Genomic DNA, 55,057 nt, shown 5'->3' with positions numbered 1-55,057 from the left:
CTGGACGGGTGCCGCAGCCGGCTGGGGCGGGGTAGCGGCCTGCTGCACCGGGGTGGCGGCGGGCGGTGCCGCCGGACGCGCCGGCACTCCCGCAGGGTTGCCCGCGCCCAGGCTTGGGTTCGGAAGCGGGGGCCTGGACGGCACCGCGTCGGGCTGCACTGCCGGCAGGCTGGCGACGGCAGGCGCCGCCTGGCTGGCCGCCTGCTGCGCGGCGAGCTGGGCCGCCTGCTGCTGCGCGGCCTGCTGAGCGGCCTGCTGGGCAGCGAGCTGCTGAGCCCGGGTGGCGGCCTGGCGCAGAGCAGCCACATCCGGCCGCTCCGGCTCGGGCGTAAGCCGGGGCTGGGCGGCGGTGGACGCGCCAGTGCCGCGGCGCTGGCTCTCAAAGATGCGTTCGTCCTGATTGGCGACGCGCAGCCCGCCGGGATCATCCGGCTTGATGCGGACCGGGCGGGTGTCGGCCTCGATCGTCGGCACGCCGCGGTTCACTGCGCGCGAAACGCCCCAGACCACGCCGCCCCCGACCGCCGCCGCCGCCAGCACCGCCCCCGACACCGCAACCATGCGCCAGGGCACCTGAAAGCCCGCCCGCTGCGGGCGGACCCGATAGCTCGGAACCGTAAAATCGCTCACCGCATCTCCTCGACCGGCGTCACCCCCATGACCGCGAGTCCCGAGCGGATGACGGCAGCCGTTGCCGCGACAAGGGCAAGCCTCGCGCGCGTGGCCTCCGGTTCCCCGTCCCGGATGAAACGCAGGGTCGCGTCCTCGCGTCCCTTGTTCCACAGTAGATGAAAGTCGGCGGCCAAGTCATGGAGAAAGAACGCGATCCGGTGCGGCTCCCGCGCCAGGGCGGCGCCTTCCACCGTGCGCGGCCAAGCGGTAAGGCGGCGGATCAGCGTCATCTCGCCAGGATCGGTCAATGCGTCGAGCGGAGCCGCCGCCAGATCGGCCAGTGCCGGATCACCCGCCTGCCGCAGTACGCTGCGGCAGCGGGCATGGGCGTACTGGACGTAGAAGACCGGGTTGTCGCGGGACTGCTGGACGACGGCGTCCAGGTCGAACTCCATCTGCGCATCAGCCTTGCGAGTCAGCATGGTGAAGCGGACCGCGTCGCGCCCGACCTCGTCGATCAGGTCGCGCAGCGTGACATAAGTACCGGCGCGCTTGGACATGCGGACGGGCTGGCCGCCCTTCACCACTTTCACGATCTGCGCCAGCACCACGTCGAACAGCACGGGCTTCTCGGCCGAGAGCGCAGCGACGGCGGCCTTCATGCGCGGCACATAGCCACCATGGTCGGCGCCCCAGACATGCACCAGCTCGTCGAAGCCGCGCGCGATCTTATCGGCGTGGTTGCCGATGTCGTTCGCGAAATAGGTGTTGGTGCCGTCGCTCTTGCGTAAAGGACGGTCCACGTCGTCGCCGAACTCGGTTGAGCGGAACAGGGTCTGCTCGCGCGGCTCCCAATCGTCCGGCAGCTTGCCCTTGGGTGGCTCGAGCACGCCCTCATAGACCAGCCCGCGCCCCGAGAGATCGGCGATGGCTCGATCGGCGGCGCCGCTCTTCACGAGCGACGCTTCGCTGATGAACACGTCGTGCCGCACGCCGAGCCCCGCGAGATCCTCGCGGATTTCGGCCATCATCGCCTCCACGGTGAACTCACGCACGGTGTCGAGCCAGAGCGGCACGTCCGCCGGCCTGGCGCCGGGCGCGAGAGTGTCGCCGAACCTCTCCTTCAGCGCCTCTCCGACGGGCACAAGGTACTCGCCCCGGTACTGCAGCCCACCCGGGATCTCGGCCGAGAACTCCTCCTCGGTCAGTGCCGTGCCGATTGCCTGCAGGTATCGCCAGTACGCCGCCCAGGCGAGCGCCTGCACCTGCGCGCCGGCATCGTTGATGTAGTATTCCTTCGTAACCGCCCAACCCGCCTTCGTCAGCAGGTTAGCCAGCGCGTCGCCCACCACAGCGCCGCGGCAATGGCCGACATGCATCGGACCCGTCGGATTGGCAGAGACGTACTCGATGTCGACCTTACGCGCGCCCCCGGTGGTGCCGTCGCCGTAAGCCTCTGCGGCCTGCAGCATGATGGGAAGTTGCCCCCGCAGGAGCGCCTCCTCGAGCCTCAGGTTCACGAAGCCCGGGCCGGCCGGGGCGGCGCTCACGATCCCCTCGCGCGCGGCGAGGCGCGCGGAGAGATCCTGAGCTACCTTTTGTGGTGGCATCCGCGCAGGCTTGGCCACCACCAGCGCGGCATTGGTGGCCATGTCGCCGTGGCTGGCGTCGCGGGGCGGCTCCACCAGCACGCGCGTCAGCAGCTCCTCGGGCAAGTCGGGGAGGAGCGCACGGAGCTCGGCCAGCACCGCCTCGCGGACCGTGCGGAAGATGTCGTGGTTCATGTCAGGATCAGCCGGGAATGTTGGGGTCCGTCAGGCGACGGTGCTCTTCGAGCGCGAACTTGTCGGTCATGCCCGCCAGCCAGTCGCAGACTGCGCGGGCGGCGGTGGCGGAACCAGGCTCCCCCGCGCGCTGTGACCAGACGGGGGGAAGCATGTCGGGCTGGCCATGCAGCAGCGAGAACATCACCTGCAACACGCGCTTGGACTTCAGCGCGGTGCGGTTGACCCGCCAGTGGCGGTACATCCGCCCGAACAGAAACTCACGCGTCTCCTGGTTCAGCGCGCGCATGCGGTCCGAGAAGACGACAACGGGCTGCGAGGCGGCGCGGATGTCGGAGGCGCTCTTCGGTCGCAGCGTCTCGATACGCCGGCGCGTCTCCTCGATCACATCGTTGATCATCAGGTTGATGACGCGGCGGATAATCTCGGCGGCCACGCGATCGGGTGGGGCTCCGGCCGGGATGGCATCCATCGCCTGGTCACGCGCCATGGCAACCAGTGGCAGCCGGCACGCCTCCTCCAGCGTGAAAAGCCCGGCGCGCAGGCCATCGTCCAGATCGTGGTTGTTATAGGCAATGTCGTCTGCAATCGCCGCCGCCTGCGCCTCGGCGCTGGCATGGAGGTGCAGCTCCAGATCATGGCGGGCGGAGTATTCGGCGATATAGGGTGGCGGGCGGCGCAGCGGGCCGTTGTGCTTTGCCAGCCCCTCCAGCGTCTCCCAGGTCAGGTTCAGCCCGTCATAGCCTGCATAGCGCTGCTCCAGCAGCGTGACGGCCTTCAGCGACTGGGCATTGTGGTCGTACCCGCCCCAGGCCCGCATCACGCCGTTCAGCGCCTCCTCCCCGGCATGGCCGAAAGGGGGATGGCCGAGGTCATGGGCAAGGGCCAAGGCCTCGGCCAAATCCTCGTCCAGGTGAAGCTGGCGCGCCAGCGAGCGGGCGATTTGCGCCACTTCGATGGAATGAGTCAGCCGGGTTCGGAACGCGTCGCCCTCGTGAAAGACGAAGACCTGCGTCTTGTACTGCAGCCGCCGGAAGGCCGTGGAATGGATGATACGGTCCCGGTCCCGCTGGTAGGGGGAGCGTCCGCCGCCGGAATCCTCAGGGAAGAGGCGGCCGCGCGACTCCCCCGGCTGCACCGCCCAGGGAGCAATTCCGTGGGCGGGGCCGTGCGGGCTGCGGCCGGCCTCGGGCGCGGCATGGGGTTCGGGGGCATCCATGGTTCGGGCGGGGCCGTAGCACCCGGCCCGCGCGGGCGGCAAGGCTAGGCTCTGCTGGCGGAGGACTGGTGCGACGGCCCGCCGGCCCCTTGCCGGTTGGAGACGCCGGGCGGAGCGCCTATCTTACAATCAAGATTCGCCTGACAGCCCGAGGTTCTCTCCCATGCCGGATGGCAGCATCGCCTCTACCCCCTTCTCCGTGACCCCGGCCGCGCTAGCCCAGGTGGCCGAGATCGCGGCCGCCCAGGGGAAGCCCGAGGCTGGGTTGCGCCTGGCAGTCGAGGCCGGAGGCTGCTCCGGCTTTCAATACAAGTTCGACCTGGCCGATGCGCCGGAGCAGGAGGACCTGGTCATCGAGAACCGGGTCTTTATCGATCCCGTCTCGCTCGATCTGCTGCGCGGCGCACAGCTGGATTGGGCGGACGAGCTGATCGGCGCGCATTTCAAGGTCACCAACCCGGTCGCCGTCTCCGGCTGCGGCTGTGGCGTCTCCTTCTCGGTCGGCTGACCCCTTCCCTTGCGCCTCTGCACCTTCAACGTGAATTCGGTTCGCAAGCGCGAGCCGCATCTCCGCCGACTACTTGAACGGCACGCCCCCGATCTCGTGTTCCTGCAGGAATTGAAGTGCAAGACGGAGGAGTTCCCGGGGCTGGAGCTCTCGGGGATGGGCTACCGCTACCACGCGGTTGGCCAGCATGGCGGGCGGAACGGCGTGGCCGTCGTCGGGCGGATCCCCTTCGAGGTGGTGGACGAGGCACTGCCCGATGGCGCGGATGACACCCATGCCCGCTTCATCGAGGTGCGCGCGGCCGGGATGAACATCGCGGGCATCTACCTGCCCAACGGTAATTCCGGCGGTGCCGAGGGTTATGCCTACAAGCTCTCCTGGATGGAGCGACTGCGGCGCCGCGTGGCCGAGCGGCTGGACAGCTTCACCCCCTATGCCGTGCTGGGCGACTTCAATGTTTGCCCGACCGACGAGGACATGTCCCCCGGCGCTCTGCCGCCGACCGATGCGCTGGTACGGCCGGAGACCCGCGCCGCCTATCGCGCGATCGCCCATCTCGGCATGACCGACGCGTTGCGGGCCCTGCACCCGCAGGATGCGCCCTGGACCTACTGGGATTACGGCCCGGCGTTCGAGGCCAATCGCGGCCTTCGGATCGACCACGCCCTTCTCAGCGCTGAACTGGCGGAACGACTGACCGGGGCGACGGTGGATCTGGCGGCGCGGTCGGAAGAGAGCCCTTCCGACCACGCCCCGGTGCTGTTCGACCTGGCGGACTAGGCGTCCCTGCCCGCTAGACTTTCCGAAAGGTCAGCACCAGCACGTCCCGATGCCCTGGCTTCGCCGTGTCGATCGGGCGGATGGGGGTCACGCCGTGCATTACCCGCCGGTCATCCAGCAGCACGGCGTCACAGGGGTGGGATAGCGTAAAGCTTGCCGCCTCTCGCCCATCGATCTGGATGCCGGTCACCCCACCATCCACGTTCTCGCGGCCGATCATCATGACCATGACATAGTCGACCCCGTCGGAATGCATCCCTTCGGGCGTCGGCTTCCCGGCCTCGTCCGGACGGGCCTCGATGCGGAACTGGTGGACCTCGATGTTCCAGCTGGCACCGGGGGCCAAGCTGTCGAAGACGGCCCGAGCGCCGGCGATCAAGGCGGCCAAGGCGGGGCCGTCCCCCACCGCCGGGACAACCGGCTCGAACCAGCGATCGATGCCGCCATTCAGCGCGTTGAAGCGGGTCGCCTGGTAATGCGGGCCGTCAGGCGCACGGGCAATCGGCTTGCCTGACGGGGCGGTGAAGATGGCGTGCCGGCGCAAGCGGTATCGGCCGCCATCGGCCATGAAACCATCCGGGCGCAGGTCGTCCCAACTGGCGGCGAACCGGGCCCATTCGGGGCCGGAGAGCGCGGCACCGGACGCGTCGAAGCGGGTGCGGGCCTCCTCGCCCGTCAGCGCGACGTAGCCCGGCTCGGCAATGGTGGCTGCGAGATCGGTCATGGCTCCCGCGCGGCCTCCATGACCTGCCGCATGCGGGCGACGGCGGCGGGCAGCCCGTCGAACAGTGCCTGACCCATAAGGAAATGGCCGATATTCAGCTCCACCACCTCTGGGATCGCGGCGAGGAGCGGGGCGGTCTCGTAATCCAGCCCGTGGCCAGCATGGCATTCCATGCTCAACGAGGACACAAGCCGCGCGGCTTGGGTGAGGCGCGACAGCTCGCGGTCCTGCATCCGGCCCGGCGCAGCCTCGCAAAAGGTGCCGGTGTGCAGTTCCACCGCGCGTGCGCCGAGGCGGGCAGCGGCCTCGACCTGTTGCTGGTCCGGGTCGAGAAAGAGCGAGACGCGGATGCCGGCCTCCACCAGCGCGCGAACGACGGGTGCCAGCGCCGCCTCTTGCCCCGCCGCGTCCAGCCCGCCCTCAGTGGTCAGTTCCGCGCGTCGCTCGGGGACGAGGCAGCAGGCATGGGGGCGAAGTTCCAGGGCAATGGCCTGCATCTCCGCGGTGGCGGCCATCTCCAAATTGATCGGGGCGGTGAGCGTCGCCCGCATGGTCCGGCAATCGGCATCGCGGATGTGGCGGCGATCCTCGCGCAGATGGATGGTTATGCTGTCCGCGCCGCTCGCGAGGGCGAGCTGGGCTGCCGCCAGCGGATCGGGATGCGCCCCGCCGCGAGCATTCCGCAGGGTGGCAATGTGGTCGACATTCACGCCGAGGCGGATGGGGGTCATGCGGCGGCTTCCTGGAGGCGGCGGGCGGCCATCTCGGCCGCGAGGCGCAGAGCGGCGATGAGGCTGCCCGGATCGGCAATGCCCTGGCCGGCGATGCCGAAGGCGGTGCCATGGTCGGGTGAGGTGCGGACGATCGGCAGGCCAAGCGTGACATTCACCCCGCCATCCATGTCCAGGGTTTTGATCGGGATCAGCGCCTGGTCATGATATAAGCAGAGCGCCGCATCGTAAGTCGGACGGGCGCGGGCGGTGAACATGGTGTCGGGCGGCAGCGGGCCGAAGGCATCCACCCCGGCGGCACGCAGAGCGGCGATAGCCGGCACGACAAGGCGCGGCTCCTCATCGCCCATCGCACCCTCCTCCCCCGCATGGGGATTTAGCCCGGCCACCGCTATGCGGGGGCTGGCGATGCCGAAGCCCTGCCGCAGCCCATCCGCCAATGCCAGGCCTGTGCGGATGATTTCATCGGTCGTCAGCATGTCCAGCGCCTGCCGAAGCGAGACATGAATGGTCACCGGGACGACCCGCAGCATGGGCGAGGCCAGCAGCATGACCGGCGCTGCCGCCGTGCCAGTCAGCGCGCCCAGGAACTCGGTATGACCGGGAAAGGCAAAGCCGGTGCGGTAGAGGGTTGCCTTGCTGATCGGGTTGGTCACAACCCCGCCCACCTGCCCGGCCTGTGCCAGGGCAACAGCGCGCTCGATGGAGCCGAGCACGGCCGGCGCATTGGCCGGGTCGGGCCGCCCTGCAACCGGTGGCGCCGGGCAGCGGATCGTCATGACCGGCAGGCGATCCGCAAAGATGGCCGCAGCCTCTTCTGGCCCCGAGACCTGGGCGATCGGCACGTCCCAACCCAGCGTAGCGGCAATGCCGGCAAGCCGGGACGGGTCGTCCAGCGCGACGAAAGCAGGTCCCTCCCCCCGCAACCGCGCCCATGCGGCCAGGGTGAGTTCCCCGCCGATCCCGGCAGGATCTCCCATGGTGAGAGCGAGGGGCGGTGCGACGTTCATGCCGGGCAGACTGGCACGGCGCCGATCCGCGCGGCATCCCTCGCGCGGATCATGGCTGGCCCGTTCCGGTCAGATATCGGCGTAGACGTGGGTTTCCGCCGCTCCGCCGGGATGGGTGACGGCACCGAGATGGGCCGGGCCGACCAGCTGGGCATATTTCCACAGAGCACCGGCGTTGTAGTCGGTGCCGCGCGGCTTCCACTCCGCCCGGCGCCGTGCCAGCTCCTCCTCCGGGAGATCCACGTCAATCGTGCCCTTCTCGGCATCGATGACGATGCGGTCACCATCCTTGAGCAGCGCGATCGGGCCGCCGACGGCCGCCTCCGGCCCGACATGGCCGATGCAGAAGCCGCGGGTCGCGCCGGAGAAGCGGCCATCGGTGATCAGCGCCACGTCGCTGCCGGCACCTTGTCCATACAGGGCAGCGGTGGTCGAGAGCATCTCCCGCATGCCCGGGCCGCCCTTGGGCCCTTCGTAGCGGATGATGATCACATCACCCTTCTTGTAGGCGCGCTGGTCCACGGCGGCGAAGGCGTCCTCCTCGCAGTCGAAGCACAGCGCCGTGCCCTCAAAGCGCAGCTCCTTCATGCCGGCGATCTTCACGATGGCACCGTCCGGGGCGAGATTGCCCTTCAGACCGACCACGCCGCCGGTCTGGCTGATCGGGTCGGAGACCGGGCGGATCACGTCCTGGTCCTTCGGGAAGATCACCTCGCGGTGGTTCTCGGCGAGCGACTTGCCGGTGACGGTCAGGCAGTCGCCATGCAGCAGCCCGGCATCGAGCAGCGCCTTCACGATCACGGGGATACCGCCAATCTTGTACACGTCGAACGCGACGTAGCGGCCACCCGGCTTCAGGTCGCCGATATAGGGCGCCTTGCGCATGATCTCGGCAACGTCGTGCAGCGTGAAAGGGATGCCGGCCTCATGCGCCATGGCCGGCAGGTGCAGCGCGGCATTGGTGGAGCCCCCCGTGGCGCCGACGATCAGGGCCGCGTTGTACAGGCTCTCGCGCGTGACGATGTCACGCGGGCGGATCTTCTTGCGCAGCAGCTCCATGACCGCACGGCCGGATTCCACCGCCCACTTGTCGCGGTCCTCATAGGGCGCCGGGGCGCCGGCCGAACCGGGCAGCGCGAGGCCAATCGCCTCGCTCACGGTCGCCATGGTGTTCGCCGTGAACTGGCCGCCGCAGGCGCCGGCGCTCGGGCAGGCCACGCATTCCAGTTCGTGCAGATCCTCGTCGGACATGCGGCCGGCGGCGTGCATGCCCACCGCCTCGAACACGTCAACGACGGTGACATCCTTGCCCTTGTAGGTGCCGGGCAGGATTGAGCCGCCATACATGAACACGCTCGGCACGTTCAGCCGCAGCATGGCCATCATCATGCCCGGCAGCGACTTGTCGCAGCCGGCCAGCCCAACCAGCGCGTCGTAGCAATGGCCGCGCATGGTCAGCTCCACCGTGTCCGCGATGGCGTCGCGGCTGGCCAGCGAGGACTTCATGCCCTGATGGCCCATGGCGATGCCATCCGTGACCGTGATGGTCGTGAACTCGCGCGGCGTGCCATGGGCGTGCTTCACCCCGGTCTTTACGCTCTGCGCCTGACGGCTGAGGGCGATGTTGCAGGGCGCCGCCTCGTTCCAGCAGGTCGCCACCCCGACCAGCGGCTGGTCGATCTCCTCCTCCGTCATGCCCATCGCGTAATAGTAGCTGCGGTGCGGCGCGCGCTCGGGTCCGACCGTCACATGGCGGCTGGGAAGGCGGGACTTGTCCCAGGTCTGATCGGCCATTCGGCGTTTCCTTGTTCCGGGCGGGCTATATCCCGCAACATTATGGCGGTCGCAACCGACTACCGCGCAATTCAGCCCTGCCCGGCGGGGGGTTTGTCCGGCTCGCACAGGACGCACCCTGCGCAGGAGCCGACCGTGCATCACACGGACGCTCAGGTCGTCCCGGCGGGGAGCACTGTACAGGCCGGGAAAGCCGTAACTCAGCCCGACAACCTAGGCCAGGACCTTCGCCGATCTTGATAAGGCGAAAACCTCTTCCGGCAGTCGTTCCTGCCCGCGCCAAGCCTCCGTCGGTGGATCGGCTTGGCATGGGCCTGGCCGACGCGGGTCTGCGTAGCGCCGGGCGCTCAGTCCCGCCCAGTCACATTCCGCACCCGCTCTCTGACGCCTCGCCAGAGAGCCATCTCACGCTCCGCATCCGCCACGGCCCGGTGCGCCGGCGTGGCCGCCCGCGCCTCCTGCTCCAGCGCTTCCAGCACGGCCCGAAGAAGGCTGTCTCGCTCCGTGGGATCAGTGCCGGCTGCCTCAAGGGCGGCAAGGGCTGCGTCGCGCCGGGCCTCCTCCGTATCGCGCAGACGCAGGGCGTGGCGGGGCAGCCCCGCGGCCCGCAGCAGCCGACTGAGCCATTGTCCATCCCAGGAGGGCGCCGAGGCGTAGAGCACGTGTCCGGACAGCACCTCCACCATGCGCCGAGCGACCTGCCCGTGCGGTTCGCCCTCCTTGGCCAGCCTCTCGCGCGTGAGGCCGTGGATGCGCTCGGCGTCCGGGTCCCACTCCTCCCATTCCGCGGCCGGGCGGATCAGGTGCTCCTCCGTCCGCCCGTCCTCGAACACCCAGCCCACTTCGATGGGAAAGCTGCGCTTGCCCAGCCCGCTCGCCTCGAAGTCCAGGAAAACGATCAACGGACGGCGCCGGTCGCCTCCTCCCGCGCCAAGTGGCCGTGCACGCGCGTGTCGCGCATCGAGAGAGCCGCGAGGAGGGAGAGGATGCAGAAACCGGAGACGTACCAGAAGAAGGTGCTCTCCATGCCCTGGGACTTAAACCACAGCGCCACGTACTCCGCCGTGCCGCCAAAGAGGGAGTTGGCGATCGCATAGCCAAGCCCGACGCCGAGCGCGCGGATCTCCACCGGGAACAGCTCCGCCTTCACCACGCCGGAGATGGAGGTGTAGAAACTTACCACTGCGAGCGCGCCGAAGATGATGGCGAAGGCCCCTGCTGAACTGGTGACACCGGCGAGAAGGGTGAGCAGCGGCACCGTCATAATCGCGCCGCCCAGCCCGAAAACGATCAGGCAGGCGCGCCGCCCGATGCGGTCCGACAGGGCGCCGATCAGTGGCTGCAGCAGCATGTAGCAGAACAGCACGACGGTCATCGTCACGCTCGCCCGCTCAGCGCTGAAGCCGGCGGTGTTGACGAGGAATTTCTGCATGTAGGTCGTGTAGGTATAGAAGGCGAGGCTGCCGCCTGAGGTGAGCAGGATCACCTGCAGCAGCGGTTTGGGGTGGCGCAGCAGCAGCCCGATCGTGCCCGCGCCCTCCTTCGAGCGGCTGGCGGCCGTTGTCGTCTCGTGCAGCGCCCGGCGCAGGAACAGCGCGACGATCGCCGCGGCCGCACCGATGAAGAAGGGGACGCGCCAGGCCCAGGCACGGATCTCTTCGGCCGGGTAGATTCCCTGCAGTACGACCAGAACCAGAAGCGCCAGCAACTGTCCGCCGATCAGCGTGACGTACTGAAAGGAAGCGAAGAAGCCGCGATGCCTCTGCGTCGCCACCTCGCTCATATAGGTGGCGCTGGTCCCGTACTCGCCGCCGACGGAAAGCCCCTGAATCAACCGCGCGACCACCAGCAGCACGGGCGCTGCAACGCCGATGGTGGCGTAGGTCGGCAGCACCGCAATCATCAGCGAGCCGAAGCACATCATCAGCACGGAAATCATCATCGAGGTCCGGCGCCCGTAGCGGTCCCCGATCATGCCGAAGAGCCAGCCGCCGATCGGCCGCATCAGGAAGCCGACGGCGAAGACGGCCGCCGCGTTCAGCAACTGCGTCGTGCGATCGCCGGAGGGGAAGAAGTTAGGCGCGAAATACAGCGCCGTCGCAGCATACACGTAGAAGTCGTACCACTCGACGAGATTGCCGGAGGAGCCGCCGACGATGGCCCAGACGCGGCGCTTTGTGTCCGCCCGCTCGGCCTCAGGGGTGGGGAGAACCTGGTCGGACATGGGACCTCGCGCATTCCGGGTGCCGGCGGGCCCCGGCCCCCGGCCTATTGGAAGGGAATGCCCCGGATCGGCCCCGGGTTGCGTGTCCTCCGGACCGATCCGTGCAGCTGCCGGACCGGTGCGGTTCAGCGGTAGACGACGTAACGGAAGATGTAGATCGCGCAGAGGATGGCGCTGATCAGCGCGCCGATCCGCACCGCCTGCGCATCGGTGAGCGCCGGCTCCCGGTTCATCAGCGGCAGCCGCGACCGGCACCACAGGATGGGCACGGTCGCGAGCACAGCCAGCGCGAAGAAGTCGAAGAACCTCATCTCACGCGGCGATGCGGGCAATGGCCGCGGCCAACCGCGCTGCCTCGGCTTCGGCAAGGGCAAGACGCTCGCGCGTCTCCTCCACCACCTCCTCCTTCGCACGGGTGGTGAAATCGGGGTTGGCGAGCTTGGTGGAGATCTTGCGGGCCTCGGCCTCGGCCTTGGCATGTTCCTTCGCCAGCCGCGCGCGTTCCGCGCCAAGGTCCACGACGCCGGCGAGCGGCAGCATCACCGTCGCTTCGCCCACCACGGCCTGGGCGACCCCCTCGGGCGCTTGGCCCTCCAGCGGGTTCACCTCGGTCGCGCGCGCCATCCGGCGGATCGGGTCGATCCAACGGGTGGCACGCGCCAGAGTCTCGGGGGAGGCGCCCTGGACCAGCAGCGGCACGGTCACCGAGGGCGGCACGTTCACCTCGGCGCGGACCGTCCGAACCTCCGTGATGAAGGAGACGAGCCAGTTCAGCTCGGCCCGTGCCTCGTCGGCTCCCATCACAGCCACCGGCTCCGGCCAGGCGGTGCGGATGAGGCTGCCCTCCTCGCCATAGCCGAAGCGGTCCCACAGCTCCTCGGTCACATAGGGCATCACGGGATGGGCAAGGCGCAGGATCAGCCCGAGCACGTGCTGGGCCGCGCCCTTGGCCTCATCCTTCTCCGGGCCATCCGGCCCCATCAGCGCCGGCTTGGCAAGTTCCAGGAACCAGTCACAGAAGCTGCCCCAGGTGAAGCGGTAGAGCGCAGCGGCGTAGTCGTCGAGACGGTAGGATTCGAGAGCACTCGTCGCCTCAACCACCGCGGCGTTTCCAGCATCGATAATCCAACGAGCGAGCGGCGTTGTGGCCTGCATGGGACTGAACGCGGCGTCGGGGGCGATGCCGTTCATCTCGCAGAAGCGGGCCGCGTTCCACAACTTGGTGACGAAGGCGCGGTTGCTCTCCACCTTCTGCCGGCCCAGCCGCACGTCCCGGCCCGGGCCGGCGAAGGAAGCCAGGGTGAAGCGCAGGGCGTCGGTACCATAGGCGTCCGCCAGCTCCAGCGGATCCATGACGTTGCCCTTGGACTTGGACATCTTCTGCCCGCGCTCGTCGCGCACCAGCCCGTGGATGTTCACCACCTTGAAGGGAACATCGCCCATGAAGTGGATGCCCAGCATCATCATCCGGGCAACCCAGAAGAAAATGATGTCGAAGCCCGTCACCAGCACGTCGCCGGGGTAGTAGCGCGCAAGCTCCGGCGTCTGCTTCGGCCAGCCCAGCGTGGAGAAGGGCCAGAGGCCGGAGGAGAACCAGGTATCCAGCACGTCCGGGTCGCGGGTCAGCGTCTCGTCACGGCCGTAGCGGGCGCGGGCGGCGGCGACAGCCTCGGCCTCGGTCCGCTCGACGAAGATGTGGCCGTCCGGCCCGTACCAGGCCGGGATCTGGTGGCCCCACCAGAGCTGGCGGGAAACGCACCAGGGCTGGATGTCGCGCATCCAGGCGAAGAAGGTGTTCTCCCACTGCTTCGGCACGAACTGGGTGCGCCCGCTCTCCACCGCCTCGATGGCCGGCTTGGCGAGAGTTGCGGCATCAACATACCACTGCCAGGTCAGGCGCGGCTCGATCGGCACGCCGGAGCGATCGCCATGCGGCACGGCATGGGTGTGCGCGTCAATCGTCTCGATCAGCTCCAGCCGCTCCAGCTCGGCCAGGATCGCCTTGCGGGCCTCGAAGCGCTCCAGCCCGGCAAGGCTGCGCAGCACTTCGGGATCGGCGACGCCTTCCACGGCGCGGGACTCGCTCTCGATCTCGGCGAGGGTAACGCGGCCCTCCGCATCCAGCACGCTCGGCGAGGGCAGGTCGTGGCGCCGGCCGACCTCGAAGTCACTGAAGTCATGCGCGGGCGTGATCTTCACCGCGCCCGAGCCCTTTTCGGGATCCGAATAGCTGTCGGCCACCACCGGAATCCGCCGGCCGACAATGGGCAGGATCAGGAACTTGCCGACAAGGTCCTGAAAGCGAGCATCTTCCGGGTTCACGGCCACTGCCGTGTCGCCCAGCATCGTTTCCGGCCGGGTGGTCGCGACGACCAGATACCGGCCGGGCTGCCCCTCCACCGGGTAGCGGAGGTGCCACAGGCTGCCCTTCACCTCCTTGCTTTCCACCTCGAGGTCGGAGATCGCGGTCTGGAACTTCACGTCCCAGTTCACGAGGCGGCGGTCACGATACATCAGCCCCTGGCGATGCAGGGTCACGAAGACCTCGCGCACCGCCTCGGACAGGCCCTCATCCATGGTGAAGCGCTCGCGCGACCAGTCCAGGCTGGCACCCATGCGGCGAAGCTGGCGCGTGATGGTGCCGCCGCTCTCCGCCTTCCACTGCCAGACACGCTCAAGGAAGGCCTCGCGGCCCATCTCGCGCCGGTCCTTGCCCTCGGAGGCCAGAAGGCGCTCGACCACCATCTGGGTCGCGATGCCGGCATGGTCCGTGCCGGGCTGCCAGAGCGCATCACGGCCCTGCATCCGGCGGAAACGGATCAGCGTGTCCTGAATGGTGACATCCAGCGCGTGGCCGACATGCAGGCTGCCCGTGACGTTGGGCGGCGGGATCATGATGGCGAAGGGCTTGGCGTCGGAGGACGGGTTGGCCGTGAAGGCTCCCGCGGCTTCCCAGCCTTCATAGAGGCGCGGCTCGTAGCCGGCGGGCGTGAGCGTCTTGTCGAGCATGGGCGGAGGCTTGGCGGAGGCCCTGCCCCTGCGTCAAGCGCCGATCGGCGTCCCCTGCCCCGCCTGAGGCGCGGAACCTAGCCGTGCGACCGGCTGGCCACCCGCTCGATCTCCGCCCGGACCAACCGCTCGACCAGGGGTGGTAGATGCTCGTCCATCCAGGCCTTGAGGATGGGCCGGACCTCCTCGCGGACCACGTCCTCGATCGTGGGGCCGCCGCGATGCACGGGCGCGGCGCGCTCGGCCGCGACGGAGCGGGCGAGCTGGCCCAGCAGGGCAACCGCCGCCGCCTCAGTCGCCGGGGCCACCAAACCGCCTTCCGTCGCCCGGAGGGCGGCCTCCAAGGTCGGCGCGCCCTGAGCCTGTGCCGGTTCGAGAGCCGAAACGGGCTGCGCCGGGTTCTCTGCCCGGGCCATCATCTCCGGCACGGTTTCCGGCTCGGCTGACGTCTCCACCGGGGCGGAGTCCACCTCCGCCGCCGGAGTCGCGACGAGCATCGCCTCCGTCAGCTCCAGCGTTTCCGGTTCCGATGCGAGCTCCGTCCCGGAGCCGGCCCGCCGGGCGGCTGCATCGTCGGGCGAACCGTCGGTCGGGGAAGCCTCCTCCTCGTTCAGGATCTTGCGGATGGAGGCAAGGATGTCCTCCATCGAGGGATCCCCGCCGGGGGCAGAGGCGGCGCCGGACATGCGAGGCTCCTTCTGGTGCTAGTTACGGACGGGTTGGGGGGCGGAATAGTCACCAAGGCCCGCCCAGCGGTCGCGTACCGCCCGGTAGTAGGCCTCCTGGTCATATAGCGGCACGGGCAGGTTCAGGTCGCGTGCTGTCAGGCGCCCGACCGCCTGGGCGAGGGAGTGGCTCCCCGTGACGACATTCGCCAGGGCACGGACCAGCGACACGCGGGCGTTCAGCAACTCCTGCTCGGCATTCAGCACGTCGAGCGTGGTACGGCTGCCGACCACCGCCTCCCGCTGCACGCCATCGAGCGCGATCTCCGCCGCGCGGATCTGGGCGCGCACGCTCTCCACCGTGGCGCGGGCGCTCTGCAGCGTTTCCCATGCCTGGATCGCTTGGGCAGTGGCGGCGCGGCGCTGGTCGTCCACCACCTGGCGCAGACGCGTCGCGTCCTGCCGGGCCTGACGCACCGCCGAGTATTCCGCGCCGCCCTGGTAGAGCGGCACGGTGACCGTGGCGAGCACCTGCTCGCCGATGGCCCGCTGGCCCAAGGCCTGCTGGTTGTCGTTGCGGAAGGCCTGTGCCTGCAGGCTGGCCTGGGGCAGCAGCACGCCGAGCTGGACGTCGATAAATTCCCGCGCCGCGGCCTCGTCGAACAGGGCGGCAACCACGATCGGGTTGTTCACCGCGGCCACCTGGGACGCATCCTGGCCGTTGCGGGCGGCGGGCTGAAGTGGCTGCGGCGCGGTCAGCCGGCCGGGTGCGATGCCGATGGTGCGCTGGAAGGTAGCGCGGGCGTTCTGCAGCTGGCCCTCGGAGTCGGCGCGCGAGGCACGTGCGCCCGCAAGGCGCGACTCGGCCTGCGCCACGTCCGTTCGGGTGATCTCGCCGACACGGAAGCGCTCGTTCGTGGCGTCCAGCTGACGCTGGAGGACCTGGGCGTTGTTCAGGTTGAGGCGGACCTCCTCCTGGAACCGGATGACGTTCACATAGGCCGAGACCGTGTCCTGCAGTACCTGCTGCTCGGTCCCCAGCAGCCGCGCGCGCTGCGCCAGCACCTGGTTCTCGGCGCGCCGGGTCGCGGCCACGGTGCGGCCGCCTCGGTAGAGCGGCTGGGTCACAGTCGCGGCCGCGGTGGCGATCGTGCGGTCCTGGTCCGTAGTCACGCCGACGCGCTGGCCATTCGGCAGGTTGGCGCGGGAGCGCACCGTACCCTCGCCATAGCCGGCCGTGCCCGTGATGGTGACGGTGGGGCGCCAACCGGCGAGGGCCTGAGGCACGTTCTCGTCCACCACGCGCAACTGGGCGCGAGCGGTGGCGAGGGTCGGGTTGTTCACATAGGTCTGGGCCAGTGCTTCCTGCAGGGTCTGGGCGGAAGCTGGCACCACCAGGCCTGCGGCGACGAGCGCAAAGGCCAGTCCTCCGGTCGGAATGGCGGTTCGTAAGCGGCGGGCGGCGTGGCTGCGGGTCATCGACTGCAATCCCTGATCGGCCAGCCCATCGCCGTCAGGCGGGGCGGCCAGTGCTCTGTTCCCGGTGAGGTTAGTCGCCGACGCCGCCATGCGGCCAGGATGATGGAGGAACCCTTTCCGCATCCTTGCCGGCGCAGTGTTCGAGGCCGGCCATGCCGCAAGCGCGGCCGCCGGCCTCAGCCTGCTCGGCTCAAGCCAGCACGAAGCCGGGCTTTGGCAGGAAGGCGGGCAGCAGCGAGCCGCGAAGGTCGAAGGCCTCGGTCGAGCTGAAGGCCCCGCCGATACGGCGGCCCAGAATGGCGCTCCCGACCTCGCCTGGCGCCTGCCGGATGGTGACGAGACGGCCGCCCTCCCCCAGCTGCGCCGAAACAGAGGGCGGCACGGCGGGGACGGCACCCTCGATCAGGATGAGGTCGTAGGGGGCACCCGCCGAGAGACCGGCCGCCGAGGCGCCGACCTCCCGCCGCAGCATCCCGGCCCGCAGGCCGGAGGCCGCGATGGCCGCGTCACCGAGGGCAGCGATTGCCGGATCGTCCTCCAGCGCCACCACCTGCGCGCCCATATGCGCCATGATTGCCGCGCCGTAGCCAGGGCCGGCGGCGAGGACAAGCACGCGCTCTCCCACCCGCGGGGCAGCCAACTGGACCAACTTCCCGATGGTCATGGGCTGGAGCAGCACGCGGCCGCCCCCCAGCGCCAGATCCTCGTCGGCAAGGGCGCGCGACCGCAGCTGCGGCGGCGCGAAAAGCTCCCGCGGAATTTCCTGCATCGCCAGGAAGATCCGCGGATCGGTCACCCGGTTGGGCTTTACCTGCCCGTCGACCATGCGCTTGCGCGCCTCGGCGAAGTCCATGCCGCCCGCTGCCCCATCAAACTGAACTGACCGGTTTATAGGCCCGGCCCGCCCACCTTGGAAGCGCGGCAGCCGCGCACCCGCCACGCGCCGGCAATGCGGGTTGACCAGCGGGGCCCGTGGCGCGATACCCTGCCCCCCTGCCGGCCCGATGGCAGAGTGGTGATGCAACGGACTGCAAATCCGTGAATGTGGGTTCGATTCCCGCTCGGGCCTCCATCCTCTCACAATTCAGGCGTTCCGCTGCGGACTCCGGCCCGTTCAGGGCCACATGCGCGCGCGTCCACCTGTGCCCGGCCGCCCGAAACCTAGCGTCAAAAACCTATCGACTGCGCAACCTTAAAAGGACCCCCTTGCGGGATCCCGCCCATCGCGGTATCCGGCGCGCCCCGCCACCTTGCGGGCATGATCCCCGATAGCTCAGCTGGTAGAGCACGCGACTGTTAATCGCTAGGTCGTTGGTTCGAGTCCAACTCGGGGAGCCAGTACAGAAGGGGGATGCGCCGCAGGGCGCGTCCCCCTTCGCGTTTCAGGCCTCGCCAGCTTCGTCCCTGCGGGGCCGGCTTGGCACGTCTTCCTCCACCAAGACCTGCACCCGGCCGGCGGCGTAACAGGCCAGAGTGAAGTCTACTGGTCGCCCCTCTGGATCAATGTTCAGGGCTTCGCTCGCCAGAACGGGCCTCATCCGGGCCTGCCGCAGGCGGTGCGCTTCATCGGCCGTGGGCAGCCGGGCGCTGATGCGTGTGTGCGCGCGCCGGTAATCCGCAACGCCGCAGGCCGCGAGGGCCGCGGTGATGGAGGGTGCGACCCGCAGTGCCGCCTCGGCCCCGGCGAATCGGGGAAGCGGCATGTGGTGCAGGCCAAGCACCAAGGGCTTTCCATCGGCGAGGCCGAGCCGCTGCACCCGCAGAACCTCCGCACCCCGTGCGATCCGCAGCGCCTCCGCCACGGTACCGGGCGCGGGAATCGGGCCGACCCGCAGGATACGCGCTCCTGGTTGGCGGCGCTGGGCATGGACGGTGTCGAAGAATCGGGTCCGGCCGTGCAGCGGGTAGTCCAGCACGGTCCCAGCCACGAAGCTGCCGCGCCCCTGCTCCGTGCGGATCAACCCGCCCTGCTCTAGCGCCTCGAGCGCGCGGCGGACCGTGTGGCGGTTGACCCCGTACCGGGCAGAGAGCGCCGCCTCGCTCGGCAACCGGTCCTCTGCCGCGTGATCCCCAGCCGCGATCGCGCCCTCCAGCGCCGCCGCGATCTGCCGCCAGAGCGGCACGCCGCCATCCCGCTCGAGGGTCGTTCCCATCCGCCCGCCTCCACGCCCGGTAAGGCTAGGGCGGCACCCCGAACCTGTCTAGACAAGTGGCGGATGGCGTGGGAGTGGATCGCCCGGACGGCTTGCCCAGGCTGCGCGCCCGGGCAGAAGGGAGCCCATGAGCGACGAGACGATCCTGACCAATGCCCGGCTGGTCCTGCCCGACGGGGTGGAGCGGGGCACGTTAATCCTTCGTGACGGCCGCATCGCGGCGGTCGAGCCCGGCGTCAGCGCCGCGCCCGGGGCGATCGACCTCGAGGGCGACCACCTCATCCCCGGCGTGGTGGACGTCCATACCGACAATCTCGAGCGCCAGGTGCTGCCACGCAGCCAAGCGCGCTGGCCCTCTGTCTCGGCCTTTCTCTCGCATGACAGTCAGGTGGCGGTCGCCGGGGTCACCACAGTGCTGGACGCGCTGTGCCTCGGCGATCTCGGCTTCGACCAGAGCCGCCTCCAGACCGCGCGGGACGGGGTGCGCGACCTCGGCGCGCTGACAGAGGCCGGGGTGCTGAAAACAGAGCACCTGCTGCACCTCCGCTGCGAGCTGCCAGCCAGCGACATGCTGGAGATGCTGGAGGAGTTCCACGCGGACCCGCATTTGCGGCTGGTCAGCCTAATGGATCACACGCCCGGCGTCGGCCAATACGTGGACCCCGCCCGCTACCGCGCCATGCGCGTGAAAGGCGGCGCATCGCCGGAGGAGGTCGAGCGCCGCATGGCCGAGCTGACGGCACAGCGCGAGCTGCTATCCGGCCCCAACCGACGCGCCCTGCTGGAGATGATGAAAGGGCGCGGCGTGCCGCTGGCCACTCATGACGATTGGGATCCGGAGATCGTCGCCCGCAACGCCGCCGATGGCATCCGGATCAGCGAATTCCCCGTCAACCTAGCCTCTGCCCGCGCGGCGCGCGCGCATGGGATGGCAGTGATCGCCGGCGCCCCGAACCTCGTGCGCGGCGGCAGCCATTCCGGCAATGTCTCCGCCGCCGATCTGGCGCGAGAGGGGTTGGTGGACATCATTGCATCGGATTACGTGCCCCCCGCCATGATCGAGGCCGCCTGGCGCCTGGTGGAGGTGGCCGGGATGGGCCTGTCGGCCGCGGTGGCGACCATCACCGCGAACCCGGCTGCGGCGCTTGGCCTCTCCGACAGGGGGAGGATTGCGCCGGGGCTCCGCGCGGATCTCGTGCGTCTCCGCGAGTTTGGGCGGATGCCGGTGGTGCAGGCGGTGTGGCGCGCCGGAGCCCGCATCGCATGATGGGCGTCGCCGCCCTCGCCCGCGCCGCCCTGTACTGGGCGCCGGCGGTCGACGACCCGCTGCACCGGCTCGGCAGTGCTTGGCTCGGCCGTGATGCGGAGACCGGTGCCATCGTCCCGCAGCCCGACATCCCCGGCGCCGACCTTCATGCGCTGACCGCCGATCCGCGCCGTTACGGGCTGCACGCCACGCTGAAGCCGCCCTTCCACCTGGCCGGCAGCTACGCCGCCCTGCGCGAGGACGCCGCCCGGTTAGCAGCCGCCACGGCCCCCTTCGACCTGCCACCGCTGGAGGTTACCTCGCTCGGCGGCTTCCTAGCGCTGCGCGAGACGTCCCCCTGCCCCGCCCTGCACGCCCTGGCCGATGCTTGCGTGGCCGATCTCGACCACCACCGTGCCCCGCCGGATGCCGCCGAGATCGCGCGCCGCCGCCCGGAGCGCCTCTCCGCTGCCGGCCGGCACAATCTGGCTCGCTGGGGCTACCCGCAGGTGTTCGGAGAGTGGCGGTACCACGTCACCCTCACTCACCGGCTGACGCCGGAACAGGATGCGCTGATCCGGCCGGCGGCGCAGGCCTGCCTGGCCGAGGCTGCCGCCCGGCCTCGGCGGGTGAGCGAGTTATGCCTGTATACCCAGCCAGCTCCCGGCGAACCCTTTCTCATCGCTGAACGGCTGCCGCTCGGGGGCTGACCGGTCGCCCCCTTCCGCCAGCCGGCATCCGGTAGCATGACTGCATCCGGACCGGGCCGAAGCGCCCGGCCCCATCGCGGGAGGACGGGCATGCAGGCCACCAACGACGAGCACCAGGAGCTGCGCGACGCCGTCCGCGCCCTCTGCGCCGAGTTTCCCGCCGAATACCACCGCAAGATCGACCACGAGCGCGGCTACCCCGAGGCCTTCGTCGATGCGCTGACGAAGGCCGGCTGGCTCGCGGCCCTCATCCCCGAGGAATACGGCGGCTCGGGCCTGGGGCTGACCGAGGCCTCCATCATCATGGAGGAGATCAATCGCTCCGGCGGCAATTCCGGCGCCTGCCACGGCCAGATGTACAATATGGGCACGCTGCTGCGGCACGGCTCGGCCGAGCAGAAGGCGCGCTACCTGCCGCGCATCGCGACCGGAGAGCTGCGATTGCAGTCGATGGGCGTGACGGAACCGACCACGGGCACGGACACAACGAAGATCAAGACCACGGCCGTTCGGCGGGGCGACCGCTATGTAGTGAACGGGCAGAAGGTCTGGATCTCGCGCGTCCAGCATTCCGAGTTGATGATCCTCCTCGCCCGCACCACGCCGCTGGCCGAGGTCAAAAAGAAGTCGGAGGGAATGTCGATCTTCCTCGTCGACCTGCGCGACGCAATCGGCCACGGCATGACCGTGCGGCCGATCGAGAACATGGTGAACCACGAGACGAACGAGATCTTCTTCGACAATCTGGAGATCCCGGCCGAGAACCTGATCGGTGAAGAGGGGCGCGGCTTCCGCTACATCCTCGATGGGCTGAACGCCGAGCGCACGCTGATTGCCGCCGAGTGCATCGGCGATGGCTACTGGTTCATCGACAAGGTCGTGCCCTACGCAAAGGAGCGGACTGTCTTCGGCCGCCCGATCGGGCAGAACCAGGGCGTTCAGTTCCCGATCGCGGAAAGCTACATCGAGATCGAGGCCGCCAACCTTATGCGCTTTGAGGCGTGCCGGTTGTTCGACGCCAGCCAGCCCTGCGGCGCCCAGGCCAACATGGCGAAATATCTGGCGGCAAAGGCGAGCTGGGAGGCGGCGAATGCCTGCCTGCAGTTCCACGGCGGCTTCGGCTTCGCGCATGAATACGACATCGAGCGGAAGTTCCGCGAGACGCGACTGTACCAGGTAGCGCCGATCAGCACGAACCTCATCCTCTCCTACGTCGCCGAGCACATCCTCGGCCTCCCCCGCAGCTTCTGATGGCAGGTTCCAAGCCGCTGGCGGGCCTGCTCGTCGTCTCAATGGAGCAAGCGGTGGCCGCCCCGCTCTGCGCCGTCCGACTAGCAGATGCCGGAGCACGCGTGATCAAGATCGAGCGCGCGGAGGGGGACTTCGCGCGAGGATATGATGCGGCGGCGAAAGGCCTTTCCAGCTATTTCGTCTGGCTCAACCGGGGCAAGGAAAGCGTCGTCCTCGACATCAAGCGTGACGAGGACCTGGCACTACTCCGGCGCATGGTGGCAAAGGCGGATGTGTTCATCCAGAACCTCGCCCCCGGTGCCGCCGCCCGCGCGGGCTTCGGCAGCGAGGAACTGCGCGCGCAACATCCGCGGCTGATCACCGTGGATATCTCCGGCTACGGCGAGACCGGCACATATGCCGAGATGAAGGCCTATGACCTCCTCGTGCAGGCCGAGAGCGGTCTGGCGAGTGTCACCGGCCGCGCGGAAGGGCCCGGGCGCGTCGGCGTCTCCGTCTGCGACATCGCCTGCGGGATGAACGCCTATTCCGCCGTGCTTGAGGCGCTGATCGAGCGCGGCGTGACCGGGCGCGGCAAGGGCGTTGCCGTCTCGCTCTTTGACGGGATGGCGGACTGGATGAATGTGCCGCTCCTCTACTTCGAGGGTACAGGCCGCGCGCCCGCCCGCGTCGGTTTAGCGCACCCATCCATCTGCCCTTACGGCGCGTTCGCCACCTTGGATGGAGCGCAGGTGCTCATCTCCATCCAGAACGAGCGCGAATGGGCCGATTTTTGCGCCCGCTTCCTCGGCGAGCCCGACTTGCCCGCGCGCGAGGGCTACCGCAGCAATGTCGAGCGGGTGGCGAACCGGCCCGTGGTGGACGCCCATGTTGCTTCCGCCTTCGCCACCCTGACGCGCGAGGAGGCTGCCCAGCGCCTTCTCGCAGCACGCACCGCCTTCGGGTTCGTCAACGACCTGGCCGCTTTCGCAGCGCACCCTGCCCTGCGGCGCATTACCTTGGAGACACCGGGCGGCCCGGTCGCTGTCGCGGCGCCACCGGCGCGGTTCAGCGACGGGGACCGTGAGCTCGGCCCTGTTCCAGGGCTCGGCGCGCAGACCGAGAGCGTTCGCGCGGAGTTCGCCTGACCACTCTGCGGACGGGCACAGGGGCCGAGCGAAGTAGCACTGGCGCCACGATGGTGTCCGGCCTCATGATCGTCGCGCCGGCTCCGATCCTGGCCGGGCGCGACCTCGCTGGCGCTTGGACCTATGCCAGCGGCTGACCGGCACTGGCCTTCAGCGGGACTGCGTGATCATCTGGGACCGGAGGCGCAAAGTCACCGGCATTCCCTTGCAGGAGATCGCCGATGCATCGCCGCACCTTCATCACCTCCGCCGGCGCGGGACTGATTGCGCCAGCCGTCGCTGCCCCCTCGCTGGTGCGCGCACAATCCGCCTCCACCCTGCGCTTCACGCCGCAGCAGGACGTTGTGACGCTCGATCCCGTCACGACCACGGCCTATGCGACGCGCAACCACGGCTACATGGTGTTCGACACACTCTACGGAATGGATGCGCGCTTCCAGCCTACGCCGCAGATGGTGGACGGCCACACTGTCGGGGATGACGGCAGGCTGTGGAACCTGATCCTGCGCGAGGGCCTGCGCTTCCACGACGGCGAGCCGGTCCTCGCGCGGGACTGCGTCGCCAGCCTCCGCCGATGGTCGAAGCGCAGCCCGTTCGGCGGCATGCTCATGGACGCGACCGACGAGCTTTCCGCCCCCGACGACCGCACGATCCGCTTCCGCCTCAAACGCCCCTTCCCGCTCCTGCCGCTCGCCCTTGGCAATGCCGGCGTGCCGGTTTGCGCGATGATGCCCGAGCGGCTGGCGAACACCGACCCCTTCCGCCAGGTGACGGAGCTGACCGGCAGCGGCCCGTTCCGCTACAAAGCGGATGAGCGTGTGCCGGGCTCCCTGAGCGTCTACACGAAGTTCGAGGGCTATGTTCCGCGCAGGGACGGCACTCCGAGCTGGACCTCCGGCCCGAAGGTCGTTCATTTCGATCGGATCGAGTGGCGCGTGATGCCAGATCCCTCCACCGCCACCAACGCGCTAATTGCCGGCGAGGCGGACTGGCAGGAATACGCCTATCACGACCAGCTCTCCCTGCTGCGGCGTGCACGAAACGTGCGTGTGGAGGTGAAAGACCCGACGGGCTTCGTTGGGCAGATGTCGGTGAATCACCTTCAAGCCCCGTTCAACAACCCTGCCATCCGGCGCGCAGTCCTGGGCGCGATCGACCAGGAAAGCATGATGCAGGCCATGGTCGGCCCGTCCGAGACGTCGCTCTACAAGGTGCCGCTCGGCGTGTTTCCTCCGGGCACGCCCATGGCGTCGGATGCCGGGCTCGCTCCGCTGACGGGACCGCGCGACTACGCGAAGGTCAAGGCCGCGCTGGGTGATGCCGGATATCGTGGCGAGACCGTGCTGCTGATGGTGGCCTCGACCTCCTCGGCCATCACGACGCTTGGTGCGGTGATGGCGGACAGCCTGAAGCAGGCCGGGATGAACGTTGAGATCTACTCTGTCGAGTTCAACGCGATGCTGCAGCGGCGCAACCGCAAAGGCCCGGTCTCGGATGGTGGGTGGAGCGCCTTCATCACCAACTGGGTGGGTCTGGACTGGCTGAACCCCGCCGTGCACGCCCCGCTTCGCGGTGCCGGCGAGGCCGGCTATGCCGGCTGGCCCAACATTCCGCGGATCGAGGAACTGCGGACCTCCTGGCTATCGGCCCCTGACCTGACGGCCCAGCAGGCTATCAGCCGCGAGATGCAGACAGTCGCGATGCAGGAGGTCTGTTACTATCCTCTCGGGCAGTACCTGCAACCGACGGCTTTCCGGTCCAACCTCACCGGCGTGCTGGACGGGTTCGCGACATTCTGGAACGTCCGGCGGGCCTGATCGAGGCCGTGATCTGACATGGCGGGCGGGTCACCCCGGTAGGCAATGCCTCCGTGGGGCCACCCGCCCTCCAGCCAGCCTTAGCCCTTCGCTGCCGCCGCGCGGATCTGCGTGACGGTCTGACGGTTGGTGATCTGCTCCGCGCTCATCCGCACCTCGATGATCGCGGGCTTCCCACTGGCCCGCGCACGGCGGAAGGCGGGAACCAGCTCGTCGGTAGCTTCCACAACCTCACCATGGCCTCCGAAGGCCTCGATGAACTTGGCGAAGTCGGGATTGGTGAGCTGGGTGCCGGAGACGCGGCCGGGATAGTGCCGCTCTTGATACATGCGGATCGTGCCGTATTGCCCGTTGTTCACGACCATGACGATGGGCGCGACCTCGGACTGGAAGGCGGTCGCGATCTCCTGCCCGGTCATCAGGAAGCCGCCGTCGCCGACGAAGCTGAGCACGAACCGGCCGCGATAGGTGATCGCGGCGCCGAGGCCGGCCGGCACGGAATAGCCCATGGCGCCGTTCGTCGGGCCGAGGAACTCCTGGTTCTCGCGGACGGACATGAAGCGCTGCGGCCAGGTGGCGAAGTTGCCGGCGTCCACGGTGAAGATCGTGTCCTCGGGCAGCTCGGCCTCGAGCGCCTGCAGCGCACGGGCGAAGTTCAGCGGGCCGTCATAGTCGGGCGCGACGACGCTCGCCTCGCGGCCGGCGCGCAGCTTGCGCGTCCAGTCGCCCCAGGGCCGCGTCTTGCCGGGCGCGGCGTCGCGCAGGGCGAGCGCGAAGGCGTTGAGGTCGGCGGTGATGCCGAGCAGCGGGCGGAAGACGCGGCCGACCTCGGCCGGGTCGGGGTGCACCTGCACGATCGGGCTGGTCTCGCCGGCGGGGAACAGCGTGTAGCCCTGGCTGGTCGCCTCGCCGAGGCGGCTGCCAATGGCGATGACGAGGTCGGATTCCTTCACCCGCGCGACGAGGCCGGGATCGGAGCCGACGCCGAGATCGCCCGCGAAGTTCGGCGAGGTGCCGTCGAACAGGCCGAGGCGGCGGAAGCCCACCGCGACAGGCAAGTCATGGGCGAGCGCGAAATCCTTGATCGCGGCTTTGCCCTCGGCCGTCCAGCCGGTGCCGCCGAGAACGAGGACCGGCTGCTTGGCGCCGTCCAGCAGTTCCAGCAGGCGCGGGATCGCGCCGGGCGCGGGATGGGCCGGGAGCGTCGGCGCAGGGCCGATATCCGGCACCTGCACGATCGACTTCTGCATCTCCTCGCTGATAGCGACCACCACGGGGCCGGGCCGGCCGCTGGTCGCCACATCGAAAGCGCGGGCCATCAGTTCGGGGATGCGGGCCGCGTCGTCGATCTGCGTCACCCACTTGGCGAGGGGCGAGAACATCCGGCGGTAATCCACCTCCTGGAAGGTGTCGCGGTCCGTCTCGGCGAAGGGAATCTGGCCGACGATCAGGACCAGCGGGGTGCTGTCCTGCATGGCGACATGCACGCCGATGCTGGCGTGGCAGGCGCCGGGGCCGCGGGTGACGATGGCGACGCCGGGTTTGCCGGTCAGCTTGCCATGAGCCTCGGCCATATGGACCGCGCCCGCCTCGAAGCGGCAGGTGACCAGCTCGACCTGGTTGCGGACGTTGTAGAGCCCGTCCAGCAGGTCGAGGAAGGATTCACCCGGCACCGAGAACGCGTGAGTCACGCCCTGCGCCACCAGCGCATCGGCGAGCAGCTGCCCGCCCGTCCGTCCCGCAACCCGCATTCCGTCCATCGGTCCGTTCCTCCCGTCCAGGGCGCGGGAAGCTAGAGCAGATCGCCCCCCGCTGGAAACCGCCCGCGACTGTTTACGCGGCCCGGGTACGCCGGCCTACCAGGGCGCCGAGCAGGGTGAGCAGGAGATTGGCGACCAGAAGCCCGAGGACCAAGCCGGCCAGGCCGTAGGTGGCGGCCGCCGTGCCCAGAAGCACTTGAGGCACGTGTTGGTCCAGCGCGGTGCGGAGGACGGCCCATTTGTTACCGAACGGGTCGTCGGCCGCGTCCCAGACTGCCACCACCGGCCGCAGCATTGCGGGGGTGGCCGCGATCCGGGCGTGGGCCGCGCGCAGCACCTCCTCTCGCGCCACGGAGGCCTCCAGCCCGCGCGCATTGCTCGGTTCTCGGCCGCGCAGGGCCTCGATGACGGCCGCGTCCGATGTGTCGGGGAGCTGGTAGTACCCTCGAGCCAGCTCCTTGCGCTGAGCGATGTCGCGCCGTCCCTCCTCTGCGATCTGAAACAGCGCGGCATCATAGGCCTGGGTCACGGCCGGGACCTGCATGGCCGCCAGGGCGGCAACCAGGCCGATCCCGAGACGGAGCGAGTCCCCCAACCAGCGCGCGGTAAACCCGGCCATGATCGCCCCCCTAATGCCCTGACGTGAAGCCGCCCAACCAGACGAGGTTGCGTCGGCCGGGCTTGGAACGCGTGCGGTGGAGGGCCATCCTGGCCGTGTCAGCGGAGCGGATGCGGTATGAGAGCGATTTTCGTGATGATCAAATGCGAGATGGGCGCCGCGTATCGCGTGGCGCGTGAGATGGCCGACAGCATCCCGGAGCTCTCAGAGATGCACTCGACCAGTGGCCAGTACGACCTTCTCGGTAAGTTCTACCTCGAGCACGACCAGGATATCGGCCTGTTCGTGGTGGAGCGTGTGCAGACCGTGCCGGGGGTGAAGGACACCTACACGCTGCAGACCTTCAATGCCTTCAACGGGCAGCGGAGCTGAGCGGCAGGCTCGACAGCCCGCTTCAGGGACCGCGTTCCCTGCCATGAAAAGACCTCCGTCCCGCCGCCGCCTGCCACCGCGTCGCCGCGCGCGCGACACGGGGGCTGCCCATCTTGGGTGGCATCGGAGGTTCCCATTCCATGAAGGTCCGCCTGCTTCCCGCTCTCGCCCTCGGTGCAGCCCTGGCCACGGCCGGCTGCCAGAACCCGGACGGCTCCACCGACTGGGGCAGCTCCCTCGCCCTCGGCGCAGGTGTCGGGCTCGCGGCCGGGTTGGTCGCGGCCGCCGCCAGCGATAACGGGCGCGGCCGGCAACACTCCCGCCGGGATTACGGTTACTCCGGTGGCGGCCGGTCCTACGCACAGGGCTATGGCCGCGGGAGAGGCTGGCGATGAAAACGCGTCTCGCATTGCTCGCCGTCGCCGGGCTGTCGCTCGGCGGCTGCTACTACGCCCCTTATGGCCCCTATGGCGGCTATGCCCCGTATGGCGATCCGAACGTCGCCGGCGCTGCTCTGCTAGGGGCTGGCGTCGGGGCCGTGGCTGGCGCGGCAATCGCTTCCCCGGGATACGGGTACGGCTACGGTCGTCCCTACTACGGGTATCGCCACTACGGCCACTACGGCTACCGGCGCTGGTAGGCGGTGGGGCGCCTAGAGTGCCCCGCCCCCCGCCTTGCCCCACTCAGCAAGAAGCGAGTCGGGCGGCAGCCGGCCCTCAAACCACAGGCTGGCGGCGGCGCGGGACATCGCGGCGCCGTCATGCCCGATATGCGGGACCACCACGCGCTTCCAACCGAAGGGCAGGCCAGAGCGTGCGGCTGCCTCACGCCCGGCATCAAAGTAGAACAGGGCGCGTGCGAAGCGGTTCGGCCCCTGAGCCAGCGCCTCGGGGTTGGAGGGCAGGCTTGGACCGCTCGTCTCCACGTCCCGCTCGCCAGAGAGGATGGTCATCGGGAAAGCAAGTAACCGTGCCAGGTCAGCCTCTGTCGCGCCGATGCCGCCCAAACCTGCCGGGAAAGGCTGACCAAGGTCGGGCAGGCTGAACCAGCCGGGATTCCCGACCATCGCGGCCTCGAACATCTCCGCAGGTTCGGTGGACAGCATCCGGTGCAGGAACTGCCCACCGGCCGAATGCCCGAAAATCAGCGCCTTCGGCCGGGTGGAAAGCCCGGCATCCCGGAGCGCGGCGACAACGCGGGCCGGAATGCGGTAGCCCCGCCACTCCGCCGGCCGCAACGCTCCATCCCCGGCCAGAACGGAGCCGTTGTTGTAGGTCTCGGCCGTCGGGAACAGATGTTGCGGGAAGGTTGGCGCAACGATCAGAAGGCTGTGGCGCTCCGCGGCCTCGATCCAGAAGTCGCGGTACTCATCCCCATTCCGGCCCATGCCGTGCATGACAAGTACCACCTGCCCATCCGGTCGCCAGTTCTGCGGCCTGTAGGCATGGAGCGTGACGGGCCGGTTCGGGTCGCCGGCAGGGTCGTCGAACTGGATCGAGGCTCGACCAGGCTGGGCGAGGGCTGCGGCGAGCTGGGGGGCGAAGGGCATGGTGGGATCGGGTCTCACGGGCTCGGGCGCGGTGCGGCGCCGGGGCGCGGCCAGGGCCGCCGCAGGGAACAGCGCGCCGAGCGCCAGCAGGGGTCGGCGCAGGGGGCTCATTCGGGCGTGACCTCGGCGGCCAGGGTCGTCTGATCCACCCGGCCGGGGTAGCGGAAGCCGCGGCGGCTGGCCCACACCGCGCTCTCGAAATAGAGTGGCGCGACGGGCATCGCATCCAGCGCAACGCGGCCGGACTGCCGAAGCAGATCGGCGCGGGCAGCGGGGTCCATCGTCGCCATCGCCCGGCGCAGCAGCCCGTCGAAGCCCGGATCGGACCAACCGCCGTAGTTGCTGCTGCCAATTCCGCGTGCTGCATCGGCGGTGGTGAGCCAGAGCTGCTGGAACAGCAGCGTCTCCGCAGCATCGGCCGACCACCCGCCCATGGCCGCCGAGAACTCCCGCCGCGCGCGCCGGGTGAAGAATGTGGCGCTCGGCATTGCGTCCAGCTCCACCTTCACGCCAATCCGCTGCCAGTACTGCGCGATCGCCTGCGCGATGCGCGAGTCGTTCACGTAGCGATTGTTGGTGGCGTGGAAGGTCAGCGCGAAGCCCTGAGGGAAGCCCGCTTCGGCCAGCAGCGCGCGGGCGCGGGCGGGGTCATAGGGCAGCACGGGCAAGCCGGGGATGGTGCCGGCCATGCCCTCGGGCAGGAACTGCGCCGCGGGCACCGCGACGCCATCCATCACCCGCTCGGAAAGCGCGCGCCGATCGATGGCAAGGGATAGCGCCTGCCGCACGCGCGCGTCGCGTAGTGGGTTCGGGCCGGTGCCGCCCTCGACAAAGGGGCTGGGGCTTCGGGCGGCGTCGAACTGCAGGAAGATCAGCCGCGTGGTGGGCGAGGCCGCGACATGCACGGAGCTGTTACCGCGCAGCCGCGGAAGATCCGCGGTGTTCGGGGCCTCGACCAAGTCATGGTCCCCGGACAGCAGCCCGGCCAGGCGCGGCGCGGCGGCGGTGACGGGGGTGAGGCGCACCGTCGCCCAATGCGGCTTCGCGCCCCAGTGCCCGTCATACCGCGCCAGCTCGATCGTGCCGCCGCGCGTGTAGGAAACGAGCCGATAGGGGCCGGTGCCGATCGCCGCACGGCCCTCGTTGAAGTCCTGCGCCGTGGGCCAGGCCCCCTGCACGCCGCATTGCTGGTTCGCCTGGAAGTCCAGCTGGCCGGCGGGCATCAGCTTGCGGGGGATAATGGCAATGTTGGACAAGTCGCTCGGAAGCAGCGGCACCGGGTCGCGCGTCACGATGCGCAGGGTCATCGCATCCACCGCCTCCACCCGCTCGAAGCCGCGCACGATCCGGGAAAAGGACTGGGTGACCTCGCCCTCGTTATTGCGGGATCGGCACAGGCTGGCGAGCGCGTCCTCGGCCGTGAAGGCGCTGCCGTCATGAAAAGTGACGCCGGGGCGGAGATGAAACACCCAACTCGTGTCGCTTTCGCGTTCCCACCGCGTCGCCAAGCCGGGGATGACGGAGAGATCCGGCGCAACCTCGGTCAGGCCATTGAACAGGTGGCTGCGCAAGGTCGTGTTCGGCGTCAGCCCGTACTGGTGCGGATCGGCGGAGGTCGTCTCCCCCGCCATGGCGATCCGCAGGATCTGGGCGGCTGCCGGTGCGGCCGCGAGGGCCGAGGCGGCGAGCAGGGCGAGGGCGAGACGGCGCATGGCGATCCTCAGTCGAAGCCCAGGAAGCCGGGCATGGAGGAGATCGGCGGCGCCTTGGCCAGCGCCGCGATGTCCGGCACCGGGCGGGTCAGCGCGACATCGCCGGCCACCGCCGCCTCGATCGCCGCGGCCGCCCGCAGCACCAGCGCGTCGCCCCCGCGCGGCCCGACGATCTGCAGGCCGAAGGGCATGCCCTTCGCGTCGCGCCCCATCGGGATAGAGATGGCAGGGTGGCCCGTCAGCGTGACGATGTAGGCCATGGCGAGCCAGTGGAAGTAGGTGCGCGTCCTCTGTCCGTCGATCTCGGCGGGGAACAGCTCGGACCACGGCCGCGGCGAGATGGTGATCGCCGGCGTGATGATCAGATCCGTCCCCGCCGCGAAGAAGGCCTGCCAGCGCTGGTACATCTGCGTCTGCAGCACGCCCGCGCGCGCGACATCGGCCAAGGAATAGCCGAGCCCTTCCGCCACATTGGCGCAGACATTGGGGCCGACCATGTCCGGCGTATCCTGCACCTTTTTCGCGTGCGCCGCGACGAAGTTCAGGGCGCGCAGCACCTCGAAGGCCTCATCGGCGCCGCTGCAATCGGGCGTGGTGTTCTCGATGCCGGCAAACAGCGGTTCAAGCGCCGCGACGCGCGTACGGAATGCCTCGCGCACCGTCCTCTCGACGAGGGAGATGCCGAAATCCTCCGTCGCAGCGACGCGAAGCGAGGAAAGATCCATTGGCGTCAGCGGCGTCCAGCGCGCGGCATCTCCGCGCACCGACTCACCGGGAAGCGTGTAGGCCAGCGGGTCCCGTGCGTCGTCCGAGACCATGGCCGAGAGCAGCAGCGCCGCATCTGGCACGTTGCGCGCCATCGGGCCGAGGACGGAGAGATTCTGCCAGCCCAGCAGCTTCCGCTCTGTCGCCACCAGCCCCGGGCTGGGGCGGAACCCGACGATGCCGTTGAAAGCAGCCGGGTTCCGCAGCGACCCGCCCGTATCCGAGCCCGAGCAGATCGGGAACATCCCGGCCGCCAGCGCCGCGCCCGAACCGCCCGAGGACCCCGCCGCCGAGCGCGTGGGATCATGCGGATTGCCCGTCGCGCCGTACACCGCGTTGCGCGTGTTGGCGCCCGCGCCGAATTCTGGCGTGTTGGTCTTGCCGGTGATGACGGCGCCCGCCGCGCGGATGCGCGCAACGGAGCCGAGATCCGCCGTCGGCACGTTGTCCTTGAAGAGAGGACTGCCGAAGCTGGTCACCAGCCCCTCCGTCTCTTCCAGGTCCTTGATGCCGATCGGCAGGCCGTGCAGGGCGCCGAGTTCGTCGCCCCGCATCACCGCCGCCTCCGCCGCACGGGCGGTGTCGCGGGCGCGTTCGTCAAGCGCGACCACGGCGTTGATCGCGGGGTTCACGGCCGCGATCCGCGCGAGGCAGGAGTCCAGAAGCTCCACTGGGGAGAGCTTCCGGATTCCGATCAGCCGACGGGCTTCGATGGCGGTGAGGTCGCAAGGCTCGGTCATCGGCAATCCCAGTCGGCTGATCGGAGGTGTGGCGTGCGAGGGGCTCAGTAGCCCATCGCGCAGCCATCCTTGCGCGGATCGGACCCGCCGATCAGCACCCCGCGCTCACGGTCGATCAGGATGGCCTGGCCGCCGCCATGCGGCTTCTTGATCAGCTTCGGCTGGTGGCCGAGCGCCGCCAGCTTCGCCTTCACGTCCTCCGGCAGCCCGGTCTCGATCTCCACATCGCGGTGGTTCGCGCCGACGCTGGGGAACACGCGGGTGAGGTCCAGCGCCTCCTGCACGTCCAGCCCGTACTGGAAGTGGTTGGTGAGGAACCAGCTCTGCCCCATCGGCTGGAAGTGCCCGCCCATCACGCCATAGGGCATGATCGCCTGGCCGTTCTTCATCACCATGCCCGGGATGATCGTGTGCATCGGGCGCTTGCGCGGCGCTATGCAGTTCGGGTGGCCTTCCTGCAAGCGGAAACCGAAGCCGCGGTTCTGCAGCATCACGCCCGAGCCCTCGGCCAGGATGCCGGAGCCGAAGCCCTCAAACAGGGAGTTGATGAAGGAGCAGGCGTTGCCGTCCTTGTCGACGACGGTCAGGTAAACCGTGTCCTTGTGCTTCTGCCAGTCCACCTCGCCGGCAGGCGGCAGCTCCACCATCGCTTGGTCGTCGCGGATCATGCCTCGCAGCTTGGTCAGGTAGTCGTCCGAGAGCAGCTTCTCGACCGGCACCTCGACCTGCGCGGGATCGGCCAGGAAGGCGTCGCGGTCACGATAGACCAGCCGCGCGGCCTCCAGGTGGCGGTGCATGCGCGTCGCGTCGAGCGGACCGGCCGGCTCGGGGAAGCCCTCGAGAATGCCGAGCAGCATCAGCACCAGAAGGCCGGAGCCGTTCGGCGGGCACTGGAACACCTCCATGTCCCGCCACTTGCGGGAGATCGGGTCCACGAAGTTCGCCGAGGTCATTCCCTCCGCGAAGTCCTCCTCCGTGTGGGTGCCGCCGGCCGCCCGCAGGGTGGCGACCATGTCGGCCGCGATGGGGCCCGTGTAGAAGGCGCGCGCGCCGTCCTTGCCGATGGCGCGGAGCGTCTTGCCCAGCTCCGGCTGGACGAAGCGATCACCGAAGGCGAAGGCCTTGCCGTCCTTCAGGAAGCGCCGCGCCGTCTGCGGCTGCTTGGAAAGCTTGCCGACGCTGTCCTCCCAATCCGCGGACACGCGGGAGGAGACGGCGAAGCCCTCCTCGGCGTAGCGGATGGCGGGCTGCAGGATCTGATCCAGGCCGAGCTTGCCATGGGTCTTGTTCAGCAGCTCCCAGGCCGAGATGGAGCCGGGGATGGTCACGGAGTGGGCCGAGGTGTTGACCATGGCGGTCAGCCCCGCGGCGCGAAGCGCCTCTGGCGTCGCGCCGGCCGGCGCCTTGCCCGAGCCGTTGATGGCCACCACCCCACCGGAGGCCGGGGCGTAGAGGCAGAAGCAGTCGCCGCCGATGCCGGTCGATTGCGGCTCGACCACGCCGAGCACCGCGCAGGCCGCGATAGCCGCGTCCATGGCGTTGCCGCCGGCGCGCAGGATGTCGAGGGCGGCGAGGGTCGCCACCGGCATGGAGGTGGCCGCCATTCCGTTGAGGGCCATGGCCGGGCTGCGCCCGGGAAGGTGAAGGTCACGCATCAGATGGAACAAAGCCCCCCGTCGATAAGCAGGCTCGCCCCTGTGATGCCGGCCGCGGCCGGGGAGGCGAGGAAGATGATCGCGCCCATCACGTCCTCGACGGTCAGGATGCGCCCGAGTGGGATACGCCGGGATTCACGGGCGCGAAAGGCGGGATCAGCGAGGATTCCCTCGGTCAGCGGCGTTTCCACGAAGCCGGGGCAGATGGCGTTCACCCGGATGCCATGGGTGGCCAACTCCACCGCCCAAGCCTTGGTGAAGCCTTCCAACGCGTGCTTTGTGGCCGTGTAGACGCTGCGGTTCATCCCCGCGATGTGCCCGTTCACCGAGGAGACATTGACGATCGCGCCCCCCTGCCCGGCCGCGATCATCCCGCGTGCCACCGCCTGGGCCACGGTGAAAGCGGCGCGGGTGTTCAGGTCCAGCAGGGCGTCCAGGGATCCGTCTTGCACCTCCATGAAGGGCTCGCGGATATTCGTACCGGCATTGTTCACGAGGATGTGGAAGGGCGCCTCGGCGGCGATGGCCGCGCGGGTGGCCGCACGGTCAGTTACGTCCAGCGCCAAGGCTTGAGCGGCCAGCCCGGCCTTGGTCAGGGCCTCGGCGGTTTCCAGCAGCTCCGGCAGGCGGCGGGCGGCGAGCACCACCTCGGCCCCCGCCCCGGCTAGCGCCACCGCCGCGGCCCGGCCGATGCCGCCGGAGGCACCGGTGACCAGGGCGCGCCGGCCATCAAGACGGAAGGAGGGGGTGTTCGGCAGCGGGATCATGGCGGGAAGCGTGGAAGCGTCGTCCCCGCCTGGCAAGCGCTCCCTCCCCGCCCGAAGAGGTGCAGCAGACGCCGCGCCATCTTTCACGTCCGGGCGCCCTCCGCTATGGGCCGGGGATGGATGTCGCTGCCCCTGCTACGATCGAGGAGTTCGACCGGATCGAGATCCGCGCGGGCACCGTCGTCTTGGCCGAGCCCTTCCCAGAGGCGCGGAAGCCGGCGATCAAGCTCACCATCGATTTCGGCGAGGGCATCGGCCTCCGCCGCTCCTCCGCCCAGGTCACCGTGCACTACGCGCCCGAGACGCTGATCGGCCGGCAGGTGATGGCGGTGGTGAACCTCGCGCCCCGGCGGATCGCGGGGTACGTCAGCGAGGTGCTGGTGCTGGGCGTGCCGGACGAGTCCGGCGCGGTCGTGCTGCTGCGCCCGGACCAACAGGTGCCGAACGGCGCCCGGATGTACTGAGAGAGAACCCCATGGCCCCGCGCTACTACACCGTTACCTGGGACCAGTTGCACCGGGATGCCAAGGCGCTGGCCTGGCGTTTGGTGGGCAAGGGCCCCGTTGCCGGCCGCTTCAAGGGCATCGTCGCCATCACCCGCGGCGGGCTGATCCCGGCCGCCATCGTGGCGCGGGAACTGGACTGCCGGCTGATCGAGAGCGTCTCCGTCATCACCTATGATGAGGAGCGCATCGGCGAGCCACGCGTCGCCAAGTCGCCCGACGCGGCCGGGGACGGCACGGGCTGGCTGGTGCTGGACGACCTAGTGGACACTGGCACCACCGCGCGGATCGTGCGCGGCATGCTGCCGGGCGCCCATTTCGCAACGATCTACGCCAAGCCGGCCGGCAGGCCGCTGGTGGACAGCTTCGTCACCGAGGTGAGCCAGGACACCTGGATCCTTTTCCCCTGGGACACCGAGCCCCAGTTCGTCGCGCCAATAGCCAGGACCGCCGGCGCGGGCGGCGGCTGAGGAGCAACTGGCCAGACGAGGCGCTGGCGCAACGATCCGTTGCGCCGCAAGGTTCGCGCCGCGAATCGGGCTTGCCGGTCCCCTGGCTATGCACGGGGGTCAGCGGCCCGGATGGGCGCCGGCGGGGGCCGGCCGAAGGGGAACTTCTACCATGAACACCACGCCACGGCCCTTTGCCGCCCTCCTGGACAGCCCGGTCTTCGGTGTCCTCATGCGCGTCGTCGTCACCTTCCCATTCTGGGCCAGCGGACTGGCGAAGCTGTTGGATTTCGGCGGTGCGCAGGCGGAGATGGGGATGTTCGGTCTGCACCCGACCGCGCCCTTCGCCGTTGCCGTGATCCTCACCCAGCTCATCGGCTCGGCACTGGTCATCCATGGGCGCCATGCCTGGCTTGGCGCCGGGGTGCTGGCAGTCTTTACCCTGCTGACCATCCCGCTGGTCCACGCCTTCTGGGCGAAGTCCGGACCCGAGGCGATCGGTGCCATGCATGTCGCGGTTGAACATCTCGGCCTGTGCGGCGGCCTCGCCCTCGCCGCTATCCAGGCTCATTGGGCGCGCCTGCGGCGATGAGCGGCGCGGCGGTTCAGCGAATCGCCGCCTTCTCGGACGGCGCGCTGGGCGGCAACCCGGCCGGGGTCGTGATCGCGGAGCGGCTTCCGGAGGCCGAGGCCATGCAGGCGCTCGCTGCCAGGATCGGCTATTCCGAAACAGCTTTCGCCGCTCCTGAGGGCAATAAATGGCGCGTGCGCTACTTCGCGCCGGCGATCGAGGTGCCCTTCTGCGGCCATGCCACCATCGCACTCGGCGCCGCGCTGGCCCTGCGAAACGGCGACGGGGTCTATGCCCTGCAACTGAATGGGGGGGCGATCACGGTGGAGGGCTGGCGCGAAGCAGGCGGGCTCCGCGCCGCGCTGCAATCGCCGCCGACGCGCAGTGCACCGGCCGATCCGGAGCTGGTGGCTGAGACCCTGGCCCTTTTCGGCCTCCCGGCCGAGGCGCTCGACGCGCGCATCCCGCCCGCCATCGCCGAGGCGGGGGCGCGCCACCTGATCCTGGCCCTGCGGCACCGGGGCGATCTGGCCGCGATGCGCTACGACCTCGAGATGGGGCGCCGGCTGATGAGCGCGCCCGGCCTCGTCACCATCGCCCTCGTCCATGCCGCCGAGCCCGGGCGCTTCCACGCCCGCAACGCCTTTGCCGCGGGCGGCGTGTTGGAGGACCCGGCGACGGGAGCCGCGGCCGCGGCCCTTGGCGGCCTTCTGCGCGATCTCGGCTGGCCACATGGCGGCAGGATCGAGATCCATCAGGGCGACGAGATGGGTGCTCCGTCCCGCCTTCACGCCGAGATCTCACCGGGCCAAGGGGAGTCCATCCGTGTGTCCGGACAGGCACGGATCATGGAGCCGGCGGAGGGCTGACCCGCCGACGGGTGGCCGTGCGAGATCAGGACGACGTCGATCGGCGGCATGTCGTCGAAGGTAATGCCGGGCGGGTTGGACCGGCGCGGGCCGGTGAAGGAAACCGGGCTGGCGCGGTCTGACCAGACGGGATCGATCATGATGCTGAGGGCAGTGCCTTGCAGCGTGATCGCATGGCCGACGAAGCTGATGCGCCGCGACCGGTCCTGAATGCTCTGGGCCGGACGGTCCTGCGGAAAGGGGCTTAGACGGTGCCCGGCCAGCTCTCGGCATTTCCGGTCAAGCGGCAGTGCGCGGCCTTGAGGAAGCTCCTCGGGCCCGTCCCGCCCGGATTGAAGAAGCGCACACCGTCGTAGTGGACAGTGACAGGTCTGTCATGGCCAGACGGCACCGCCGCCGACGCAACCGCCGATTCAGGGTAGCGATCCCAGGACGGGAACACCGCCGAGCCAACCCGCGAGGCGCTGCCAGGTTAGCCTTTGGGCAGGGCCGGCCTTCATCTCGTACACGCAGGGTCCTCGGGGACGGCAGCCAGCAAGCAAACGGTGCCGGCGATCGGCGCAGGAGCGCTAAACCGCCACCGTCTCGTCCTTCGAGGCCAGCACCTTGTCCACGCGCCGGCCGTCCATATCCACGATCTCAAATCGCCAGCCACCGAATACGATTCGGTCGCCCTCCTTCGGGACCCGGCGCAGCAAGGCGAGCATCAGCCCGGCGACGGTGTGGTAGGTGCCCGGGTCCGGCAGCACGGGCAAATCCAGCCGGGCGCGCAGCTCATCGCTGGGCATCATGCCGTCCAGCAGCAGGCTGCCATCATGCCGCTCGACGGCGGTGCCGCCGGCCGTGGTCTCAATATCCGGCACGCCCAGCTCCCCCACGATGGCTTCCAGCAGGTCGGAAGCGGTGACCACCCCCTCGAAGGAGCCGTACTCGTCCATGACAAGCGCCAGGCCCAGCGGGTCCTGGCGAATGCGCTCCAGCGCGTCCAGCGCCGAGAGATTGTCCGGCAGCACCATCGGCCGACGCAGGGCGCCCGCGACCGAGAGCGGCTGGCCGGAGAGGACCTGATCCAGCAGGTCCTTCGCGGCCACCACGCCCACTACGTTGTCCACCCGGCCATCGGCCACGATGAAGCGGTTGACCGTCTCGCCCTTCAGCTTCTCGGACACCTCGTCTGGCGTCGCGTTGCGGTCCAGCCATGCGATCTCGGGACGGGGCGTCATCAGGGCGCGGACAGGCTTGTCGGCGAGGCGGAGGACGCGCTCGATCATGTGGCGCTCCTCAGTCTCCAGCGCGCCGGCCTCGGCACCCTCCGCCACCACCGCCTTCACCTCCTCTTCCGTCACGGACTGCTCGACGGCATCAGCTGCCCCCACCAGCCGGAGCACGAGCGAGGATGAACTCGACAGCAACCAGACCACCGGCGCTGAGATGCGGGACAGGGAAAGCATCGGCCGGGCGACGAGCACGGCCAGCCGCTCCGGGTTTCGGAGCGCGATCTGCTTGGGCACCAGCTCGCCCAGGATGAGCGACAGGTAGGTAATCAGCACCACCACCGCGATCAGCGCCGCCTCGGTTCCGTAAGGTGCGACTCCGGGTATCCTGTCCAGCACCGGCCCGAGCGTGGCCGAGAGCCGCGCGCCGCCGAAGGTGCCGGCGACCACGCCGATCAGGGTGATCCCGACCTGGACTGTTGGAAGGAAGCGCTGCGGGTCGTCCACCAGGGCGAGGGCTGCGCGCGCACCGGCCGAGCCGCCCTTTTCCATCGCCGAGAGCCGGGACCGCCGGGAGGAGACGATGGCCAGCTCGCTGCCGCTGAAAATTCCGTTCAGCAGCACCAGCAGGATGATGATGCCGATCTCGAAGAGGGCGGACATGGTCTGGGGAGGGTTCCTTCGTGTGTCCCGGCCGCAGCATAGCGCGGAGGGCGGCTCGCGCCTAAGCGACGCCAGTTACCTGGCGAGGAGCGGGACTGCCGCGTGGTAGAACGCTGCGCTCCCCGTTCTTGCTGCGCCGCAATGTTGCCCAGATTGGGCCGGAACCACGCCGCAGCCAGGGGGTTGAGTGCGACGGAGCGCGGATGCCCCCTCGACCCTTTCTGCCCGGATCGGCCGGGCGGTGGCGGGAGGCGCCCGCGCCGGAGCCCTCACCGCGATGAACGCGCAAGCCCCGCGCCCCTTCCGCAACCCCGAAACCTACCTGTCGCAGCCGCGCCAGGGGCTTGCGGGCCGCCATGCCGTCACCCTGGTGGTGCTGGCGCTGGTCGCGCTCGCCCATCTCGGCGCTTGGTGGGCGCTGAACCGCCCGGTCGCCATGCCGGACTTTCGCGGGCAGGTGAACGGCCTGGCCTTCGCCCCTTATCAGCGCGGCCAAAGCGCCGAGGGCACGAACTGGCCGACGCCCGAGCAGATCGAGGGTGACCTGCGACGAATCGCGCCGATGACCCGCCATATCCGCACCTACGCGGCCCATGGCGGGATCGAGCGCATCCCCGAAATCGCCTGGAACACCGGGCTGGACCTGAAGATCACCCTCGGCTCCTGGCTAGACCGCCGGCTGGACCGGAACGCGGCCGAGCTGCGGCGCCTGGTGCAGGTGGCGCGCGAGAGCCGCAATGTCGAGCGCGTGCTGGTCGGCAACGAGGCCGTGCTGCGCGGCGACGTCACCCCGGCGCAGATGGTCGGCTATATCGAGCAGGTCCGCCGCCAGGTGCGCCAGCCTGTCTCCACCGCCGAGCCCTGGCATGTGTGGATGGACCATCCCGAGCTGGGCAACGCGGTGGACTACATCACCATCCACCTTCTCCCCTACTGGGAGGGGCTGCCGGTGGACGACGCGCTGCGCTTCATCATGGAGAAGATGGAGGCCGTGCAGGCCCGCTTCCCCGGCAAGAAGGTCGTGATCGGCGAGGTGGGCTGGCCGTCCGACGGCGTGGCGCAGGGCGCCGCCCGCGCCTCCCGCGTCAACCAGGCGCTGTTCATGCGCAGCTTCTTCAACATCGCGGAGCAGCGCGGCCTCGACTACTTCGTGATGGAAGCCTTCGACCAGCCCTGGAAAACCTCCTTCGAGGGCCGTGCGGCCGGCCATTGGGGTATGTACGACCTGGACCGCCACCAGAAGTGGTCGCTCACCGGTGCCGTGCAGGAAACGCCGGGCTGGTTCGGCTGGGCGCTGGGCGCAAGCCTCCTCTCGGCGCTGGCGACCTTCTTCTTCCTGGCCCGTCGGCCAGACATCCGCTGGCCCGGCAAGCTGATGCTGGCGGCGCTGTCCCAGGGCTTCGTGGCGCTGGGCACCCTCGTCGTGTTGGCGATGAGTGAGACCTACATGTCCACCACCGCGGGCGTGGTCTGGTCCGTGCTCGTGGCCGGTCAGGTCCTGTTGCTCGCCCTACTGCTGTCGGATGGCTTCGAACTCTCGGAGACGCTCTTCGGCCGGGTGAGCAAGCGCCGCTGGCCGGCCCTGCCCGCGCCGGACGGTGCGGCGCTGCCGAAGGTCTCCATTCACCTGCCCATCTGCAACGAGCCGCCGCAGATGGTGCGCGAGACGCTCGATGCGCTGGCCGAGTTGGATTACCCGGATTTCGAGGTGCTGGTGGTGGACAACAACACCACCGATCCCGCGCTGTGGGAGCCGGTGGCTGAGCATTGCGCCCGCCTGGGTGCGCGCTTCCGCTTCTTCCACCTCGGCAAGTGGCCGGGCTTCAAGGGCGGCGCGCTGAACTTCGCCCTGCGCGAGACGGCGCCGGATGCCCAGATCGTCGGCGTGATCGACAGCGACTACATCGTGCGGCCGGACTGGCTGCGCCGCATGGCGCCCTTCTTCGACCGGCCGGAGGTGGGCTTCACCCAGTCGCCGCAGGATTACCGCGACGGCCAGGGCGGCCTCTTCAAGCGGCTGATGTTCTGGGAGTATGCGGGCTTCTTCAAGGCCGGCATGGTCACGCGCAACGAGCGCAACGCCATCATCCAGCACGGCACCATGACGCTGATCCGCCGCTCCGCGCTGGAGGGCGCCGGCGGCTGGGCCGAGTGGTGCATCTGCGAGGACAGCGAGCTCGGCCTGAAGCTGATGCGCCAGGGCTGGGAGGCCGTGTACTGCCCGGACTCCATGGGCCGGGGTGTGATGCCGGACGACTTTTCGGCATACCGGAAGCAGCGCCATCGCTGGGCCTTCGGCGCCGTGCAGATCGTGAAGGCGCATTGGAAGGCACTGCTGAACCCCTTCGACCGCAGCCTTACCCAGGGCCAGCGCTTCCACTTCGTCATGGGCTGGATGCCCTGGCTGGGCGACGCGCTGGGGCTGGCCTTCGTCATCGGCGGGCTGGTCTGGTCGGTCGGCCTCGTACTCATTCCGCTCACGCGCATCCACCCGGAAATCGATCTGTTCGGGATGACAGTCGCGACCGAGGGGCTGCGCACGGCGCTGGTTTCTATCGGCCTGTCGGACGAGTTCCCGATCACGCTGTTCATGATCCCGAGCCTGGGGCTGTTCACCTTCAAGCTGGCCCAGATCTGGCTGCTCTACCGTGCCCGCGTCGCCTGTGGCCCGTGGGACCGGCTGGGTGCGGCGCTCGGCGGGCTCGCGCTGACCCACACCATCGGCAAAGCGGTGTGGCAGGGCTTCTTCAAGCGCCGGGCGCATTTCGCCCGCACGCCGAAGATGGAGAACGCGCCCGCCCTGGTGCAGGGGCTGCTGACGGCACGGCAGGAGGGGATGGTGATGCTCCTCCTCTGGCTCGCCGCCGCCGGCATAACCCTCGCGCATCGCGGCGGCACCTGGGAGGCGATCCTGTGGAGCGTGATCCTGCTCGTGCAGTCCATCCCGTATCTAGCGGCGGTGTCGATGGCTTTGATCGCGGCAATGCCGGCACGGAAGCCGCTCGCGCTGCCGGGCGCAGTACCGGCGCAGTCCGCCGCAGGCCAAGCGGTGGCACGGAGCGAGGTGCAATAAAGCGCGTTACGCAGTGTGCGGCCCGCGGGGGAGACCCTGCGGGCCGTTCTGCATTTGGGGGTTTGCGCAGCAGCAGAAGTGAACTTCGTTAACGCGGATTGAAGATGCGCGGGAACGGCGTCGGGCGTTAAGGCTTCGCTTACCTTCCTATGGAGCGACTAGCGTGGCCGACATCCTTTCCCTCACCCGCAGCCCACAGGACCGGCTGCAATCCGCGCTCCGGCTTCTCGCCCTGGCGCAGGACGAGCAGCGCACGGCGCTCAACGCCTTCCGCGAGAGCCTCTACGAGCTGCGCGACAGCACTTCCTGCCTTCAGGCCAGCGTGCATGGCTGGCAGCGCCAGGTCAGCGAGACCGGGCGCGAGCTGAGCACCGCGCGGCAAGCCGTCGCCACCCTGCAGAAGACCGCCGCGCGCCTCTGAACCTTGTCGCCCGGATCACAATGGCCGGACATGGGTAGCCGAGCGCACCACTGCCGGCAAGAAGCCGCAGGCCTCATAGAAGCCCCAGGATGGGGCCGGGGCGCGCACCCGAAGCATGCGGATGTCATGCGCCCGCGCCACCGCAACCGCAGCCTCCACCAGTTCCCGCCCGATGCCGTGGCCACGACAGGGCGGTGCCACATAGAGCCGCCGCAGCCGCGCGACCTGGCTCTCCTCCGAATAGGGATCGGCGCTGAGGCCGAGGATTCCCGCCAGAACACCCGACTCACGCGCGCAGAACAGCGCCTCGGCCGGGCCCTCGAAGCGAAGGGCACCGCTGATCCAGTCCTCCTCAAGCACACGCAGCATCTTCCAGCCCTCGCCCAGCGCAGCATCCCGCAGCGCCGCAAAGCCGGATGGCAGGGCGCTGACCTGGGAGACGCGCACGACCATTGGCCGGCCTATGGCCCGCGATGGACGATGTGGAGCTTGTTGCCCTCCGGATCGCGCATATAGGCGCCGTAGTAATCCGGGGCGTAGCGGGTGCGCAGCCCCGGGGCGCCCTCATCCGTGCCGCCACAGGCCAGGGCCGAGGCATGGGCGCGGTCCACCGCCGCGCGGCTCGGCGCAAGGAACGCCACCATGCACCCGTTGCCGGGTGTGGCAGGCTCGCCGTCGAAGGGCTCCTGTACGTCGAAGGTGGGGTGGCGGTCACCGGGCCGGCGATAGCTGATGCCGCGTGGACCGGCCTCCGAATCTGGCCCGCGTTCCAGCCCGAGCGGCAGCAACACGGCGTCATAGAAGCGCGCCATGGCATCCAGGTCCCGCGCGCCTACCATCACGTGGCTGAACATCGGCCCTACCTCGTCACCTCCTTAGCACCGGGCCGCAACCGCAACCCCGGGCGCAGGTTGCGGAAGGGCAGCACTGCCGGATCCGCCACCACCGGCCCGGGCGCCGCCACAACAAGCACACGCTCCGCGATCGGCTGGAAGTCCGCCCGGAAATGCACAGAGGACTTCACCGCAACGATCTTCTCCTGCGCCGGTTCCACGCCGAGATGGCGGAACAGGGCTAGGTCGTAAGCCTGCATCTTCCGGCTGGTCACGATCACCCGCACGCCGCCGATGGCGATCAGCGCGGAGGGGCCAAGATCGGCCGGGTTGCCGCCGGCCATCGCGCCCGTGCAGGTGAAGCGCCCGTTGGAGAGGCGGAGCACGCGCGCCGTGATGTCCAGCGGTACGCCGTCGCTCTTGCCGCCAAGCTTGAGGGACAGGGTCGAGCCCTCCCCCGCCTTGTGGCAGGCCGTGGCGCTCTCGGCATCGTTGATGGAGCCGAGCACGGCGTTGCGCGTGCCCTGCCGCACCAGCTCGGCCAGGAGACCCGTGGTATCGCCATGGCCGCCGCCGCCCGGATTGTCCTGCGTGTCGGCCAAAACCACCGGCCGGGATCCGCCGGCCTTCATCGCCTCGGCAACCGCGCGGTCGGAGGGCAGGATCTCGCCGGCGAAGTCGCGCTCGCGCCGGTTGAGGAGAGCGAGAAACTCGTTGGCCGCCGCGTCGGCGGAATCCTGATCGGCACCATAGGCGGCGATGGCCATGCCGCAGCCCGGAAAATCGGCATAAGGAAAACCGAAGCAGAAGGCGAGCTCGGACAGGTTGTGGCGCGTCGCGATGCGCTCGCGCTCCGCATAGACCTCGCTCATCGGCGCCACCAGCGTGCATTGGCTGGTGATGGGCAGCCAGAAGTTCACCTGGCGGTAGGCGCTCGCGAAGGGCTTGCCGCGGCGGATGCGCTCCACCAACAGGCGCAGTGCGCGGGCGCCGGCCTGCTTCATGTCCACATGCGGATAGGTGCGGAAGGGTGAGAGCGCGTCGGTGCGATCCACCATTTCGGCCGTCAGGTTGGCATGGGGATCGAGGCTGCAGGTGATGGGGATGTCCGGGCCCGCGAGCGCGCGGACGCGGCGCAGCAACTCGCCCTCCGCGTCCGGGAACATCTCCGCCACCATGGCGCCGTGCAGGTCGAGATAGATGCCGTCCAGCGGACCTTCCCGCAGTGCGTCGCAGAGGTCGGAGACGATCCAGGCAGCCATGCGCTCGAAGGCCTCGGCCGTCACGGGGCCGGCCGGGTTCGCGAAGGCCCAGGACAGGGGCGCGAGGCGAATGCCGGCGCGCTCGGCGGCATCGATCATGCCCGCTGCCGGAACGCCCGTGCCGCGCAGGCCGTCCAGCAGGGTGGCGGGGCGTTGGGGAACCGGCCAGCCGCCCGCCTCGGCAAAGTCACGCCAGCCCGTGGGCCGGGGCGCGAAGGAGTGGCTTTCGTGCAGGAAACCGCCGACGGCGATGCGCATGCTCAGGCCCCTTTGATGCCGGCGGTGGCCACCACCGCGTCGGCCAGGACGAGCATCCCCGCCTCGGCCCATTCCGGGGTGATGCTCTCCGCCTCGTTGTGGCTGATCCCGCCATGGCAGGGGCTGAACACCATCACCGTGGGAACCTTGCGCGCGACATAGACGGCATCGTGCCCGATCCCGGTCGGCATGTCCCGCCCACGAATGCCGCGCGCGGCCGCCGCGTCCCGCAGCCGTTGGGCAAGGCCCGGGTCGAACGGCGTCTGGGGGAAGGCCCAGAAGGGCGTCACCTCGACGTTCACGCCGCGCTCCCTGGCCAGGGTCTCGGATTGTGCCCGCAGCGCCGTGGCCATCGCCTCCAGCGCGGCCTCGTCGCCATGCCGAAGGTCCACGCTGAAGCGCGCGATGGAGGGGACGACGTTGCGGCTGGAGGGCTCGACCGCGACGCGGCCAACTGTGGCGCGACCGTCGCCACCCGAGCCGAGCGCAATCCCTTCAAGCGCATGGATCAGGATGGCGGCGGCGACCAGCGCGTCGCGCCGGTGTGCCATCGTGCCGCCGGCATGGGATTCCACACCGGTCACGGTCACGTCGAACCACTGCTGGGCCAGGGCGTGGGTGACGATCCCCACGTCCAGCCCTTCCCGCTCCAGCACCGGCCCCTGCTCAATATGCAGCTCGAAATAGGCCTCGAGATCAGTCAGCGCCGAAGGGTCGCCCTCTCCCTTCCAGCCAATCGCCTCCAGCGCGTCGCCGAAGCGGATGCCGTCGGGGTCACGCGTGTCCAGGATCTGGGCTTCGGTGAAAGCGCCCATAGCCGCGCCGCTGCCCATCATCGGGGGCGAGAAGCGCGCGCCTTCCTCGTTCGTCCAGTTGATGAGAAGGATCGGTGCTTCGGTCTCCGCTCCGGCCTCATGCAGGGCGCGCATCACCTCAAGCCCGGCCAGCACGCCCAGCACGCCGTCGAATTTGCCGCCCGTGGGCTGGGTGTCCAGATGGCTGCCGATGGCGACCGGCTTGCGCGAGGGATCGCGCCCCGGGCGCAGCAGCGCCATGTTGCCCAGACGGTCGGTGGTAAGGGTGAGGCCGATGTCCGCCCCCCAACGAGCCAACAGCGCCCGCCCCTCGGCATCGAGCGGCGTGAGGGTCTGGCGATTGCAACCACCCTTCGGCGTGGCGCCGATCCGGGCCATCTCCATCAACGAGTCCCACAGACGGGCCCCCGAGAAGGGGATGTTGGTCATGCCGCCTTCTCCACCCCGCACCACTCGGCCATGAGCAGGGCGATGCTGCGGGTGATGTCGTGCATGGAGGAGAGGCCGACGCTCTCGTCGATACCATGGATCTCCTGCGCATCCGGCCCGAAGCAGGCGACCGGCGTGTCCTGGTACAGGGTGAAGAAGCGACCATCCGTCAGGCCCGTCGCGGGATAGTCGCGCAGCGTGCCACCCGAGGCCTCGGCGAAGCTGCGGCGAGCGAGCTGGCAAATCTCGCTCTCCATGTCGAAGGCGCAGGGGTCGGCCATGAAGCCCTTGAACTCGAGCTTCACCTGCGTGCCGCGCAGCGCGGGATCGCCGGCGGCCTCGGCGACGATCCGCTCGATATCCGCCTTGGTCTGGGCTGCGGTGTAGCCGAGCATGACGCCCACTCGCAGCCCGATCCGCGCGCGCGTGGGGACGGAGGAGTTCCACTCACCACCCTCGACCGTACCGAGATTGACGTTCACGGGATGATTCACGCCCCGAAAGGCCGCGTGGATGTTCTCGGCGCGGTTCCGCTGGTTCTCGTAATCCTTGAAGCGGGAGGCGACATGCATCGCCGCCTCAATGGCGTTGATGCCGGCGTGCATGTCGCGCACATGCGTCGGGCGCCCGGTGACGGTCACCCAGGCCCAGACAACGCCGACCTCGGCCGAGTACATCGCGGCAAAGCCCGGCCCCGGCTCAGGGATCACCACCGCATCGGTGCGTGGCATGGCCAGCATGGTGGCGAGCGCGCCGTTGCCGCTGCACTCCTCCTCGATCACCGCCTGCATCTGCACCGCGGCCGCGGGCTGCAGCCCGGCCAGGCGCAACGCCTGGAAAGCGGTGAGGTAGGAGACGATCCCCGCCTTCATGTCGCCGGCCCCGCGCCCGTACATGCGGCCATTCCGCACTGCGGGCTCGTAGGGAGGCGTGATCCAAAGATCGGCCGCGCCCTCCGGCACCACGTCCACATGGCCCTGCACCGCAAGGCTGCGGCCCTTGGTCTCACGTGGGGTATGGATGGCGGCGACATTGTCGCGCCCGGCATAGGAGATGAGCGGCGGCGAGAAGCCGGGATGGCCGCGAAGCGCCTCCGGGTCTGTAGGAATACGGCGGGGAGCGAGGCCGAGCGCTTCGTAATTCGCCGCCATCAGTTCCAGCGCCCCCGCCTCTCGCCCCAGGGTGGACTCGCAGCGTACGAGTGCGGCGAGGCGCTCGACCGCCTCCCCCTCCAGCGCCGTCACTGCATCGAGGATCGCGCGCCGGGCGCCGGGGTCGAGAGAGGGCATCGAACATCCTGAGCAGAGAAAGACGTCCCGCAGGCTACTCGCTCCGCGCCTGCTGTCGAGGCGTCGGAGGCCATTCGGCCTCCGTGGACAAGGGTGCGACCCGCCCATAGGGTCCCTGCCCATGCAGGCATTCGACCACCCGTTGGAATCGGCCCATGCGCCGCAGTTCTTCCTCATGCGCGGCGTGCTGCGCCCAAACTTCGAGGTGCCGGCCCGCGCCGCCGCGCTTCGGGATGGGCTGAAGAGGCTGGGGATAACGGCTGAGACCCCTGCCCTACCAGACCGCACCGCGCTGGAAGGCGTCCACTCCCCGGACTACCTGGACTGGCTGCGCGACGGGCCCGGCGAATGGGCGGGCGCGCCGGGTGCGGGGCCAGAGATCGTGGCCAACATCCACCCCTCGCCTGAGATGCTGGCCCAGGGTGCCCGCCCCTCGAGCCGGGCCGTCGGCAAGGCCGGCTGGTACTCGGCCGACACGGCATGCCCCATCGGGCCCGGCACCTGGCAGGCCGCTCAGGCAGCCGCTGGCTGTGCGCTGGCCGCAGCAGCCGTGGCCGCCCGTGGCGGCACGGGTTACGCGCTTTGCCGCCCGCCGGGCCACCACGCCTATGCCGCGCGTGCGGGCGGCCACTGCTACGTCAACAACGCCGCCCTCGCCGCCCAGGCGCTGCGGGATGCCGGCGCCGATCGAGTGGCGGTGCTGGACATCGACAGCCACCATGGGAATGGCACGCAGGGCATCTTCTGGTCACGTCCCGACGTGCTGACAGTCTCCATCCACGCCGACCCGGACTCCTATTACCCCTGGTTCGTGGGCCATGCTGCGGAAACGGGCGCGGGCGACGGTGCCGGGTTCAACCTGAACCTGCCGCAGCCCATGGGCACGGGCGACACCGCCTGGCTGGAGGCCGTGGCGGCCGGTATTGCCCGGATCCGTGCCTTCGGCCCCGATGCGCTGGTCCTCTCTCTTGGCTTCGATGCATCGGAGCACGAGCCGCTTGCCGCGCTGCGCGTGACGGAGGACGGCTTCGCGCGTGCCAGCACAGCCGTCACGGCTCTCAGGCTCCCCACCGCCATTATCCAGGAGGGCGGCTACAATGTGGAGGTGATCGGCGCCCTTCTCGCCCGCTTCCTGGGAGAGTGGCAGGGGTGAGCCTGGCCCGCGTCACCACCTTTTCCTTCCAGGGCGTCGAGGCGGTTCCGGTCGAGGTGCAGGTGCAGCTCGCCGCTGGCCTGCCCGCCTTCACGGTCGTCGGCCTGCCGAACAAGGCGGTCGGCGAGAGCCGGGAACGCGTGCGCGCGGTGCTCTCCGCCCTCGGCCTTTCGCTGCCGCCAAAGCGCATCCTGGTGAACCTGGCGCCGGCCGATCTGCCGAAGGAAGGCAGCCATTTCGACCTGCCCATCGCGCTCGGCCTGCTGGCTGCGATGGGCGTGGTGCCGGCCGACGAGCTGGCGCATTTCGCCGCGCTGGGAGAGCTTGCACTGGATGGCACGATACAGCCCGTGGCCGGCGTGCTGCTTGCGGCACTGGCCTGCGGAGAGCGGGAATTGGGCCTGGTCTGCCCTTCTGCCCAGGGCGCCGAGGCAAGCTGGGCCGGCGCGACCGAAGCCGTCGCCGCGCCTGACCTCCGCGCACTGATCGCCCATTTCCAAGGCCGCCAGACTCTTACGCCCCCTAGCCCGGCCGCGCCCCTCGCCACCGAAGCTCGCGGCCCCTGCCTCTCCGAGGTGCGCGGCCAGGAAAGCGCCAAACGGGCGCTGGAGATTGCGGCGGCGGGATCGCACCACCTGCTGATGATCGGTCCTCCTGGATCAGGCAAATCCATGCTGGCCGCGCGTTTGCCGGGGCTGCTGCCCGACCTCTCGCCGATGGAGGCGCTGGAGGCGAGTCTCGTCCGCTCCGTGTCCGGCGGCTTGGAGGGTGGCAGGATTAGCGCCCGCCCGCCCTTCCGCGAGCCCCACCACTCAGCATCCCAGGCCGCGCTGACGGGCGGCGGGCCAAGGGCGCGGCCAGGTGAGGTCAGCCTCGCCCATCGCGGCGTGCTGTTCCTGGACGAGCTGCCGGAGTTCCCGCGCCCGGCCCTGGAAGCCCTTCGCCAGCCGCTTGAGACCGGGCGCGTGACGGTCAGCCGCGCCAATGCTCATGTGACCTATCCCGCGCGCGTCCAGCTCGTCGCCGCCATGAATCCTTGCCGCTGTGGCCACCTTGGCGATGCCGCGCGCGAGTGCGGGACTGCGCCGCGCTGTGGCGAGACCTATCAGGCCAAGCTGTCCGGCCCGTTGCTCGATCGCATCGACCTGACCATCGAGGTCCAGCCCATTCCGCCACGCGAGCTCGCCCGGGCTCCTTCGGGCGAGACGAGCGCCGTCGTCGCGGAGCGCGTTGCCACCGCGCGGGCGATGCAGCGCGAGCGGTATGATGGGCTGGGTATCGCCCTGAACTCGGAAGCACCCGTGGAAGCCATCCGTCTCGGCTTCTCGCCCGAGGCGCTTGCCCTGGCCGAGACCGCGGCGGAGCGGCTGGGTCTCTCCAGCCGCGGCTTCACCCGAACGCTTCGGGTGGCGCGCAGCATCGCGGATCTCGCGGGCGAGATGGCCGTATCCCGCCCGCATGTCGCGGAGGCACTGGCCTTCCGCTTGCGAAAGCCATCGGCCGGGTGAGCAATCAGGCCGGGATCGGCCTGGTGTCGTCGATCACGCGCCCATCATTGGGAAGGCTGCCGGGCGGCACCAGCGCAACCTCACCCCGCAACCGCGTTACCGCGTGCAGCGCCGCCGCCAGCCGCTCGCGCAACGGCGCCTCATCCGGCGCCTCCGCGCGCAGTTCCATCCGGTCACGTCCCCCGTCCTCGGACACGACCAGCCGCAGGCGCCCGAGCCCTGGGCACTGCCGCGCCACCTCCGCCACCATTTCCGGCCGCACGAAAAGGCCGCGCACCTTCGCTGCCTGATCGGCGCGACCCATCCAGCCGCGGATGCGTGCGTTGGTGCGACCGCAAGGGCTGCTGCCCGGCATGAAAGCCGAGAGATCGCCGGTTGCGAAACGGATCAGCGGATAGGCCTCGTCGAAGACGGTCACGACCACCTCGCCAACCTCACCCGGGGGTACGGGATCTCCGGTACCGGGCCGCACGATCTCGACGATCACCTCCTCATCGAGGATCAGCCCTTCCCGCGCCTCGCTCTCATAGGCGATCACGCCGCATTCGGCCGTAGCGTAGGACTGGAGCACGATGAGCCCGCGATCGGCATAGAACTGGCGAAGCGAGGGAAGATAGGCGCCGCCCGAGACATGCCCGAGACGCAACGCAGACACATCCAGGCTCAGCTCATCCGCACGTTCGAGAATTGTTTTCAGGAAATCCGGCGTGCCCGCATAGGCGCGCGGATGCAGATGCGCCATGGCGCGCGCCTGGGCTTCGGTGTTGCCGGTGCCGGCTGGGATCACCGGGCAACCGAGCGCGCGCGCACCGCCCTCCAGCATGAAGCCGGCCGGGGTGAAGTGGTAGGCAAAGCAGTTCTGCATCACGTCGCCGGCGCGCAGCCCAGTGGCGTGCAGAGCGCGAGCGAAACGGAAGGTATCCACCCCCTGCCCTTGCGGCTCATGGATCGGGCCGGGCGAAACGAAGATGCGCGCCAGTGCCCCGACCGGTACGCCATTCAGCCCACCGAAGGGAGGCTCCGCGGCCTGTGCGGCAATCAAATCGGATTTCCGCGTGACCGGAAGGCGGGCCAGCGCCGCGCGTGTGCTGATCTCCGAAGGCGCGACGCTTCCCATCACACGCGCCGCGTGGGTGGAACCTGCGGCGGCGCGCGAGAGGAAATCGGGTAGCCGTGCCGTCAGCGAGGCCTCGCGCTCCTCGGGGTCACGCGTCTCCAGCGTGTCGAAGAAGCCGCTCAAAGCCAGCGCTTCCGGCGCTTGTAGGATTTAAGGCCGCGGAACGACTTCCGCTCGGCGCCATGCCCGCCGAGGTAGAACTCCTTCACGTCCTCATTCGCCGCGAGAGATTCTGCCGTGCCGTCCAGCACAACCTTTCCCTGCTCCATCACATATCCATAGTCGGCGACAGACAGTGCCATGCGCGCATTCTGCTCCACCAGCAGGATGGTCACGCCAAGCTCCGCGTTGATACGCCGGATGATTCCGAACACCTCTTTCACCAGGAGGGGCGACAGACCCATAGAGGGCTCGTCCATCAGGATCAGCTTCGGCCGTGCCATCAGCGCGCGCCCGATGGCCAGCATCTGCTGCTCGCCGCCGGAGAGATAGCCGGCCAGCCCCGTCCGTTCCTTCAGTCGCGGGAAGAAGGAATAGACCATATCGATATCCTGCTTCACCTCGCCGTCCCGGCGCGTGAAGGCGCCGAGGCGCAGGTTCTCCAGGCAGGTCATGTCGGAGACGATCCGCCGCCCCTCCATCACCTGAAAAATTCCGCGCCGGACGATCTCATGCGGGTCGATGCCGTCGATCCGCTCGCCGGCGAAGCGCACCTCCCCGCGCGTCACCTCGCCCTCCTCGGTTTTCAGCAGCCCGCTAATCGCCTTGAGCGTGGTGGACTTCCCGGCGCCATTGGCCCCGAGAAGCGCCACGATCTTGCCCTGCGGCACCGCCAGGGACAGGCCGCGCAGCACCAGGATGACGTCGCTGTAGACGACCTCGATATTGGCCACCTCCAGCAGCGGCGGTGCGACGGGCGCCGCCGCGATGGGTGCGGGGTGCTGCACGGCGTCCAGCATCACCAGCCGAGCAGCTCGCGCTTGCGCTCAAGCTCCACGGTCGTCACCGGCTCCAGCCGCATGGTCCCGGCGCGCATGAGATCTCCGACCGAGCCCTGGGAGGTGTCGCCGCTCACCACAGCGCGGTAGATCGCCACGCGCATCGTCCCGCGGTGGTCCTCATTGGTGAAGGTGGACGGCGTGCAAACGCCCTCGAAGCCCTTCGGCACCCAATTCGTCCGCTCGTAGAAGCCGCGCTGGATGCGCTCGCCTGTCACCTGGCCACCATTCGCGGCCGCCGTGTCCATTGCCTCGACCATCAGCATCGCGGCGCAGGCGCCGGCAAGGTAGTGCACGGGGCGATACGCCGTGCCGGCGGGGTCGGAAATGCGGCTGATCGCGCGGATCGTCTCCATGCCCGGCGCGTCCTGGCCCGTCACCACCTGCGTGCGCACGGGGAAGACCACGCCGTTGGCGGCCGCGCCCGCGGCCTTCATGGCGTTCTCGTCCATGCCCCAGACATTGCCCATGAACTGAACCTGCACGCCCGCCGTCTGGCAGGCCCGCAGCACGGAGATGTTGGAGCCCGCCGTGTTGCCCAGATAGGCGTAGTTGGCTCCCTGCTGCTTCAGCGTCAGGCACTGGGCGGTATAGTCGCCGGGGGTGAGAGCGAACTGGATCGCCGGCAGCACATCGAAGCCGAGTTCCCGCGCCATCGCCTCGCCCGCTTCCTTCGGCGAGTTCGGATAGGGGTGGTTGCCGCCCATATGGACGTATTTCGGCCGGCCCGGCTGACCGCGCGCCTTCCAGTCATCTGCCGCCCAGCGCAACATCCCGCGAAGCGCATCCGAATAGGATGGGCCAAAGAAGAAGTTGTAGGGCGAAGCTTCCACGCCCTGGCGGCCGGACTTGCCGCCGGCATCGGTCAGCGCGGCGGAATAGGAACCGGAGATGAAGGGAATGCGGTCGCGGTTCACAAAGCGGACCAGGGCCTCGGTATCAGCTGTGCCCCAGCCCTGGATGGCCACCACGCGCTCGCGCCCCGTCCAGCTCTGGTACTGCGACACCGCGCGAGGGGCCTGATAGCCATAGTCGAAGCCCAGCACGTTCATCTGACGACCAGCGACGCCCTGGCGCGTCTGATTTACCCAGGCAAGCGTATCCGCCACGCCCTGCCCATAGGGCACGCCCACGTCGGAGGTGGCTCCCGAATTGTCCATCAGGTGCCCGACCGGGATGCGCTGCTGCGCGATGGCGGGTGCCGCGAGCGCGACCGTGGCTGCCAGTGCCAGTACTGCCTTCATCGTCCGTCTTTCCTCAATCGGCCGCTGTTGCGCGGCTCGTATGCTTCAGTGCGAGTAGGGGTAAAGCTTCCAGTACGCCTTGATCAGCCTCCATCGCCGCGCCAGCCCATCCGGCTCGAAGATAAGGAACAGGATGATGGCGGCGCCGATCGCCATCTCCCGAAGGAAGGAGATGTTGCTGCCGATCTTCAGCACTTGGTCCACGGCGCTTCCCGCGATGGCATCCGCACCGGCCTGCACCAACTCGGGCAGGGCCACCATGAAGGCGGCCCCCATCAGGCTGCCCATGATGGAGCCGAGGCCGCCGATGATGACCATGCTGAGGAACTGGATGGAGAAGAGGATGTTGAACGCCTCCACGCTCACGAACTGCAGGTGATGCGCGTAGAGCGCGCCGCCGATGCCCGCGTAAAAGCTGGCGATGCCGAAGGACAGGGTGCGGTAGTAGGCGAGGTTGATGCCCATGATCTCGGCGGAAAGATAATGGTCCCGCACCGCCACCAGCGCCCGCCCATCCCTCGTCCGCATCAGATTGGCGGCGCCGATGAACATAATGATGACGAAGACGAGGACGAGGTAGAAGTAGCTCTCCTCCCGGTCGAAGACGAAGCCACCGATGGCAGGCGATTCCGTCAGCCGCCCCGCCACGCCGCCGGTGAACCAGCGAGCCCTGGCGAAAAAATCTTCCAGGATGAATTGCGCGGCGAGAGTCGCGATTGCGAGATACAGCCCTTTCAACCGTGCCGCAGGCGCGCCGAAGACCAAGCCGATCGCAGCCGTCATTACTCCCGCCAGCGGAATGCAGAGCAGCACGGGGATGTGGAAGCTCTCATGCAGCCAAGCGGAGGCGAAAGCGCCAAAGCCGAAGAACGCAGCGTGGCCGATGCTGATCTGGCCGGTGAAGCCCACCAGAATGTTCAGCCCCAGCGCTGCGATGCCGAGCGTGCCGACATTGATCAGCAAGCCCAGGAGATAGCGATCCAGCACCAGCGGCGCGCAGCACAGCACGATAAGCCCGGCCCAGAGCACGGCGCGGCTGCCGAAGGTCGGGAAGATCGTCGTGTCCGCGCGGTAGCTGGTGCGGAAGTCGCCGGCGGGGGTCATCACCGTCATGGGTCAGATCCGCTCAATGTTCTTGGTGCCGAACAGGCCGTAGGGCTTGACCAGCAGGATCAGGATCAGCGCGTAGAAGGGCGCCACCTGGTACATGTTCCCCCAGTTCAGCAATTGGCTATCCACATACTGGGCAAGGTTCTCAAGCACACCGACGATTAGTCCGCCCAGCACGGCGCCAAGAATGGAGTCCAAACCGCCCAGGATCACGGCTGGAAACACTTTAATGCCATAGACGGATAGCGCTGAGGACACGCCGTTCACCATGCCCACAGTGACGCCCGCAACCGCCGAGACCACCGCGGAGATCGCCCAGGACATCGCGAAGACCCGCGGCACGGAAATGCCGAGCGACTGTGCCACTTGCTGGTCGAAGGCCGTCGCGCGCATGGCCAAGCCGTGACGGGAATAGCGGAAGAACCAGCCGAACCCTGCCATGATGGCGAGCGAGATGCCGAGGGAGAGCAGGTAGGCCGTCTGCACCTCCAGCCCC

At 69.2% G+C, this 55,057-nt stretch carries 52 protein-coding genes and 2 tRNA genes (2 of these 54 running past the window's edge); 21 read left to right on the top strand and 33 right to left on the bottom strand.

Translation table 11 applies throughout. The features are described 5' to 3' along the window. The 3 genes in view from ACVBD7_RS07120 to ACVBD7_RS07110 are tightly spaced (at most 7 nt apart) and all read right to left on the bottom strand, a layout consistent with a single transcriptional unit that may run on beyond the window. Positions 1–630 carry the 5' portion of an SPOR domain-containing protein gene (locus ACVBD7_RS07120; protein WP_458096797.1) on the bottom strand. Its footprint begins 300 nt before the window's first position, so the window shows 630 of its 930 coding nt (coding positions 1–630); it begins with the start codon at positions 628–630; the stop codon falls past the left edge of the window. After that, on the bottom strand, positions 627–2,396 hold the full coding sequence (gene argS / locus ACVBD7_RS07115) for an arginine--tRNA ligase (protein WP_458096796.1): 1,770 nt from the start codon (positions 2,394–2,396) through the stop codon (positions 627–629). The genes ACVBD7_RS07120 and argS overlap by 4 nt, the downstream gene beginning before the upstream one ends. Before the next feature lie 7 nt (positions 2,397–2,403). After that, positions 2,404–3,615 carry a deoxyguanosinetriphosphate triphosphohydrolase gene (locus ACVBD7_RS07110; protein ID WP_458096795.1) on the bottom strand — a complete coding sequence of 404 codons (1,212 nt, stop codon included), beginning with the start codon at positions 3,613–3,615 and terminating at the stop codon, positions 2,404–2,406. A gap of 163 nt (positions 3,616–3,778) precedes the next feature. Between ACVBD7_RS07110 and ACVBD7_RS07105 the strand changes: the two genes are divergently transcribed. Then, a complete protein-coding gene (locus ACVBD7_RS07105; RefSeq protein WP_458096794.1) occupies positions 3,779–4,123 on the top strand; it encodes a HesB/IscA family protein in 345 nt (114 codons plus the stop codon). Positions 4,124–4,132: 9 nt separating this feature from the next. Further along, positions 4,133–4,903, top strand: a complete 771-nt coding sequence (locus ACVBD7_RS07100; RefSeq protein ID WP_458096793.1) for an exodeoxyribonuclease III — start codon at positions 4,133–4,135, stop codon at positions 4,901–4,903. 13 nt (positions 4,904–4,916) lie between these two features. Here ACVBD7_RS07100 and ACVBD7_RS07095 read toward each other — a convergent pair whose 3' ends face one another. From ACVBD7_RS07095 to ACVBD7_RS07045, 11 genes are all read right to left on the bottom strand, one after another. Then, positions 4,917–5,627, bottom strand: coding sequence for a 2OG-Fe dioxygenase family protein (locus ACVBD7_RS07095; RefSeq protein WP_458096792.1), 711 nt, complete (start codon positions 5,625–5,627; stop codon positions 4,917–4,919). Continuing rightward, on the bottom strand, positions 5,624–6,358 hold the full coding sequence (locus ACVBD7_RS07090; protein WP_458096791.1) for a pyridoxine 5'-phosphate synthase: 735 nt from the start codon (positions 6,356–6,358) through the stop codon (positions 5,624–5,626). The genes ACVBD7_RS07095 and ACVBD7_RS07090 overlap by 4 nt, the downstream gene beginning before the upstream one ends. Next, positions 6,355–7,368: a 4-hydroxythreonine-4-phosphate dehydrogenase PdxA gene (gene pdxA, locus ACVBD7_RS07085; RefSeq protein ID WP_458096790.1), complete on the bottom strand. Its 1,014-nt coding sequence runs from the start codon at positions 7,366–7,368 to the stop codon at positions 6,355–6,357. Before pdxA ends, ACVBD7_RS07090 begins: the two co-directional genes overlap by 4 nt. A gap of 69 nt (positions 7,369–7,437) precedes the next feature. Further along, complete coding sequence (ilvD, locus tag ACVBD7_RS07080; RefSeq protein WP_458096789.1) at positions 7,438–9,162, bottom strand: dihydroxy-acid dehydratase; 1,725 nt, start codon at positions 9,160–9,162, stop codon at positions 7,438–7,440. A gap of 347 nt (positions 9,163–9,509) precedes the next feature. Beyond that, a complete protein-coding gene (locus ACVBD7_RS07075) occupies positions 9,510–10,064 on the bottom strand; it encodes a 3'-5' exonuclease (RefSeq protein WP_458096788.1) in 555 nt (184 codons plus the stop codon). Further along, on the bottom strand, positions 10,061–11,386 hold the full coding sequence (locus ACVBD7_RS07070; protein ID WP_458096787.1) for an MFS family transporter: 1,326 nt from the start codon (positions 11,384–11,386) through the stop codon (positions 10,061–10,063). Before ACVBD7_RS07070 ends, ACVBD7_RS07075 begins: the two co-directional genes overlap by 4 nt. A 125-nt stretch (positions 11,387–11,511) precedes the next feature. Then, positions 11,512–11,697 (bottom strand): hypothetical protein, encoded by a 186-nt coding sequence (locus tag ACVBD7_RS07065; protein ID WP_458096786.1) that lies wholly within the window; start codon positions 11,695–11,697, stop codon positions 11,512–11,514. Between the two features lies 1 nt (position 11,698). Beyond that, positions 11,699–14,395 carry a valine--tRNA ligase gene (locus ACVBD7_RS07060; protein WP_458096785.1) on the bottom strand — a complete coding sequence of 899 codons (2,697 nt, stop codon included), beginning with the start codon at positions 14,393–14,395 and terminating at the stop codon, positions 11,699–11,701. 77 nt (positions 14,396–14,472) lie between these two features. Then, positions 14,473–15,081: a DUF2497 domain-containing protein gene (locus tag ACVBD7_RS07055; protein ID WP_458096784.1), complete on the bottom strand. Its 609-nt coding sequence runs from the start codon at positions 15,079–15,081 to the stop codon at positions 14,473–14,475. 18 nt (positions 15,082–15,099) lie between these two features. Further along, complete coding sequence (locus ACVBD7_RS07050; protein WP_458096783.1) at positions 15,100–16,539, bottom strand: TolC family outer membrane protein; 1,440 nt, start codon at positions 16,537–16,539, stop codon at positions 15,100–15,102. 190 nt (positions 16,540–16,729) lie between these two features. Continuing rightward, the gene (locus ACVBD7_RS07045; RefSeq protein WP_458096782.1) at positions 16,730–17,392 is read right to left on the bottom strand and encodes a protein-L-isoaspartate O-methyltransferase family protein; all 663 of its coding nucleotides are present in this window, start codon (positions 17,390–17,392) and stop codon (positions 16,730–16,732) included. A 145-nt stretch (positions 17,393–17,537) separates the two neighbouring features. On the opposite strand from ACVBD7_RS07045, the gene ACVBD7_RS07040 reads away from it, so the two are divergent. Further along, a tRNA-Cys gene (locus ACVBD7_RS07040) sits at positions 17,538–17,611 on the top strand. A gap of 190 nt (positions 17,612–17,801) precedes the next feature. After that, positions 17,802–17,877 (top strand) — tRNA-Asn (locus tag ACVBD7_RS07035). A gap of 44 nt (positions 17,878–17,921) precedes the next feature. Here the strand turns inward: ACVBD7_RS07035 and phnF are convergent. Further along, positions 17,922–18,692, bottom strand: coding sequence for a phosphonate metabolism transcriptional regulator PhnF (gene phnF, locus ACVBD7_RS07030; protein WP_458096781.1), 771 nt, complete (start codon positions 18,690–18,692; stop codon positions 17,922–17,924). A gap of 127 nt (positions 18,693–18,819) precedes the next feature. Between phnF and ACVBD7_RS07025 the strand changes: the two genes are divergently transcribed. From ACVBD7_RS07025 to ACVBD7_RS07005, 5 genes are all read left to right on the top strand, one after another. Then, a complete protein-coding gene (locus ACVBD7_RS07025) occupies positions 18,820–19,959 on the top strand; it encodes an alpha-D-ribose 1-methylphosphonate 5-triphosphate diphosphatase (RefSeq protein ID WP_458096780.1) in 1,140 nt (379 codons plus the stop codon). Then, complete coding sequence (locus ACVBD7_RS07020) at positions 19,956–20,648, top strand: DUF1045 domain-containing protein (protein ID WP_458096779.1); 693 nt, start codon at positions 19,956–19,958, stop codon at positions 20,646–20,648. Before ACVBD7_RS07025 ends, ACVBD7_RS07020 begins: the two co-directional genes overlap by 4 nt. A gap of 90 nt (positions 20,649–20,738) precedes the next feature. Beyond that, positions 20,739–21,899, top strand: a complete 1,161-nt coding sequence (locus ACVBD7_RS07015) for an acyl-CoA dehydrogenase family protein (RefSeq protein ID WP_458096778.1) — start codon at positions 20,739–20,741, stop codon at positions 21,897–21,899. Then, the gene (locus tag ACVBD7_RS07010; RefSeq protein ID WP_458096777.1) at positions 21,899–23,026 is read left to right on the top strand and encodes a CaiB/BaiF CoA transferase family protein; all 1,128 of its coding nucleotides are present in this window, start codon (positions 21,899–21,901) and stop codon (positions 23,024–23,026) included. The genes ACVBD7_RS07015 and ACVBD7_RS07010 overlap by 1 nt, the downstream gene beginning before the upstream one ends. Positions 23,027–23,247: 221 nt before the next feature. Further along, positions 23,248–24,843, top strand: coding sequence for an ABC transporter substrate-binding protein (locus ACVBD7_RS07005; RefSeq protein WP_458096776.1), 1,596 nt, complete (start codon positions 23,248–23,250; stop codon positions 24,841–24,843). 80 nt (positions 24,844–24,923) lie between these two features. Here the strand turns inward: ACVBD7_RS07005 and ACVBD7_RS07000 are convergent, their stop codons facing one another. Beyond that, positions 24,924–26,603, bottom strand: a complete 1,680-nt coding sequence (locus tag ACVBD7_RS07000; RefSeq protein ID WP_458096775.1) for a thiamine pyrophosphate-dependent enzyme — start codon at positions 26,601–26,603, stop codon at positions 24,924–24,926. A 73-nt stretch (positions 26,604–26,676) separates the two neighbouring features. Next, entirely contained in the window at positions 26,677–27,222 is a 546-nt protein-coding gene (locus ACVBD7_RS06995; protein ID WP_458096774.1) for a DUF2937 family protein, read from the bottom strand. A gap of 117 nt (positions 27,223–27,339) precedes the next feature. Here ACVBD7_RS06995 and ACVBD7_RS06990 point away from each other — a divergent pair, with 117 nt between their 5' ends. From ACVBD7_RS06990 to ACVBD7_RS06980, 3 genes are all read left to right on the top strand, one after another. Beyond that, on the top strand, positions 27,340–27,594 hold the full coding sequence (locus tag ACVBD7_RS06990) for an Lrp/AsnC ligand binding domain-containing protein (protein WP_458096773.1): 255 nt from the start codon (positions 27,340–27,342) through the stop codon (positions 27,592–27,594). Positions 27,595–27,734: 140 nt separating this feature from the next. Further along, the gene (locus tag ACVBD7_RS06985; RefSeq protein ID WP_458096772.1) at positions 27,735–27,989 is read left to right on the top strand and encodes a hypothetical protein; all 255 of its coding nucleotides are present in this window, start codon (positions 27,735–27,737) and stop codon (positions 27,987–27,989) included. Beyond that, the gene (locus ACVBD7_RS06980; protein ID WP_458096771.1) at positions 27,986–28,234 is read left to right on the top strand and encodes a hypothetical protein; all 249 of its coding nucleotides are present in this window, start codon (positions 27,986–27,988) and stop codon (positions 28,232–28,234) included. Before ACVBD7_RS06985 ends, ACVBD7_RS06980 begins: the two co-directional genes overlap by 4 nt. Before the next feature lie 12 nt (positions 28,235–28,246). On the opposite strand, the gene ACVBD7_RS06975 is transcribed toward ACVBD7_RS06980, so the two are convergent. From ACVBD7_RS06975 to ACVBD7_RS06955, 5 genes are read right to left on the bottom strand one after another with little or no spacing between them, the layout of a single operon-like run. Continuing rightward, on the bottom strand, positions 28,247–29,254 hold the full coding sequence (locus ACVBD7_RS06975) for an alpha/beta hydrolase (protein ID WP_458096770.1): 1,008 nt from the start codon (positions 29,252–29,254) through the stop codon (positions 28,247–28,249). Beyond that, positions 29,251–30,855, bottom strand: coding sequence for an ABC transporter substrate-binding protein (locus tag ACVBD7_RS06970; protein WP_458096769.1), 1,605 nt, complete (start codon positions 30,853–30,855; stop codon positions 29,251–29,253). The genes ACVBD7_RS06975 and ACVBD7_RS06970 overlap by 4 nt, the downstream gene beginning before the upstream one ends. An 8-nt stretch (positions 30,856–30,863) precedes the next feature. Beyond that, the gene (locus ACVBD7_RS06965) at positions 30,864–32,360 is read right to left on the bottom strand and encodes an amidase (RefSeq protein ID WP_458096768.1); all 1,497 of its coding nucleotides are present in this window, start codon (positions 32,358–32,360) and stop codon (positions 30,864–30,866) included. Positions 32,361–32,404: 44 nt separating this feature from the next. After that, positions 32,405–34,015: a gamma-glutamyltransferase gene (gene ggt / locus ACVBD7_RS06960; RefSeq protein WP_458096767.1), complete on the bottom strand. Its 1,611-nt coding sequence runs from the start codon at positions 34,013–34,015 to the stop codon at positions 32,405–32,407. After that, positions 34,015–34,818: an SDR family NAD(P)-dependent oxidoreductase gene (locus ACVBD7_RS06955; protein WP_458096766.1), complete on the bottom strand. Its 804-nt coding sequence runs from the start codon at positions 34,816–34,818 to the stop codon at positions 34,015–34,017. Before ACVBD7_RS06955 ends, ggt begins: the two co-directional genes overlap by 1 nt. 80 nt (positions 34,819–34,898) lie before the next feature. Between ACVBD7_RS06955 and ACVBD7_RS06950 the strand changes: the two genes are divergently transcribed. From ACVBD7_RS06950 to ACVBD7_RS06930, 5 genes are all read left to right on the top strand, one after another. Next, complete coding sequence (locus tag ACVBD7_RS06950) at positions 34,899–35,246, top strand: tRNA-binding protein (protein ID WP_458096765.1); 348 nt, start codon at positions 34,899–34,901, stop codon at positions 35,244–35,246. An 11-nt stretch (positions 35,247–35,257) separates the two neighbouring features. Further along, the gene (gene gpt / locus ACVBD7_RS06945; protein WP_458096764.1) at positions 35,258–35,755 is read left to right on the top strand and encodes a xanthine phosphoribosyltransferase; all 498 of its coding nucleotides are present in this window, start codon (positions 35,258–35,260) and stop codon (positions 35,753–35,755) included. A 151-nt stretch (positions 35,756–35,906) separates the two neighbouring features. Next, the gene (locus ACVBD7_RS06940) at positions 35,907–36,326 is read left to right on the top strand and encodes a DoxX family protein (RefSeq protein WP_458096763.1); all 420 of its coding nucleotides are present in this window, start codon (positions 35,907–35,909) and stop codon (positions 36,324–36,326) included. Then, the gene (locus ACVBD7_RS06935; RefSeq protein ID WP_458096762.1) at positions 36,323–37,174 is read left to right on the top strand and encodes a PhzF family phenazine biosynthesis protein; all 852 of its coding nucleotides are present in this window, start codon (positions 36,323–36,325) and stop codon (positions 37,172–37,174) included. The genes ACVBD7_RS06940 and ACVBD7_RS06935 overlap by 4 nt, the downstream gene beginning before the upstream one ends. A gap of 48 nt (positions 37,175–37,222) precedes the next feature. Further along, on the top strand, positions 37,223–37,384 hold the full coding sequence (locus ACVBD7_RS06930; RefSeq protein WP_458096761.1) for a hypothetical protein: 162 nt from the start codon (positions 37,223–37,225) through the stop codon (positions 37,382–37,384). 359 nt (positions 37,385–37,743) lie between these two features. Here ACVBD7_RS06930 and ACVBD7_RS06925 read toward each other — a convergent pair whose 3' ends face one another. Further along, positions 37,744–39,051 carry a hemolysin family protein gene (locus ACVBD7_RS06925; RefSeq protein WP_458096760.1) on the bottom strand — a complete coding sequence of 436 codons (1,308 nt, stop codon included), beginning with the start codon at positions 39,049–39,051 and terminating at the stop codon, positions 37,744–37,746. 277 nt (positions 39,052–39,328) lie between these two features. On the opposite strand from ACVBD7_RS06925, the gene ACVBD7_RS06920 reads away from it, so the two are divergent. Next, the gene (locus ACVBD7_RS06920) at positions 39,329–42,124 is read left to right on the top strand and encodes a glycosyltransferase (protein ID WP_458096759.1); all 2,796 of its coding nucleotides are present in this window, start codon (positions 39,329–39,331) and stop codon (positions 42,122–42,124) included. Between the two features lie 163 nt (positions 42,125–42,287). Then, the gene (locus tag ACVBD7_RS06915; RefSeq protein WP_458096758.1) at positions 42,288–42,545 is read left to right on the top strand and encodes a hypothetical protein; all 258 of its coding nucleotides are present in this window, start codon (positions 42,288–42,290) and stop codon (positions 42,543–42,545) included. Between the two features lie 15 nt (positions 42,546–42,560). On the opposite strand, the gene ACVBD7_RS06910 is transcribed toward ACVBD7_RS06915, so the two are convergent. From ACVBD7_RS06910 to ACVBD7_RS06890, 5 genes are read right to left on the bottom strand one after another with little or no spacing between them, the layout of a single operon-like run. Continuing rightward, positions 42,561–42,998, bottom strand: a complete 438-nt coding sequence (locus ACVBD7_RS06910; protein ID WP_458096757.1) for a GNAT family N-acetyltransferase — start codon at positions 42,996–42,998, stop codon at positions 42,561–42,563. 8 nt (positions 42,999–43,006) lie between these two features. Further along, complete coding sequence (locus tag ACVBD7_RS06905) at positions 43,007–43,399, bottom strand: VOC family protein (RefSeq protein WP_458096756.1); 393 nt, start codon at positions 43,397–43,399, stop codon at positions 43,007–43,009. Between the two features lie 5 nt (positions 43,400–43,404). Further along, the gene (locus tag ACVBD7_RS06900; RefSeq protein WP_458096755.1) at positions 43,405–44,898 is read right to left on the bottom strand and encodes a M81 family metallopeptidase; all 1,494 of its coding nucleotides are present in this window, start codon (positions 44,896–44,898) and stop codon (positions 43,405–43,407) included. A gap of 2 nt (positions 44,899–44,900) precedes the next feature. After that, positions 44,901–46,142, bottom strand: coding sequence for an allantoate amidohydrolase (locus ACVBD7_RS06895; RefSeq protein ID WP_458096754.1), 1,242 nt, complete (start codon positions 46,140–46,142; stop codon positions 44,901–44,903). Beyond that, on the bottom strand, positions 46,139–47,431 hold the full coding sequence (locus ACVBD7_RS06890; RefSeq protein ID WP_458096753.1) for an ArgE/DapE family deacylase: 1,293 nt from the start codon (positions 47,429–47,431) through the stop codon (positions 46,139–46,141). Before ACVBD7_RS06890 ends, ACVBD7_RS06895 begins: the two co-directional genes overlap by 4 nt. 121 nt (positions 47,432–47,552) lie before the next feature. On the opposite strand from ACVBD7_RS06890, the gene ACVBD7_RS06885 reads away from it, so the two are divergent. Together ACVBD7_RS06885 and ACVBD7_RS06880 are read left to right on the top strand one after the other, a co-directional pair. Next, positions 47,553–48,584 (top strand): histone deacetylase family protein, encoded by a 1,032-nt coding sequence (locus ACVBD7_RS06885; RefSeq protein ID WP_458096752.1) that lies wholly within the window; start codon positions 47,553–47,555, stop codon positions 48,582–48,584. Then, on the top strand, positions 48,581–50,092 hold the full coding sequence (locus tag ACVBD7_RS06880; RefSeq protein WP_458096751.1) for a YifB family Mg chelatase-like AAA ATPase: 1,512 nt from the start codon (positions 48,581–48,583) through the stop codon (positions 50,090–50,092). The genes ACVBD7_RS06885 and ACVBD7_RS06880 overlap by 4 nt, the downstream gene beginning before the upstream one ends. Positions 50,093–50,096: 4 nt before the next feature. On the opposite strand, the gene ACVBD7_RS06875 is transcribed toward ACVBD7_RS06880, so the two are convergent. The 5 genes in view from ACVBD7_RS06875 to ACVBD7_RS06855 are tightly spaced (at most 45 nt apart) and all read right to left on the bottom strand, a layout consistent with a single transcriptional unit that may run on beyond the window. Beyond that, on the bottom strand, positions 50,097–51,332 hold the full coding sequence (locus ACVBD7_RS06875; RefSeq protein WP_458096750.1) for a phenylacetate--CoA ligase family protein: 1,236 nt from the start codon (positions 51,330–51,332) through the stop codon (positions 50,097–50,099). Then, positions 51,329–52,168 (bottom strand): ABC transporter ATP-binding protein, encoded by an 840-nt coding sequence (locus ACVBD7_RS06870; protein ID WP_458097653.1) that lies wholly within the window; start codon positions 52,166–52,168, stop codon positions 51,329–51,331. The genes ACVBD7_RS06875 and ACVBD7_RS06870 overlap by 4 nt, the downstream gene beginning before the upstream one ends. After that, positions 52,168–53,451: an ABC transporter substrate-binding protein gene (locus tag ACVBD7_RS06865; RefSeq protein ID WP_458096749.1), complete on the bottom strand. Its 1,284-nt coding sequence runs from the start codon at positions 53,449–53,451 to the stop codon at positions 52,168–52,170. The genes ACVBD7_RS06870 and ACVBD7_RS06865 overlap by 1 nt, the downstream gene beginning before the upstream one ends. A gap of 45 nt (positions 53,452–53,496) precedes the next feature. Next, complete coding sequence (locus ACVBD7_RS06860) at positions 53,497–54,564, bottom strand: branched-chain amino acid ABC transporter permease (RefSeq protein WP_458096748.1); 1,068 nt, start codon at positions 54,562–54,564, stop codon at positions 53,497–53,499. Positions 54,565–54,567: 3 nt separating this feature from the next. Then, positions 54,568–55,057, bottom strand: partial view of a branched-chain amino acid ABC transporter permease gene (locus tag ACVBD7_RS06855; protein WP_458096747.1) — the 3' portion only. The gene runs 404 nt beyond the window's last position; 490 of the gene's 894 nt are visible here — the last part of the coding sequence; the start codon falls outside the window, past its right edge; it ends in the stop codon at positions 54,568–54,570.

Source organism: Roseomonas sp. WA12, from assembly GCF_054165765.1.
The sequence above is the reverse complement of the archived record's forward strand: the minus strand, read 5'-3'. Positions and strand labels throughout refer to the sequence as shown.

What these genes read in the sequence shown, in the direction of transcription:
- ACVBD7_RS06925 (WP_458096760.1), bottom strand. Translation starts at nt 39,051, where the DNA reads ATGTCCGCCCTCTTCGAGATCGGCATCATCATCCTGCTGGTGCTGCTG.
- ACVBD7_RS07105 (WP_458096794.1), top strand. Translation starts at nt 3,779, where the DNA reads ATGCCGGATGGCAGCATCGCCTCTACCCCCTTCTCCGTGACCCCGGCC.
- ACVBD7_RS06895 (WP_458096754.1), bottom strand. Translation starts at nt 46,142, where the DNA reads ATGACCAACATCCCCTTCTCGGGGGCCCGTCTGTGGGACTCGTTGATG.
- ACVBD7_RS07060 (WP_458096785.1), bottom strand. Translation starts at nt 14,395, where the DNA reads ATGCTCGACAAGACGCTCACGCCCGCCGGCTACGAGCCGCGCCTCTAT.
- ACVBD7_RS07020 (WP_458096779.1), top strand. Translation starts at nt 19,956, where the DNA reads ATGATGGGCGTCGCCGCCCTCGCCCGCGCCGCCCTGTACTGGGCGCCG.
- ACVBD7_RS07045 (WP_458096782.1), bottom strand. Translation starts at nt 17,392, where the DNA reads ATGGACTTCGCCGAGGCGCGCAAGCGCATGGTCGACGGGCAGGTAAAG.
- ACVBD7_RS07070 (WP_458096787.1), bottom strand. Translation starts at nt 11,386, where the DNA reads ATGTCCGACCAGGTTCTCCCCACCCCTGAGGCCGAGCGGGCGGACACA.
- ACVBD7_RS07110 (WP_458096795.1), bottom strand. Translation starts at nt 3,615, where the DNA reads ATGGATGCCCCCGAACCCCATGCCGCGCCCGAGGCCGGCCGCAGCCCG.
- ACVBD7_RS07055 (WP_458096784.1), bottom strand. Translation starts at nt 15,081, where the DNA reads ATGTCCGGCGCCGCCTCTGCCCCCGGCGGGGATCCCTCGATGGAGGAC.
- ACVBD7_RS07050 (WP_458096783.1), bottom strand. Translation starts at nt 16,539, where the DNA reads ATGACCCGCAGCCACGCCGCCCGCCGCTTACGAACCGCCATTCCGACC.
- ACVBD7_RS06935 (WP_458096762.1), top strand. Translation starts at nt 36,323, where the DNA reads ATGAGCGGCGCGGCGGTTCAGCGAATCGCCGCCTTCTCGGACGGCGCG.
- ACVBD7_RS06975 (WP_458096770.1), bottom strand. Translation starts at nt 29,254, where the DNA reads ATGAGCCCCCTGCGCCGACCCCTGCTGGCGCTCGGCGCGCTGTTCCCT.
- ACVBD7_RS07015 (WP_458096778.1), top strand. Translation starts at nt 20,739, where the DNA reads ATGCAGGCCACCAACGACGAGCACCAGGAGCTGCGCGACGCCGTCCGC.
- ACVBD7_RS06860 (WP_458096748.1), bottom strand. Translation starts at nt 54,564, where the DNA reads ATGACGGTGATGACCCCCGCCGGCGACTTCCGCACCAGCTACCGCGCG.
- ACVBD7_RS06940 (WP_458096763.1), top strand. Translation starts at nt 35,907, where the DNA reads ATGAACACCACGCCACGGCCCTTTGCCGCCCTCCTGGACAGCCCGGTC.
- ggt (WP_458096767.1), bottom strand. Translation starts at nt 34,015, where the DNA reads ATGCGTGACCTTCACCTTCCCGGGCGCAGCCCGGCCATGGCCCTCAAC.
- ACVBD7_RS07090 (WP_458096791.1), bottom strand. Translation starts at nt 6,358, where the DNA reads ATGACCCCCATCCGCCTCGGCGTGAATGTCGACCACATTGCCACCCTG.
- ACVBD7_RS06995 (WP_458096774.1), bottom strand. Translation starts at nt 27,222, where the DNA reads ATGGCCGGGTTTACCGCGCGCTGGTTGGGGGACTCGCTCCGTCTCGGG.
- gpt (WP_458096764.1), top strand. Translation starts at nt 35,258, where the DNA reads ATGGCCCCGCGCTACTACACCGTTACCTGGGACCAGTTGCACCGGGAT.
- ACVBD7_RS06930 (WP_458096761.1), top strand. Translation starts at nt 37,223, where the DNA reads ATGTCGTCGAAGGTAATGCCGGGCGGGTTGGACCGGCGCGGGCCGGTG.
- ACVBD7_RS07025 (WP_458096780.1), top strand. Translation starts at nt 18,820, where the DNA reads ATGAGCGACGAGACGATCCTGACCAATGCCCGGCTGGTCCTGCCCGAC.
- ACVBD7_RS06910 (WP_458096757.1), bottom strand. Translation starts at nt 42,998, where the DNA reads ATGGTCGTGCGCGTCTCCCAGGTCAGCGCCCTGCCATCCGGCTTTGCG.
- ACVBD7_RS07010 (WP_458096777.1), top strand. Translation starts at nt 21,899, where the DNA reads ATGGCAGGTTCCAAGCCGCTGGCGGGCCTGCTCGTCGTCTCAATGGAG.
- ACVBD7_RS06980 (WP_458096771.1), top strand. Translation starts at nt 27,986, where the DNA reads ATGAAAACGCGTCTCGCATTGCTCGCCGTCGCCGGGCTGTCGCTCGGC.
- ACVBD7_RS06905 (WP_458096756.1), bottom strand. Translation starts at nt 43,399, where the DNA reads ATGTTCAGCCACGTGATGGTAGGCGCGCGGGACCTGGATGCCATGGCG.
- ACVBD7_RS07000 (WP_458096775.1), bottom strand. Translation starts at nt 26,603, where the DNA reads ATGGACGGAATGCGGGTTGCGGGACGGACGGGCGGGCAGCTGCTCGCC.
- ACVBD7_RS06870 (WP_458097653.1), bottom strand. Translation starts at nt 52,168, where the DNA reads ATGCTGGACGCCGTGCAGCACCCCGCACCCATCGCGGCGGCGCCCGTC.
- ACVBD7_RS06885 (WP_458096752.1), top strand. Translation starts at nt 47,553, where the DNA reads ATGCAGGCATTCGACCACCCGTTGGAATCGGCCCATGCGCCGCAGTTC.
- ACVBD7_RS07095 (WP_458096792.1), bottom strand. Translation starts at nt 5,627, where the DNA reads ATGACCGATCTCGCAGCCACCATTGCCGAGCCGGGCTACGTCGCGCTG.
- ACVBD7_RS06950 (WP_458096765.1), top strand. Translation starts at nt 34,899, where the DNA reads ATGGATGTCGCTGCCCCTGCTACGATCGAGGAGTTCGACCGGATCGAG.
- ACVBD7_RS07005 (WP_458096776.1), top strand. Translation starts at nt 23,248, where the DNA reads ATGCATCGCCGCACCTTCATCACCTCCGCCGGCGCGGGACTGATTGCG.
- ACVBD7_RS07065 (WP_458096786.1), bottom strand. Translation starts at nt 11,697, where the DNA reads ATGAGGTTCTTCGACTTCTTCGCGCTGGCTGTGCTCGCGACCGTGCCC.
- ACVBD7_RS06990 (WP_458096773.1), top strand. Translation starts at nt 27,340, where the DNA reads ATGAGAGCGATTTTCGTGATGATCAAATGCGAGATGGGCGCCGCGTAT.
- ACVBD7_RS06920 (WP_458096759.1), top strand. Translation starts at nt 39,329, where the DNA reads ATGAACGCGCAAGCCCCGCGCCCCTTCCGCAACCCCGAAACCTACCTG.
- ACVBD7_RS06965 (WP_458096768.1), bottom strand. Translation starts at nt 32,360, where the DNA reads ATGACCGAGCCTTGCGACCTCACCGCCATCGAAGCCCGTCGGCTGATC.
- phnF (WP_458096781.1), bottom strand. Translation starts at nt 18,692, where the DNA reads ATGGGAACGACCCTCGAGCGGGATGGCGGCGTGCCGCTCTGGCGGCAG.
- ACVBD7_RS06985 (WP_458096772.1), top strand. Translation starts at nt 27,735, where the DNA reads ATGAAGGTCCGCCTGCTTCCCGCTCTCGCCCTCGGTGCAGCCCTGGCC.
- pdxA (WP_458096790.1), bottom strand. Translation starts at nt 7,368, where the DNA reads ATGAACGTCGCACCGCCCCTCGCTCTCACCATGGGAGATCCTGCCGGG.
- ACVBD7_RS06970 (WP_458096769.1), bottom strand. Translation starts at nt 30,855, where the DNA reads ATGCGCCGTCTCGCCCTCGCCCTGCTCGCCGCCTCGGCCCTCGCGGCC.
- ACVBD7_RS06865 (WP_458096749.1), bottom strand. Translation starts at nt 53,451, where the DNA reads ATGAAGGCAGTACTGGCACTGGCAGCCACGGTCGCGCTCGCGGCACCC.
- ACVBD7_RS06890 (WP_458096753.1), bottom strand. Translation starts at nt 47,431, where the DNA reads ATGCCCTCTCTCGACCCCGGCGCCCGGCGCGCGATCCTCGATGCAGTG.
- argS (WP_458096796.1), bottom strand. Translation starts at nt 2,396, where the DNA reads ATGAACCACGACATCTTCCGCACGGTCCGCGAGGCGGTGCTGGCCGAG.
- ACVBD7_RS06900 (WP_458096755.1), bottom strand. Translation starts at nt 44,898, where the DNA reads ATGCGCATCGCCGTCGGCGGTTTCCTGCACGAAAGCCACTCCTTCGCG.
- ilvD (WP_458096789.1), bottom strand. Translation starts at nt 9,162, where the DNA reads ATGGCCGATCAGACCTGGGACAAGTCCCGCCTTCCCAGCCGCCATGTG.